The organism is Janthinobacterium sp. BCJ23, assembly GCF_059617945.1.
Genome location: NZ_JCAQAW010000001.1, coordinates 968,107 through 1,025,386, shown reverse-complemented (window position 1 = coordinate 1,025,386; position 57,280 = coordinate 968,107). Strand labels below are relative to the sequence as shown.

The window sequence follows — 57,280 nt, the reverse complement described above, 5'->3', positions numbered from 1 at the left end:
TCAAGCCTGTTAATTCGGTAATTTTCTTCAAAATTCAATCCAGGATATGGGGGATGGTGGACTACTTGCAGGCGTATCGTAAAAATGCATGCTAGTGTTGCTTGCTGAGGAGCTTACTGTACTTGATAGTCTGAGGCAATTTCTAGCAAGCTTATGTCGTTTCTTATGCGTGCGCTGGCTATCTTCCGATCCCTGGGGTGCAGATTGAAAGCCGCCTGTGGGGCTCGATGGCAGCAACTTGATCGCTCCAGTCCGGCTCAACCAGAATATCTACCGCGTTGCCCCGAGGCTTGGCGTGCTTCGCGTGCTTCCGCCCCGGTAACACTTATTGCTTTTTATCGAGAAAGTACGGATCGGTTGGACAAAAAAAAGCCACTAAATCCTTTTGATTTAATGGCTTTATCGGTACTACTTTGAATTGTTCTGTGGTGCCGGGAGCCGGAATCGAACCGGCACGCTGTTTCCAGCGCGGGATTTTGAGTCCCGTGCGTCTACCTATTCCGCCATCCCGGCAACGCGAGACGCATTATCACTGATTTGTCACAATCTGGCAAGTTTTATGCTTGGCGTGTGTTTGCACAGGCATTGAGAATCCTTGATGGCGCCGATTCCAGCGCAAGAAGCGGAGTGCTGCGCCTGGCCTGCCGTCCTATCGTGTCCCTTCATTCACCTGGAGGGATATCCCATGAAGCAACTGGAAAACAAGGTCGCCATCATCACGGGCGCCAGCTCGGGCATCGGTCATGCGGCGGCGCGGCTGTTTGCCCGCCATGGCGCGCGGCTGGTGCTGGTGGCGCGGCGGCGGACGGAACTCGATGCGCTCGTGGCGCAACTGGCGGACGGTGGCGCGCAAGCCGTGGCTTGCGTGGGCGATGTGGGCGACGCCGCGTGCGCGCAAGGGGCCGTGGCGCTGGCGCTGCAGCGCTTTGGCGGCCTCGATATCGCTTTTAATAATGCGGGCACCCTGGGGCCCATGGGGCCCACGCAGGAAGTTGCCCTGGAAGACTGGCGGGCGACAGTCGATACCAATCTCACGAGCGCTTTCCTGGCGGCCAAATACCAGTTGCCAGCCATGGCGGCGCGCGGCGGCGGCTCGCTGATTTTTACCTCGACCTTCGTCGGCCATACCTTGGGCATGCCCGGCATGGCGGCGTATGCGGCCAGCAAGGCGGGCGTGATCGGCTTGACGAAGGCCCTGGCGGCCGAGTATGGCGCGGCGGGCATCCGCGTGAATGCCTTGTTGCCGGGCGGTACCGATACACCGTTGGGGCGGCAAGTGGCCAGTACGCCCGAGGCGCAGGCCTTCGTGGCGGGACTGCACGCATTGAAACGCCTGGCCACGCCGGACGAGATCGCCCGCTCGGCGCTGTACCTGGCGTCCGATGCATCGAGCTTTACCACTGGCACGGCGCTGCTGGCCGACGGTGGCGTATCCATCGTACGGGCATAACGGGGCGCCGAAAACGCCGACGGCCCGGGGATGAGCCGGGCCGTCGGTGCTGTGCTGCTAGATCAAGCTCAGTTGTGAGCCGAGTTCAGCTGGCGCGCGATGATGTCGTGGTTGAGCCAGACGACCGGTGCCGGCGGTTCCGACATGGTGTGGAACATCAGCGGGCCCGTGCCTTCCAGTACCAGCGAGCTCAGGTGGTCGGTGATCAGTTCCTTGCGGTCCTTGTGCAGCTTGGTGATGTCGTCCGAGGTACCGATCATGACGTCGGCCAGCTCTGGCGTGTTGTCCATCGGCCAGGCGGCGAAGTTGCGGAATTGCACGCTGGTCGCGTCGCCATTGTAGGCGGCGATACGGTCGAGCAAGTCTTGCAGCGAAACGCCATCTTCCAGCAAGCCCTGGCAGATTTTCCATTGCTCTTCGGCCCAGGCGCTGCCGCCTTCTTTTTTCAGCGCGTCGAGCAGCGGGAACAGCGACAGTTCCACGCCGACGAAAATGTCGGACGAGTTCGTGCGGATTTCCGGGCAATTGAAGACGGTGGCCTTGATGCCTTTGTCCCACGCGGCCTTGGCCACGTTTTCCAGGCGCATCTTCGCCAGGCCTTGCGTGTAGTTGCTGTAGGTTTGCCACTGGTACTTGCCGTCGATCAGGATCTCGGTGCCGTGGTAGCCGTAGGCGCTGTAGCGCACCTGGCCGCCCGTTTGCTCGATGCGGGCGCGGATGGCGGCGCTGCCGTCGATCAGGTGCTGCAGGGTGTTGGCCGTGACTTCGTCGAAGTTCATCAGGATCAGCTTGCCTAGGTCGCTGTCGAGCAGGGCGCGCGAGGACATGAAGCGCTCGCCGCGGCCTTTGTAGATGCGGTTGGCAATGGCCAGGAAGACTTTGACTTTCGGAATGCCGCCAGCCATGGTGTGGGCGAAATACACATTGCTGCCGTCAGGAATCAGGCTGTCCAGCTCGGCCATCGCTTTGGCCACGGAAGCGCTGAAACGGGCGACGCCGGCTTCGCGGCAGCGTTCGATCTGCGCCCAGTCCAGCTTGTCTTCCTGCCAGCTCTTCAGGGTCATGTCGGCCAGCAGGGCCGTCGGCGTCGGTTCGCCGGCTGGCGCGTCGAGGTCGAAACCGGCCATCAGCGGCACATTGATGATGCGGCCGCCCAGGTTGGCTTCCGCTTCGGCCAGCTCTTCCGCGTTCAGCGGGCGCAGCGCCATGTTTTCATCGCGGCGGCCGACCGTCATGCCGACGATATTCATGCCCGCCTTGCGCGCTTCGTCCAGCAAGCCATTTACATAGCCGCGGCCGAACAGCTCGCCGAACAGCACAAAGGTGTCGCCCTTGCGGAAGATATTTTTTTGCGGGATGTCTCTTAAGGACGTGATCTCGGTCATGGTGTCAATTCATTCTAAAATTAGCAGGGCAGATGGCTGGTGCGACTGCCCGCTGGTTCAACATAGTTGTAAATTATGCGCCATTTCAGCGAGGAAAATTCTGTTGCGAACGATTCTCGTCTGGAATGGCATCTTCTTCTGCATGCAGCTCTTATTCTTTCGCCATGGCGTATTTTACGCTGCCACGGCGCACAGCGCCCGCGGACAGGGTCAGATAAGCCCGGAAGGCGCCGATATTACCTCAGCTTGGCCGCGCAGGTAAGCAGAATTGATCTAAAACAAATCCTGCTGGCCCGACACGAGGCGCGAAAAATCGTCGCCGAGGAACGGCAGGATCGCGTCGGCCACCGGCTGCAGCTGGCGCGTCAGGTAATGGTGGTAGTCGATGGGCGAGCGCTGCGTTTCCAGCGGTTCCGGCCCCGCCACCGTGATCACATAGCTGATCCAGCCGCCGTTCTGGTACTGCAGCGGCCGGCCCTGCGCCAGGTTATAGGCGTCGGCCGTGCGCGCCGCGCGCACGTGGGGCGGCACGTTGCGCTGGTAATCGTCGAGCGGACGGCGCAATCGCTTGCGGTAGACCAGCAAGGCGTCGAACTCGCCACGTACGGTACGCGCCACGTAGTCGCGCACATAGTCTTGGTAGGCGGCGCGCTGGAAGATGCGCCGGTACAAATCCTGCTGGAATTGCTGCGCCAGCGGCGTCCAGTCGCTGCGCACGGTTTCCAGACCCTTGTAGACCATGTCCTCGCTGCCATCGGGTTTGCCGACCAGGCCCGCATAGCGCTTCTTGCTGCCTTCTTCCGAGCCGCGGATGGTGGGCATCAGGAAACGCCGGTAATGCGTCTCGAATTCGAGCTCCAGCGCATTCTCGAGGCCGAACTCATCGCGCAGATAGGTATTCCACCAGGCATTCACGTGCGCCACCAGGGCGCGGCCGATCTTGCCCGCCTCTTCATCCGTATGCGCCGTTTTCAGCCACACGAAGGTGGAATCCGTGTCGCCGTAGATCACTTGATAGCCCTGCTCGGTGATCAGCTCGCGCGTGCGGTGCATGATGTCGTGGCCCCGCAAGGTGATCGACGAGGCCAAGCGCGGATCGAAAAAGCGGCAGCCGCTCGATCCCAGCACGCCATAGAACGCGTTCATGATGATTTTTAAGGCTTGCGACAGCGGCGCGTTGCGCTCGCGCTTGGCCGTCTCGCGCCCCTGCCACACCTGCTTCACGATGGCCGGCAAGCAATGTTTGATGCGTGAAAATTGCGCGCCCCGGTAGCCGGGCACGGTATCGGCCTCGTCGCCGCCCGTGCCCACCACCAGGCCCACGGGATCGATGAGGAAGGTGCGGATGATGGACGGATACAGGCTTTTGTAGTCGAGCACGAGCACGGAATCGTACAGGCCCGACTGGGAATCCATGACGAAGCCGCCCGGGCTGTTTTCGCCGGAGACGTCGCCCAGGTTGGGCGCCACGTAACCCTGCCGGTGCATCAGCGGCAAGTACAGATGTTCGAAGGCGGCCACGGAGCCGCCGCTGCGGTCGGCCACCAACCCCGTCACGCTGGCCCGTTCCAGCAAGAAGGTCAGCAGCTCGGTCTTGGCGAAGATGCGCGTGACCAGTTCGCAATCCTTGAGGTTGTAGCGGGCCAGCGCCGGCTTGTCTTCGCGGAAACGCCGGTCGATCTCGGCCATGCGCTGATAGGGATTATCGATGGACTTGCCTTCGCCCAACAGCGTCTGCGCCACGTTTTCCAGGCTGAACGAGGAAAAATTCCACGTCGCCGACTTCAATGCTTCGATGCCGTCGATGATCAACCGTCCCGCCGCGGCCGCAAAATAGTGCTCCTGCTTGCCGCCATGCTCGCGCCATTCCATCACGGCGCCGCCGCGTCCCAGTTTCAACGGTACTTGGCAGCGCTCGGCGTGCTGGCGCAATACGCGCAAGTCGAACTGCACCAGGTTCCAGCCGATGATGGCGTCCGGGTCGTGGCGCTCCATCCACGTGTTCAGGCGTTCGAGGATCTGTGCGCGGCTGTCGCAGTATTCGAGGTCGAAGTCCAAGGCGTCATCGCCGCCGTTTGGCGGCCCCAGCATGTACACCTGGCGCTGGCCGCAGCCTTCCAGGGCCAGCGAATACAGCTCGCCATGGGCCGTCGTCTCGATATCGAGCGACACCAGTTTTAATGTGGGGCGGTAGCCGGGCGCCGGTTTCAGCTGTACTTCCGTTTCTCCACTGAACGATACCGGTGCCGTGATGAAACGCTCCATCAGGTAGCGCTCGGGCGGGCGGATGTCGGCTTCGTACACGTCGACGCCTTGCGCGCGCAGCTGCTTTTCCAGCTTCAGCAAATGCCGGTATTGCTTGCAGTACAGACCCAGCACGGGGCGGTGGTGAAAATCGCACAGCGACAGGGGACGCAGCTCCGCATGGCGCTCGCCGCGCAGCAGCTGTTGCGCCTGTTCCTGCTGCTCCATGGGAAGGAAGGCGACGGCCGTCTGCACGGGCAGGCGCACGTGGCGGGGCCCGGCATCCGTTGCCAGCCAGAAATCGACTTCCGTGCCGGCGCTCGTGTCGCGCCAGTGGCGGGTCAGGATGAAGCCCTGTTCGGGCGTGTGCTGGATGTTGCCTGTCATGGTGCCGTGAGTGTCGGATGTACTGGCCTGCACATTACAGCAAGCTGACGCAGGGCGGGGGCGGTTGCGGCTATAATTTTCTGCATCGAAGACGATAACAAGAGCGCGCCGCGCCACCCAACCCGGAGACAGCATGCAAGCAATCAGTTATGTACACGGCGCCCACGAGACGCCGTTGATCGGCGAAACGATAGGTGCCTACCTGGACGGCATCGCCTCCCGCTACGGCCAGCATGACGCCCTCATCGTGGCGCACCAGAACGTGCGCTGGACGTATCTTGAATTCCAGCAGCGCGTGCACCGCCTGGCCGCCGGTTTGCTGAAACTGGGGTTGCAGCCGGGCGACCGGGTCGGCATCTGGTCGCAGAATTGCGCCGAATGGGTATTGACCCAGTTTGCCACGGCGAAAGCCGGCTTGATTATGGTCAACATCAACCCCGCCTACCGGCGCTCGGAACTCGAATACGTGCTCGACAAGGTGCAATGCAGCGCGCTGATCCTGTCGCCCAGCTTCAAGTCCAGTGACTATCTGGCCATCGTGCAAGACGTGGTGCCGGAAATCGCCCGTTCGCGGGCCGGCGCCCTGCAGTCGCCGCGCCTGCCGCAGTTGCGCCACGTCATCCGCCTGGGCGCGGCCGCCACGCCGGGCATGCACAACTTCGACGCCCTGATGGACGGCATTGCCGATGCCGACCTCGCGCACCTGGAAGAAGTGAGCGCTGGCTTGCAGTTTGACGACGCCGTCAATATTCAGTTCACGTCCGGTACGACGGGCGCGCCGAAAGGCGCCACCTTGACGCACCACAATATCCTGAACAACGGCTTTTTCATTGGCGAAGCCATGCGCCTCACCGAACAGGACCGCTTGTGCATTCCCGTGCCCCTGTACCACTGCTTCGGCATGGTGCTGGGCAACTTGGCCTGCGTCACGCATGGCGCGGCCATGGTGTTTCCCGGCGAAGGCTTCGATCCGAAAGCCGTGCTGGAAACCGTGCAAGCCGAGCGCTGCACGGGCTTGCACGGCGTGCCGACGATGTTCATCGCCATCCTTGATCATCCCGACTTCAAGCAATACGATCTGTCGAACTTGCGCACCGGCATCATGGCCGGCTCGCCGTGTCCGATGGAAGTCATGACGCGGGTCATCGAATTGATGCACATGGCGGAAATCACGATTGCGTATGGCATGACGGAAACGTCGCCCGTCAGCTTCCAGACCTCGATCGAGGACCCGCGCGAAATGCGCGTGTCGTCCATTGGCCGGGTCCACCCGCACCTGGAAGTGAAAATCATCGATGCGGAAGGCCGGATCGTGCCGCGCGGCGAAAAGGGCGAATTGCTCACGCGCGGCTATTCAGTGATGCAGGGCTACTGGGGCGACCCTGAAAAAACCAGCGAAGCCATCGACGCGGCGCGCTGGATGCACACGGGCGACCTGGCCGTGATCGATGACAACGGCTTTTGCAGCATCGTCGGGCGCTCGAAGGATATGGTGATACGCGGCGGCGAAAACATCTACCCGCGCGAAGTCGAGGAATTCCTGTACCGCCACCCGAGCGTGCTCGACGTGCAATGCGTGGGCGTACCGGACGCCAAGTATGGCGAAGAGTTATGCGCCTGCATCATCTTGCGGCCCGGCACGCAGGCCACCAGCGACGATATCCGCGCCTTCTGCGATGGGCAGATCGCCTATTACAAGATTCCCCGCTACGTGCGTTTCGTCGAGGAATTCCCTATGACGGTGACGGGCAAGATCCAGAAATATGTCTTGCGCAAGCAGGTGGCGACGGATCTGGGCTTGAGCGTGGAATAAGTTTTTCGTCAGCCATAAAAAAACACCGGGACGCTCGCGCGGCCCGGTGTTTTGCATTGATTCAGCGTAAAGCTCAGGCCATCGCGGCTTGCGGTGCGCGCGCTGGCGTACGGCGGCGCATGAAGGCCAGCAAGCCCAGGCCGGCCAGCAGCATGGCGTAGGTGCCTGGTTCCGGCACGGCCGACACGTTGACCGTGTTGAAGCCGGCGCCGTTCATCGCCACGTGGCCATAATTGATCGAGCTGACGGAATTGGCGATCAGGGTGCCGTTCATGTCGCCCGAACCCGAGAACGCGCTGTTCGGCGCCAGGATGCTGCCGTTGATGCCGACGTTCTGCAGGTTGGTGGTGGTGGCGTTGGCGAAGTTGAACAGCGTGCGGTTGGCGAAGCTGGCGAAATTGTCGAAGCCGCCGCTCAGGGTGATGTTGCTGGCCGTGCCGTTGATGATGATGCTGGCCGTGCTTTTCAGCGAGGACAAGTCCAGGGTCAGGTTATGCAGGTTCGACGCATCGATGTTGAAAATGTTCACATCGGCGTTGACGTTGCCCACCAGGGTCATGTTGCCGTATTGCGAGATCACGGTGCCGTTCGACTGCAGCTTGGCCACGTCGCCCGACAGGGTCGTCAATTGTTGCTTGGCGCCCGCGAAGTCCAGGGTGGACGCGTTGCCTTTGCTGATGTTGTTGGTTGGGAACCATTGTGGCGCCGTCAGCGTGGCGTTGGGGTTGCTGACGCCGTACACGGCCGAACCGCCGAGCGTGCCCCAGCCCGTGTTCAGGTTGCCGCCAGCAACGACGGAATTGACGGCGCTGCCTGGCTTTTTGTTCGTGCCAACGTTGTAGTTGTCCAGGTAGATATTGCCGCCAGCGGCAATGCTGCCACCGACGCTGGTAAAGCCGCTGGCGCCGCTGCTGCCGATGTTGCCGAAGATGAAGGCCGAGTAGCCATTGGCGACGCCAAGGTCAACCACGGTGGCCTGGGCCGACGCGCTGAAGGAGAAAGCGAACAGGGCAGCGCTGATGAGCGGCAAGGTGCGGGTAGCAAATAATTTCATGGACAATCTCATAGTAAATTGGGGGACGATTAGGGCGGGAAAGCAAGACACCGCCATCGCGCAGTCCGCTATTATAATATAAAAAACAATTCTAGTTCAATTTAGGTAATTAACTATATTTTAAGGCAACACTTTTCCTACGGACAGCAATTGTCTGGCGGACATAAAAAAACCGGGCTGGCCCGGTTTTTTTTTGTTGCTTACTTGACGCGCTGGTACAGGCGGAAGCGTTCCACGTCATCCGTGGGGCGGCGCCCTTCCCACAGCTTGATCCAGTCCGCGCCGTGATGTTCTGGCAGTTGTTCCTTGTTGTCGGGAACCTTGATGCTGTCTTGTAACAAGAACACATCGCACTGCTGCTGCCCCACGCTGGCAAACGGCAAATGGCCGAAGTAGGCGAACGAGGCGCGCTGGGCGGCGCCGACATTGCTGTTGATGCACTTGCTGCCTGGCGGCAGGTGGACGGAAATCTGGTGCGCCACGCTGGCGTAGCTCTTGCTGTAGTTCAGCGGCGGCAGGAACAAGGTCATGATCAGCACCCAGATCAGGATCAGGCCGCCGGACGACAGCACCACGGCGCGCCACAGCACGGCCGGCTGGCGCGAGATGCGCCAGTGCACCAGCGCCACCCAGCCCGCGCTGGCGCAGGCGGCGACAAAGAAGGCCAGCAAGTCCAGCTCGGGCTTGAAGCCTGGCATGAGTTTCAATGCGTTATGCGACAGTTTCGGCGGCCAGCCCGTCAGGATGGCGAACCAGAACAGCCACAGCGCGAGAGCACAGATGGTCAGCACCATCACGGAGAACCAGTCGATGGCGTTGATGGCGCCCCGTTTCATGGTCAGCAGGCCGAACGCGGCCATCACGGCCAGCGGCGGCAGCAGCGGCAGCAGCTGGCTCGGGTCCGGATCGGGATGGCACAGGCCCAGGATGGCCAGCATGGCGACAAAGGTCAGCGGCACGACGATGTGCAGCACGTGATGCTGGCGGCGCCAGGCATACACGGCCCAAGCGGCGAACGGCCAGGCGGGCCAGAAGAACCAGATGCCGACACGCAAGAAATACTGGAGGCTTTTCAGGCTCGGGGCACTGAACTGGCGGCAATTCCATTCCATCCATGCCTGCAGCGGCGAATGGCCGTACGGACGCAGCCATTCGCCCGGCAGCAGCCAGACGAGGGTCAGCGCGGCGCCGATCACGATGGCCAGCGCCAGGTGGCGCACGCTGCGCAGCAGCGGCAGGCGCAGGAAGACGGTGCACAGCAGCAAGGCGATGCTCAGCGCCGCCGGCGTGATCCAGCCGCGCGCGAGGGTCAGGCCGCCCAGCGCCAGGCCCAGCAGGGCCGCATTGCGCACGGACGGGCCTTCCACGTAGCGCACGGCGCGGTACAGCAGATAGGCCATCAGGGACACGTACAGCGCTTCGGCCGTTATGTCGTGGCTGTGCTGCAGCAGACCCAGGCAGCCCAGATAGATGAGCACGGCGGCATCGGCCAGGGTGCGGCCGAAGTCGTCCGGCTCGGGCTGGCCGCCGAAGGCCAGGCGCAGCGGCTGGGCGTCGTTGCGGCGGCCCAGGTTGAAGGCCGTGTACCAGACGGACAGGGTGCTGACGACAAAGATGCCGATGGTCGACATGCGCGCGCCGAAGACGTCGCCGTCGACCCAGCCGAACAGCTTGATGAAGATGGCGCCCAGCCAGAAGGCCAGCGGGCCCTCATCGGGCAGCGACAGGCCGGCGATGTTGGGCCATAGCCAGTCGTTCAGGCCGCCATGCGCCATGGTCCACATGATGCCGAAACTGGCGGCGTCATCGTTCTTCCACGGTTCGCGGCCGATCAGGCCAGGCAGGATGTACAGCAGGCCAAGTGCAAACAAGGCCCATCGTGGCAGCGCGAGTGTGGCAGCGGCGGGAAGGCGGACTGGCTTCATCGATAGTTGTATCAGAATAGTGGCAAGACGCGACGAATGGCGTCGGGTATGCGCGAGTATAAAGTAAAGCGGCCAAAGACAAAAAAGGCAGCCGTGGCTGCCTTTTCTCTGGTAGCCGAAGCTGCCCTTTTTTGCCGCAAAGCGGCAAAAATTAGCCTGCTGCGACTGCGGTTTTCGAACCAACCGAACCGAACTTCTGACGGAACTTCTCGACGCGACCAGCGGTATCGACGATTTTGTGCTTGCCCGTGAAGAATGGGTGCGATTCAGCCGAAACCTCGATCTTCACCAGTGGGTATTCTTTACCGTCGTGGGTGATTTTTTCGCGGGTTTGGATGGTCGAGCGGGTAACGAATTTGAAATCGCACGACAGATCGTGGAAAACAACTTCGCGGTATTCTGGATGGGTATCGACTTTCATGGGATTCTCTCTAAGTAGGTAGCCAAACAGCACTTCGTCGGTCGTCTTGCTTCTTGACCCGATTGCCGATCACTTGCCAGGGTTTAAAATAATGCAACCGTCGATTATATAGCGCTTTCGGGCCGGCGGCAATAAAAAAGCCGCCCGAAGGCGGCTTTGCATGATCGCGTGTGCTTACGCGGGGCGCAACGTAGGTCGGATTAGCGCGCGAGCGCGTAATCCGACAACACCACCGCCTTCGCCAACAATGTTGTCGGATTACGGCCCTGCGGGCCTAATCCGACCTACGATACATGACAGGCGAATTTACCCGCCCCGGCGCATCATGTCGAAGAACTCGGCGTTATTCTTCGTGGCTTTCATCTTGTCGAGAATGAACTCCATCGCCTCGATCTCGTCCATCGAGTACAGTAACTTGCGCAGGATCCAGATTTTTTGCAGTTCGTTCGGCTTGATCAGCAGTTCTTCGCGGCGGGTACCCGATTTGTTCAGGTTGATTGCCGGGTAGACGCGTTTTTCGGCCAGACGGCGTTCCAGATGCACTTCCATGTTGCCGGTACCCTTGAATTCTTCAAAGATCACGTCATCCATGCGCGAACCCGTTTCGATCAGCGCCGTGGCGATGATGGTCAGCGAGCCGCCTTCTTCGATATTGCGCGCGGCGCCGAAGAAGCGTTTTGGACGTTGCAGCGCGTTCGCGTCGACACCGCCGGTCAGGACCTTGCCCGAGGCAGGGATAACGGTGTTGTAGGCGCGGGCCAGACGGGTGATCGAGTCGAGCAGGATGACCACGTCTTTTTTCATTTCGACCAGGCGCTTGGCTTTTTCCAGCACCATCTCGGCCACTTGCACGTGGCGCGTGGCCGGCTCGTCGAAGGTCGAGGCGACGACTTCGCCGCGCACGGAGCGTTGCATCTCGGTCACTTCTTCCGGACGTTCGTCGATCAGCAGCACGATCAGCGTGATGTCCGGGTGATTGGCCGTGATCGCATGCGCGATGTGCTGCAGGATCACGGATTTACCGGATTTCGGCGACGCCACCAGCAAGCCGCGCTGGCCTTTGCCGATTGGGGCGATCAGGTCGATGATGCGGCCGGTGATGTTTTCCTGGCCATTCATTTCACGTTCCAGGCGCAGCGGCTCGTTCGGGTGCAGCGGCGTCAGGTTTTCAAACAGGATGCGGTGTTTCGACATCTCCGGCGATTCGCCGTTGACCTTGTCGACTTTGACCAATGCGAAATAGCGTTCGCCATCTTTCGGGGTCCGTACCTCGCCTTCGATCGAATCGCCGGTGTGCAGATTGAAGCGGCGGATTTGCGAAGGGGAGATGTAAATGTCGTCGGTGGACGCCATGTAGCTGGCGTCGGGCGAGCGCAGGAAGCCGAAGCCGTCAGGCAGCACTTCCAGGGCGCCATCGCCAAAAATCTGTTCGCCGGACTTGGCGCGTTTTTTCAGGATAGCGAACATCAGCTCCTGTTTGCGCAAGCGGGCTGCGTTGTCAATGTCAAGACCGATCGCCATCTCAAGCAGGGCGGATACGTGTAGGGCCTTTAGTTCGGATAAATGCATATGTGTTGAGTGTCCCGAGACGGGATGTAAAGGTAGGGGAGGGGACTGCGTGGCGTTGATTAATTATTGGGGAAGGCTGTGCACGAATGAGGGCAAAGCCGCTTCCCGGTTGTTCAGTCAGGCGGCGCTGCGGGCGCAGCGCTGCCCATCATACATTAAATGTTGCTGTCGACGAAAGCGGTCAACTGGCCCTTGGCCATGGCGCCCACTTTTTGAGCAGCTGCAACACCATCCTTGAACAGGATCAGGGTCGGGATGCCGCGGATGCCGAACTTGGCAGGTACTGCCTGGTTGGCGTCCACGTCCATCTTGGCGATCTGGATGCGGCCGGCGTATTCCTTGGCTACTTCTTCCAGGATCGGAGCGATGGCCTTGCAGGGACCGCACCATTCTGCCCAGAAGTCGACCAGTACTGGCAACTCGGATTGCAGGACGTCTGCTTCAAAAGATGCATCGCTAATGTGTTTGATATTTTCGCTCATATTTTCCTCAAATGAGGGTGGGATCAATAATGCCTGGAATTAACCATACGCTGGTTCGCCATCCATGCTTCCTGGAATGCAATGAGAAGATGGGGACAATGGGCACGAATTCAATGTTCTTGGAAGGTGCGACCAGAGGTATGCAGGCGGGGATGGCTGAAATAATAACCCATTTTTTCAAAGCGTGGCGATTATTGCAGAAAAACTTGAGGCATATCGCCAGCATATCGCTTCCGCGCGTGCTTGCAGGGCGGCAAAGCCGCATGCCTGCTGGCCTGCGGCGCCGTGCCCTGCCCTTCGGCCTGGCCTTGAGATCAGGCTTGCGCGTTGGCTTGACGCGCCGTGTGTTGCAGTTGCAAGTTCACCATCAGCTGCAATTCCGCGCTTTCCATCGGCTTGCGGAAGGTGCCCAATATATGCAGGCCGTTGGCCATGGCCAGGCGCTCGGCCGCCAGGCGCACGGCCGAATGCAGGCCCGACAGCAGGACCACGCCGCCGCGGAAGCCGTTTTCAGCCGCCATGCGCAAGAATTCGATGCCGTCGATGTCGGGCATGGACAGGTCGCAGATCAGCAGGTCGGGCTGGTGTTGCTTCAAGGTCGACAGCGCCTGTTCGCTGTGCGACTCGCAGCGGATGTCGAACGGGCCCATCTGCTCGAGCATGTCGCTGAGCACGTCGAGCATGAAAACGTCGTCGTCCAGCAGCAGCACGCGCAACGGTGCCAGGCCTGCTTCATTGTGCTCCTGGCTTGCTTGGTTTGATACAGTATTCATCGTCCTGTCTTTCTGTTGATATGCATCGCTGTCGATGCCGATACCTTGCCATAGCGTAATTTGGCGGTAGCTAATCGTCATTGGCAAAGCTGGTGTTATTCATGATTTGTTCGGTAATCTGTTCCAGCAGGGGCCACAGGCGCTCCACGATGCGCCGTGCCCGCTCCGCCTCGTCGGCCGGTTCGCCCGGCGCCAGGGTTTCCAGGTTGTGGCACAGTTCGGCCAATCCCAGGGCGCCCACGGTGCGCGCCGACGACTTGATGCGGTGCCCCAGTTCGCGCACCTGGTGCACGTCGCCGCGCGCCAGGGCCGCATCGATGTCGCCAAAGCCATCCTGCGTGGTCTGCAGGAACTTGAAGGCGAACTTGCGCACCTTTTCCGGGTTGTAGCCCAGCAACTTGGCCAGGATGGACAGGTCGATCACTTGCGGGTCGCCGGCCAGGGTGGTCTTGAAGGCGGGCGCGGCGCGGCTGCGCGCCGGTGGCGGCGGCGTGTCGCGCGCCGGCAGCCAGCTGGCGATGGTCTGGTACATCATGGCCGGCTGGATGGGCTTGGAAATGAAATCGTCCATGCCCGCGTCCAGGCAGCGCACGCGGTCTTCGCTGGTGGCCGTGGCCGTCATGGCCAGCACGCGCAAATGCGCCAGCTGCGGGTCGGCGCGGATGTGGCGCGTTGCTTGCAAGCCATCCATCAGCGGCATCTGCACGTCCATCAGCACGCAGTCGAACTGCGTCTGGCGCAGCAAATCGAGCGCTTCTTCGCCATTGTTGGCCAGGCAGACGGAGGCACCCGCTTCTTCCAGCAATTCCAGCGCCACTTGCTGGTTGAACGTATTGTCCTCCACCAGCAGGATGCGCGCATGCTTGAGCGTGCGCATCACCAGGGCCGCGTCGGCGCTGGCGCGCATGGCGGCCGCCGTCTGCACCATGCTGTCGAGCATGGCCGGTGCCGCCTGGTCGGAAATGCCCAGGTTGGCTGTGAACCAGAAGGTGCTGCCGGCGCCGGGGCGGCTGTCGACGCCCACGTCGCCGCCCATCAGCTGCGCCAGCTGCTTGCAGATGGCCAGGCCCAGGCCCGTGCCGCCATACTCGCGCGTGGTAGATGTGTCGGCTTGCTGGAAGGACTGGAACAGTTTGCTCATTTCATCCTGCGACAGGCCGATGCCGTGGTCGCACACTTCAAAGCGCACCAGGCAGTGCTTCGCGTCCGCCACCACCTTGCGCACTTTCACGGTAATGCTGCCCTGTTCGCTGAACTTGATGGCGTTATTGGCGTAGTTGATCAGCACTTGCCCCAGGCGCAGCGGGTCGCCCACGAGCACGGCTGGCAATTGCGGGTCGATTTCAAACAGCAATTCCAGATTCTTGCCGGCGGCGCGCGGCGCCACCACCGTCATCAGGGTTTGCACGACATGGTCGAAACTGAAGTTGACGCGCTCGATCTCCAGCTTGCCCGCCTCGATTTTCGAGATGTCGAGGATGTCGTCGATGATGCCCAGCAAGTGTTCTCCGGCAAAGCGGATTTTTTCCAGGTAATCGCGCTGGCGCGGTTCCAGGTCCGTTTTGAGGGCCAGATACGCCATGCCGATCACGCCATTCATCGGCGTGCGGATTTCATGACTCATGTTGGCCAGGAATTGTCCCTTTGCCAGGCTCGCTTCTTCGGCCACCTGCTTGGCCTGGTCGAGCTGTTCGGTGCGTTGCGCCACGCGCTCTTCCAGATGTTCATTGAGTTCGCGCAAGGCGCTTTCGCTGCGCTTGTGATACGTGATGTCCGTCAGGCTGGCCACCACCATGCCCACCTTGCCGTATTCATCGCGGATGGCCTCGGTATTCACGGACAGCCACGACAGGCTGCCGTCGGGCTGCTGCACGCCCATCAGCACGTCGCGCATGGCGACACCCGTCGACAGGGTGATGTGCACGGGATGGCTGCGCTGGTCGAAGGGGGAACCGTCCTCATGGATGGCTTGCCACAGGCTGTTGCCGGCAGGACTGGCCGCCAGCATGCGCTCGGCGGCGGCGTTGCTTTCCAGAATGTGGCCGTGGCTGTCCTGCACCACCAGGCCATTCGTCACGGCGCCAAAGACGGACGCCATGCGCTGGCTGGAGTTCGACAGGGCGATCGATGCCTGGCGCCGTTCCGTGATGTCGGTGATCATCGCCAGGGTGCCGCCCGGCTCGCCGTTGTCCGACTGGATACTGGTGCTCGACAGCAAGCCCCACAGGCTGGACTGATCCTTGCGGAAGAAGCGGAAATCGACCTGGTCCGGCTGGCTGGCGAAGCTGCCGTGGCTGGCCAGGCGGCGCTGCATCAGCAGCTGGCTGTCGCGGTCCATGAAGTCGAGCAGGGGACGACCCAGCATTTCCTGCACCGTGTAGCCGAGCATGTGCGCCATCTTCGGGTTGACGAAGGTGGTCTTGCCGTCCGCACCCGTCATCCAGATGCCTTCGGCGGCCGTCTGCACGATCAGGCGGTAGCGTTCCGAGCTGGCGTGCAGCGCTTCCTCGGCGCGTTGCCGCTGCGTCATGTCGCGCAGCGAGACAATGGAAAACACCTGGCCGGCCATGCGCAGCGGCGACAGGCTGACCTTGGCAGGAAAATGCGTGCCATCGCGGCGGCGCGCCATCATCACCCGCCCCGGCAGGCTGTGCCGTGCTTGCGGGTCGCCCACGGAATGGCTGGCCGTGCTTTCCGGTACCAATTGCTCCAGCGACATGCCCGTCAATTCGGCCAGCGGATAGCCGAAGCAGCGCGCGCCGATCTGGTTGGCGTAATGCACCTTGCCCTCGACATCGGCCACCAGCATGGCTTCGGGCGCCGCTTCCAGCATCGAGCGCATGCGCGATTGCTCGTCCTGCTTGCGTTCGCTGATGTCGCAGATGATGCCGCTGGCCTGCGTGGCGGCGCCATCCGAGGCGCGTGTCAGTACGGCGCCGCGCGCCAGCAGCCAGCGCCAGTGGCCATCGCTGTGGCGCAAACGGAATTCGCAATTGAAGGTGCCGGGCGCCTGGCCGTCCAGATGCTGGCGAAATGCCAGGCTCAGGCGCGCGCGGTCGTCGCGGTGCACTTCGGCCAGCCACTCGTCCAGTGCATGGTCGAGCTTGGCGCTCTTGTCGCCCAGCACGTCCTGGTACTGTGGCGCGAACTGCAGCCGCCCGGACTGGCGCCGCCAGGTCCAGCCAGCCAGGGCCGCACCGCGCAAGGCTTGCCCCGCATCCTGTTCCGCCAGGGCATGCGCGGGCAGGAGCAGGCGGCGCAACTGTTGCCGCAGCCGCCATGCTTGCCAACAAGCCACTCCCGCCAGGGCGGTGGCGCTGGCGGCAGCGTACGGCCACAGCACTGTTGGCGCCATGCCGTGTACCGCCGCCTGCACCGGCAACGAAAGCGTCATCCCTGCCGCCAGCATCGTATGAGCGAGCCGGTGCAGCGCAGGGCGCCGGGGGCGTGATGCGCTGAAACTCGTGTGGCTGCAATACGACAAATGCATCCCTTTCTGGGGCATGATGGAACTGGGCTGACAGTGCATGATGCGCGCTCAAATAAACGCCTGCGGCGCTTTCTGGCGGCAACTATAGCATCGAATATTTGCTCGCAGTAGTTAAGTTCAGAAACGGCCAAAACGGGATTTTTTTTGCCCCGGAATGGCTGTTTTTTTCGCGATTTGGTGAGAATCTGAGAGAAAGTTGGCGCGAAATCGTGCTACGGAATGGCGTTGTATGACCTCAGGTAAAACTGCCGGCGAACTGATAGCGGTGTCCGGGATGCCACATGGTGGCGATCGAGGCGATCTTGCCGCCTGAGCGCGTCTGGCGGCGCAGCACCAGGCATGGCTGTTTCGTGTCGATGGCCAGCATTTCGGCGATGTCGCGCGGCGCCGACAGCGCTTCGATGCTGTAGGTGGCGCCTTGCAGGGGCGCGGCCGCCATCAGGTATTCGTTCGGCGTGATGCTGGAAAAATCCTGCGTCATGTAGTCGGGCGCGCACTCGGGATTGACCCAGCGGTCTTCCACCTGGATCGGCACGCCGTTTTCAAAATGCACGATCAGCGAGTGGAACAGCGGGTGCTCGGGCGGCAGGCCGAATTGCTTGGCCAGCAAGTCGGACGCCTTGGTTCGTTCCAGCAATTGCAAGCTGCTGCGGTGGATATGTCCGCGCGCCCGCACTTCATCGGCGATACTCTTGATTTCCAACAAGGTCGCCTGGTATTTTTGCTGCGCCACATAAGTGCCGGAGCCCTGGCGCCGGGTCAGCACCTGTTCGCTGGTCAGTTCGCGCACGGCGCGGTTGACCGTCATGCGCGAGACGCCGAATTGTTTTACGAGGGCTTGCTCGGATGGAATCACGTCGCCTTCCTTCCAGCGTCCGGCGGCGATACCGGCCAGCAGAAAATCCTTGATGCGCTGGAAAATGGGCGTATTTTCTTGTGTATTGTGATCGTCCAATGCGGTTTCTCCGAGGCGCGGGCAGGACGCGCCGCCGGCTGGAGGCGCGATGGCCGATTTTAGCACCGAGCACGATGCCTGCCGCCAGCCTTTTTTTGAATTCAAAAGCAAGCGCCGGAGTGTGGCGCGCGCGCGTGCTGGCTATGCTGGTGACTTGGAGCCTATCCCAGCAGGGGATGTATTCATCTACTGGGAGAGGCTCTTAATATTGACTTGCACGGAGTTCGCCATGGAACACGCTTACCTGACTGACGATGAACGCTGGGATGCCCTGCAGCGGCGCGCGCCCGATGCCGACGGCGTCTTTTATTACTCGGTGCGCACGACGGGCGTGTATTGCCGGCCTTCCTGCGCCGCGCGTCCCGCCTTGCGCCGCAACGTCGCCTTCCACGCCAGTTGCGAGCAGGCGGAGGCGGCCGGCTTTCGCCCCTGTTTGCGCTGCAAGCCGAATTTGCCGCCGCTGGCCCAGCGCCAGGCGGCCATCGTGGCCGACATCTGCAGGCTGATCGACGCCAGCGACGAGCTGCCCGATCTGGACAGCCTGGCACAGGCGGCCGGCATGAGCCGCTTTCACTTCCACCGCGTCTTCAAGGCGCACACGGGCATCACGCCGAAAGCGTATGCGGCGGCGCGGCGCGGCGAGCGCCTCAAGGCCGGCTTGCAGGGCGAAGCGAACGTCACGGAAACCTTGTATGCGGCCGGGTTCAATTCCAGCGGCCGCCTGTATGCGGCCACGCCCGGTTTGCTGGGCATGACGCCGGGCGCGTTTCGCGCCGGCGGCAGCGGCGCCGTGATCCGTTTTGCCATCGGCGCCTGCTCGCTGGGCGCCATCCTCGTGGCCAGCACGGACAAGGGCATTTGCGCCATCCTCATCGACGACGACCCGGAAGTGCTGCTGCGCGACTTGCAGGACCGCTTTCCGCAAGCCGAACTGCGCGGCGCGGAAGCCGACTATGAACAGACGGTGGCGCAAGTCGTCGGCCTGGTCGAGGCGCCGGGCCTGGGACTGGATTTGCCGCTCGACGTGCGCGGCACGGTGTTCCAGCAGCGCGTGTGGCAAGCCTTGCGCGAGATTCCCGCCGGCAGCACGGTCAGCTATGCCGAGCTGGCGCGGCGCATCGGCGCCCCGCAAGGCGCGCGCGCCGTGGCCGGTGCCTGCGCCGCGAATGCGCTGGCCGTCGCCATTCCCTGCCACCGGGTGGTGCGCAACGATGGCGCCTTGTCCGGCTACCGCTGGGGCGTGGAGCGCAAGCAGGCGCTGCTCGAGCGCGAGGGCGAGCGGTGAAGGCGCTCGATTGGCAGCGGATCGAGGATGAGCTGAATGCGCATGGCTGCGCCGTCGTGCCGGGCTTGCTCGATCCCGCGCAGTGCACGGCGCTGGCGGCGCAATACGACGACGCGTCGCGCTTTCGCAGCAAGGTGGTGATGCAGCGCCACGGTTTTGGACAGGGCGAGTACCAGTATTGGGCGCATCCGCTGCCCGATATCGTGGCCGCCTTGCGCACGGGCTTGTATCCCCCCTTGGCGGCGATTGCCAACCGCTGGCACGCCGCCCTGGGCATCGGGACGCGCTTTCCATCCAGCCACGCCGATTTCCTCGCGCGCTGCCATGCGGCCGGGCAAACCCGGCCCACGCCTCTGCTGCTGCGCTACCGCGAAGGCGATTACAACTGTTTGCACCAGGACCTGTATGGCGAGCACGTGTTTCCGCTGCAGCTGGCCGTGCTGCTGTCGCGCCCGCAAGACGATTTCACGGGCGGCGAGTTCGTGCTGACGGAGCAGCGCCCGCGCATGCAGTCGCGCGCCGAAGTGGTGCCGCTGGCGCAGGGCGACGCCGTCCTCTTTCCCGTCGCGCTGCGCCCCGTGAACGGCACGGGCGGCACTTACCGCGTGAACATGCGCCATGGCGTGTCGCGCCTGCGTTCGGGCTTGCGCCACACCCTGGGCATCATTTTCCATGATGCGAGCTGAGCAGTACGTGTGATCCTTGAGTTTCCAGGATTACATGGCATGATGGCTACTCCTTGTCACTCTTTCATTTCCGCCATGTCCGCGCTGCTCCGCCTGTTGTGCCTGTTGACCATTTTCCTGCTGCCCTCAGCCCATGCGGACGATGGCGTGCCCGCGCTCGTTGCGGAGGCCGGGACCGTCGTGGCGCCGTCGCAAGCCGCAGCCAGGACGGCGCCGCTGATGTTTGCCAACCGCAAGGTATTCGTCTTCCGCGCCGCGCTGGCCGGCTATCCGCCCGATGAGCGGGCCATCGGGGCGCAGCGCCGCCTGGAAAGCGTGCTGGCAAAAAACGGCCCCTTGCAGGCGAGCACGCGCACGATTTCCGAAGGTACACAGGTGCTGCTCGATGGCGTGCAGCTGTTCGTCGTCGTGCCCGGCGACGTCAACCTGCTGGCCGGCGACACGACGGAAAGCGTGGCGAAAGCGGCGGCCGGCGAACTGAGCAAAGCCGTGTTTGACTATCGCGAGCAGAGCAGCTGGCGCTACCTGGCCATCGCCGCCGCCGTGTGCGCGGCCGCCACGCTTGTGTTCTGGCTGGTATGGATGGGCTTGACGCGCTTCTATCGCTGGGCCAAGCGCCGCAGCGGTATCCTGCTGGCCTCGCGCCTGCGCGACGTGCGCCTGAAGAATGTGCGCGTGCTCGATGCCGAACACTACATCGCCTTTGCGTATCAACTGCTGAGCGCCGTGCTGTGGGGCTTGCGTCTGATGGCCACGTACCTGTGGGCCGCCTTCGTGCTGGGCCGCTTGCCCTACACGCGTTCCTGGGGCGAAAGCCTGAACGGCTATCTGTTCGACGTGGCGGCCGACGTCTTCCACGCCATCATCGGCGCCTTGCCGGGGCTGGTGCTGGTGTGCGTGATCTTTGCCATCGCGCGCCTGATCGCCGCCACGGCTGCCTCGCTGTTCAAGCGCGTGGAAAGCGGAGAATTGCAAATCGGCTGGCTCGACAAGGACACGGCCCTGCCGACGCGCCGCATCGCCAGCGTGGTGATCTGGCTGTTCGCGCTGGCCATGGCGTATCCGTATCTGCCCGGCTCGCACACGGCGGCCTTCCAGGGCCTGTCCGTGCTGGTCGGCCTGATGGTGTCGATCGGCGCGTCGAGCATCGTGGGGCAGGGCGCCAGCGGCCTGATCCTGATGTACACGCGCGCCTTGCGCAAGGGTGAATATGTGCGCGTGGGCGACAGCGAAGGCACGGTGGTCGACGTGGGCATGTTCGAGACGCGCTTGCGCACGGGCCTGGGCGAAGAGGTCGCCTTGCCGAACGCGTGGGTGATGTCGCAAACGACAAAGAATTATTCGCGCGCCCAGCCCGGCGGCGGCTTCGTGCTCGACTCCACCGTCACCATCGGCTATGCCACGCCGTGGCGGCAAGTGCACGCCATGCTGGAACTGGCGGCCTCGCGCACGCCGGAACTGTCCACTTCGCCGAAACCGTACGTGATGCAGCTGGCCCTGCAGGATTACTACGTGCAATACCGCCTCGTTGCCTACGCCAGCGCCGAAGTCCCCCGCCAGCGCGCCGAAGTGCTGAACCGCTTGCACCAGAACATCATCGACGTCTTCAACGAGTTCGAGGTGCAGATCACGTCGCCGCACTACATCGATGACCCGAAAGAGTCGCAGGTGGTGCCGCCGGAGGAATGGTTCAGGGCGCCGGCGCACAAGCCGGAGGACGGGGCCAGGTAAGGTCGCGTGACATGGTGCTCGGCCATGGTGCTCCACATGAAATACCAGTGCAGGCCTGTGGTGATATTGGCCAGGCGCAAGGCCTGCGCGCTTGCGCTAAGATGCCGGGCGTTTCCAAAAAAAGAAAGAGAGCCATGTCCAGCCCATTTCCCGCCGAAACCTCCCGCACCGCCCGCAGCCTGGCCGCCGCCCTGATCGGCGACCCTTTCTACCGCACCGTCACGGTGGCGTGCGGCGAGGACGAAGCGGCGCGGCTGGCGATGCTGGAAGCGTACTTCGCGCTGGCGCTGGCCGAGGGAGAGCAAGCGGGCCGCGTCGATCTGGCTGACGAGGTGTGCAATGAGGCCGGCAATGGCGCCGCGATCTGGACGACGGACACGCCTACGGCCCTGCGCCAGGCCGCGTATGCGCAGCGCGAAGCAGCGTTGCGCGCGCTGCTGGGGGAGTGCGGCTTCGCGCATTTCACTGCCATCGTCGAGAATATGGAACACGCGCTGGCGCCGCATGGTCTGCAGGATGCGTGGTATCTGTCGATCGCCGGCATCGATCCCGCCGCACAGGGCCGGGGACTGGGCGCATCCGTGCTGGCGCCTGGCCTGGCGGCCGTCGATGCGGCCGGTGCCGCGTGCTTCCTGGAGACGTACAACGAACGCAGCCTGCCGTTCTATGCCCGCCTGGGCTTCGTGGTGGCGGGGCGGTATGGGGAAGCCGTCACGGGCTGCGATTACTGGCTGATGGTACGGGAACCTCACGCTGCCTGATTGACCATTTTGCCAATTTCTATACACTCGTCTTTTCATTCAAGACTTGGAGATGGAAATGCCGATCCCGCGCCGTAACTTGCTCGTTCTCGCCTGCCTGGGCGCCCTGACCCACGTTTACGCCCACGCCGATACCGTCATCGACAACGCCAACGGCTACACGCTCGATGCAAACGGCAAGGTGGTGCGTTTCACGGCGCTGGCCTTTGACGACGCTGGAAAACTGCTTGCCGTCGGCAGTGCCGCGCAGGTGAAACGCAAGGCGGCCAAGGGCGCGACCCACGTCGACGTGCAGGGAAAAACCGTGCTGCCTGGCCTGATCGACGCGCATGGCCACGTGTTCGGCCTGGGGACGATTGCCAGCGGCGTGATGCTGTACGGTTCGTCCTCGCTGCCGGCCGCCGTGCAGGCGGTGGGCGACTTCGCCAAGGCGCATCCAGAACGCAGCTGGGTTGTCGGCAATGGCTGGAACCAGGAAATCTGGAAGCTGGGGCGCTTCCCCACGGCGGCGGAACTCGATGCGGCGGAAAGCGCGCGGCCCGTGTGGCTGCGCAGGGTCGATGGCCACGCGGGCTGGGCCAACAGCCGCGCGCTGGCGCTGGCCGGCATCACGCGCGAGACGCCGGATCCGGCGGGCGGCAAGATCGAACGCGACGCACAGGGCAACGCCACCGGCGTTCTGGTCGACAGTGCCATGGACTTGATGGATGCCGTGCTGCCCAAGCCGGGCGACGTGGAAAACCGCGCCGCCCTCGATGGCGCACTGGCGCAGCTGTCGCAAGTGGGCCTGACCAGCGTGCACGATGCGGGCATCGGCCAGATGCAGGACCGGCTGTTCCGCGACTATGCGGACCACGGCAAGCTGACGGTGCGCGTGTACGGCATGATTGCCGATACGACGGAAGACTTCGACGCGCTGGCGAAAAATGGTCCCTTGACCAGCTATGCGCGCGATATGTACGCCTTGCGCGCCGTGAAACTGCTGTCCGACGGCGCCCTGGGCAGCCGCGGCGCTGCCTTGCTGGCGCCGTACAGCGACGATCCCTCTACCAGCGGCCTGCTGTTTTATAAAGACGATGTCATGCGCGCGAAGATGGAAAAAGCCATGCGCGCCGGTTACCAGGTCAATGTGCATGCCATCGGCGACGCGGGCAACCATCAAATCCTCGACGGCTACGCAGCCTTGACCGCGCAATACCGCAGCGTGGGCCTGCGCCACCGCATGGAACACGCGCAGGTGGTGCAATTGAGCGACATCCCCCGTTTCAATGCGCTCGGCATCGTGCCGTCGATGCAGCCGACGCACGCCACGTCCGACCAGAACATGGCGGAGCAGCGCGTGGGCCACGAGCGCATCAAGGGTGCGTATGCATGGCGTACCTTCCTCAAGCAAGGTTCGCGCATCGCCTGCGGATCGGACTTCCCCATCGAGTCGCCGAACCCGTTCGAGGGCATCCACGCGGCCGTCACGCGGCAAAACAGCGAAGAATTCCCAGCTGGCGGCTGGTACCCGCAGCAAGCGATGACGGTGACGGAAGCGCTGCGCTGTTTCACCCTCGACGCGGCGTGGGCGGCGCACCAGGAAAAGGTCATCGGCACGCTGGAAGCGGGAAAATGGGCGGACTTTATCGTCGTCGACCAGGACCTGTTCACCGTGGCTCCAGCGGCGATTGGCAAGACGCAGGTGCTGCAGACGTGGGTGGCGGGCAAGCGCGTGTTCGAGAAAAAATAAAGGCTGGGGTCAGACCCGCCGGGTCTGACCCCAAAGAAAACCTGTTGACTTGGTTGTATAGACAACCTATGCTGGGAGCACCAGAGCGGACCACGCATGTCCGCTCGCACCCTACGAGGAGACAGCATGAACAGCACAATGGACACCGATCCACGCTTTGATGCCAGCCGTACCATCCGCGCCCCGCGCGGCACGGTCATGGCTTGCAAGAGTTGGCAGGCCGAGGCGGCCTACCGCATGTTGCAAAATAATCTGGACCCGGAAGTGGCGGAAAATCCGCAGCATCTGGTCGTCTACGGCGGCATCGGCCGCGCCGCCCGCAACTGGGCCTGTTTCGACCAGATCCTCGCCTCGCTGCGCGAACTGGAAGACGACCAGACCTTGCTGATCCAGTCCGGCAAACCGGTGGGCGTGTTCCAGACCCACGCGGATGCGCCGCGCGTGCTGATCGCGAACTCCAACTTGGTGCCGAAATGGGCGAACTGGGAACACTTCAACGAACTCGATCGGCAAGGCCTGTTCATGTACGGCCAGATGACGGCCGGCAGCTGGATCTACATCGGCACGCAAGGCATCGTGCAAGGCACGTATGAAACCTTTGCCGAAGCGGGTCGCCAGCATTTCGGCGGCGACTGGGGCGGGCGCTGGATTCTGACGGCGGGCCTGGGCGGCATGGGCGGCGCGCAGCCGCTGGCCGCCACGATGGCGGGCGCTGTCTCGCTTAATATCGAATGTCAGCAAAGCAGCATCGACTTCCGTCTGCGCACGCGCTACCTGGACAAGCAGGCGGCCAGCCTGGATGAAGCCCTGGAACTGGTCAAATATCACACCGAACGCAAGGAAGCGATCTCCATTGGCCTCTTGGGTAACGCGGCCGAAGTGCTGCCGGAACTGGTGCGCCGCGCGAAAGCGGGCGGCCTGGTACCGGACCTGGTGACGGACCAGACGTCCGCGCATGACCTGGTCAACGGCTATCTGCCGCGCGGCTGGAGCGTGTCGGACTGGAAGGCGGCGCAGCAGGATCCGCAGCGCCATGCGCGCCTGACGGTGGCGGCCGCCGATTCCTGCGCCGCCCACGTGCAAGCCATGCTCGATTTCCACGCCATGGGCGTGCACACGGTCGACTATGGCAACAACATCCGCCAGGTGGCGTTCGACCAGGGTGTGCAGAACGCCTTCGATTTCCCCGGCTTCGTGCCCGCCTACATCCGCCCGCAATTTTGCGAAGGGCGCGGGCCGTTCCGCTGGGTGGCGCTGTCGGGCGACCCGGAAGACATCTATAAAACGGATGCGAAGATCAAGGAGCTGTTCCCGCACCACAAGCAGGTGCACCACTGGCTGGACATGGCGCGCGAGCGCATCGCCTTCCAGGGCCTGCCAGCGCGCATCTGCTGGCTGGGACTGGGCGAGCGCCACATCGCCGGCCTGGCCTTCAACGAGATGGTGCGCACGGGCGAACTGAAGGCCCCCATCGTCATCGGCCGCGACCACCTCGATACGGGCTCCGTCGCCAGCCCGAACCGCGAGACGGAAAGCATGAAGGATGGCACCGACGCCGTTTCCGACTGGCCGCTGCTGAACGCCATGCTGAACACGGCCGGCGGCGCCACCTGGGTCTCGCTGCACCATGGCGGCGGCGTGGGAATGGGGTATTCTCAGCATGCGGGCATGGTCATCGTGGCCGACGGCAGTGAAGCGGCGGCGAAACGCCTGGCCAGGGTGCTGGTCAACGACAGCGGTTCGGGCGTGATGCGCCATGCCGATGCCGGCTACGAAACAGCGGCCGCCTGCGCCAAGCGCAACAATCTGAACCTGCCGATGCTTAATACGAAGTGAAAGCAAACATGACACAGCACTCCAAAAGTTGGACCCTGAAACCTGGCGCGATGACCCTGGGCGACCTGCGCGCCGTGTGGGCCGCGCCCGCGAAACTGATTCTCGCCGCCGAAGCCTATCCCGTCATCGAAGCGTCGGCCGCCGCCGTGCAAGCCATCGTCGCCAAGGGCGATGCGGCCTACGGCATCAACACCGGTTTCGGCCTGCTGGCCAAGACGCGCATCCCCGATGAAAAACTCGAGCAATTGCAGCGCAACCTGATCCTGTCGCACTCCGTCGGCACGGGAGAATTGCTGTCGGACGCCGTCGTGCGCCTGATCATGCTGATGAAGATCGGCAGCCTGGCGCGCGGCTATTCCGGCGTGCGCCCGCTGATTGTCGACACCCTGATCGCCCTGTACAACGCGGGCATCATGCCGGCCATTCCCGCCAAGGGTTCCGTCGGCGCCTCGGGCGACCTGGCGCCGCTGTCGCACATGACCCTGGCCATGCTGGGCGTGGGCGACGTGCGCGTCAACGGTGAATTGATGGCGGCGCCCGAAGCGCTGGCGCAGGCGGGCATCGCGCCCGTGGTGCTGGCGGCGAAAGAGGGCCTGGCGCTGATCAACGGCACGCAAGTGTCGAACGCGCTGGCGCTGCATGGCTTGTTCATGGCAGAACGCCTGCTGGAAGCGGCCATGGTCACGGGCGCGCTGTCGCTCGACGCGGCCAAGGGCAGCGACTCGCCGTTCGACGCGCGCGTGCACGCCGTGCGCGGACAGCCGGGGCAGATTCTGGCCGCGCAGATGTACCGCCAGCTGGTGGCGCACAGCGCGATTCGCGCCTCGCACCTGGAAGGCGACGAGCGCGTGCAAGACCCGTACAGCCTGCGCTGCCAGCCGCAAGTCATGGGCGCCTGCCTGGATCTGATCGGTAACGTCGGCCGCACCCTGCTGATCGAAGCCAATGCCGTCACGGACAATCCGCTGATCTTCCAGGATGGTCCCAACGGGCAGGCGGAGATCGTCTCGGGCGGTAATTTCCACGCCGAGCCGGTGGCTTTTGCGGCCGACACGCTGGCGCTGGCGATTGCTGAAATCGGCGCGCTGGCCGAGCGCCGCATCGCGCTGCTGATCGACGCCACGCTCTCCGGCCTGCCGCCCTTCCTCGTGCGCGACCCGGGCGTCAATTCCGGCTTCATGATCGCCCACGTGACGGCGGCCGCGCTGGCGTCGGAAAACAAGTCGCTCGCCCATCCGGCCAGCGTCGACAGCCTGCCCACTTCCGCCAACCAGGAAGACCATGTGAGCATGGCCACGTTCGCCGGGCGCCGCCTGGACGACATGGCGCACAACACGGCCGTCATCGTCGGCATCGAGCTGCTGGCCGCCGCCCAGGGCATCGATTTCCACCGTCCGCTGAAAACCTCGCCGCACCTCGAGCATGTGCATCAACAGCTGCGCCAGAAAGTGCCGTTCTTCGACGCCGACCGTTTCTTCGCGCCCGATATCGAAGCGGCCAAGCAGATGGTGCTGCAGGGTGAGTTGAGCAGCAAGTGCAAGAATTTGTTCGCCCCGCTTTACGCCTGAGCGGGCGCAAGGAGACAAGCATGGATTTCCGCTTCAACGAAGGCAGCATCCCGCTGCTCGTGTCGATGCCCCACGTGGGCACCGATATACCGGACGATATCGCCGCGCGCATGACGCCCCAGGCCCTGGTCAAGGCCGATACGGACTGGCATTTGCGCGAACTGTATGGCTTTTTGCAGGAGATGGATGCGTCCGTGCTGTCGGCGCGCTGGTCGCGCTACACCATCGACTTGAACCGCCCGCAGGAAGACACGAATCTGTATCCGGGCCAGGATACGACGGGCTTGCTGCCCAACGATACCTTCCACCGCGAGCCGCTGTACCTGGCCGGCAAGGAACCCGATGCGGCCGATGTGCAGCGCCGGCTGCAGCGCTACTGGGCGCCGTATCACGCGCAGTTGCGTGCGGAACTGGACCGGCTGCTGCGCGTGCATGGCGCCGTGGTGCTGTGGGATGCCCATTCCATCGCCTCGCATGTGCCGCGCTTCTTTGACGGCAAGCTGCCGGACCTGAACTTCGGCACGGCCGATGGCGCCAGCTGCGATGGCGGCCTGACGTCCGCCGTGTTGGACATTGCGCGCGCACAGGATCAATTTACGGTTGCGCTGAATGGCCGCTTCAAAGGCGGCCACATCACGCGCCATTACGGCCAGCCGGACAGCCGCGTGCATGCGATCCAGCTGGAGATGTGCCAGTGCCTGTACATGGACGAGACGGCGCCTTTCGGCTACCGGCCCGACCTGGCGGCACAGGTGCAGCCGCTGCTGCGCCAGATGATGGAAGCGGCCGTGGCATGGGTGGCGCGTTGAGCGGCTGCTTGTTTGCCCGCCACGCGCTGCTGCCGCAAGGCTGGCGCCGCGACGTGCTGCTGGAATGGGACGCGGCCGGCGATCTGACGGCGGTGGCGGACAACGCCGCGCCGCCGCCCGGCGCGGAAGTGGCCGAATATGTCTTGCCCGGCATGGTCAACCTGCATTCGCATGCGTTCCAGCGGGCGCTGGGCGGCATGACGGAGATTGCAGGTGATGGCCCTGACAGCTTCTGGACCTGGCGCGAGCTGATGTATCGTTTCGCGCACCACATCACGCCGCAGCAGATGGAAAGCATCGCCGCGCAGCTGTTTGCCGAATGCCTGCGCCATGGCTACACGGCTGTCTGCGAATTTCACTACCTGCAGCGCGATGCGGCCGGCGCGCTGTATGCGCGTCCCGCCGAAACGGCCGAACGGGTGCTGGCCGCGGCGCGCCTCAGCGGCATCGGCGTGACCATGCTGCCCGTGCTGTACAGCCATGCGGGTTTTGGCGCACAGCCCCTCAAACCCGAGCAGGCGCGCTTTCGCACCGGTGCGGATGACGTGCTGCGCATCGTCGAAGCGCTGGCGCCGCAGCGCGGCGGGCAGGTGGAAGTGGGCTTTGCGCCCCATTCCCTGCGCGCGGCCGGCGTGGCGCAGATCCGCGCAGTGGCGCAAGCGCTGCCTGCGGACCGTCCCATCCACATCCACATCGCCGAGCAGCAGGGCGAAGTGCGCCAGAGTCTCGATGTCACCGGCCTGCGCCCGGTGCAGTATTTGTACGACCAGGTCGGCGTCGATGCGCGCTGGTGCCTCGTGCATGCCACGCATGTGCAGCCCGATGAAGTGGCGCTGATGGCGGCCAGCGGCGCCGTGGCAGGCCTGTGCCCGACGACGGAAGCGAACTTGGGCGACGGCCTGTTCCCGCTGGCCGAATTCATCGCCGCCGGCGGGCGTTTCGGCGTCGGCAGCGACAGCCACGTGTCGCAGTCGCCGGTGGAGGAATTGCGCTGGCTCGAATATGGCCAGCGCTTGCAGCGCCAGCAGCGCAATGTGGCCGCCACGCCCGAAGAACGCCATGTGGCCGACTACCTGTGGCAAACGGCCTTGCAGGGCGGCGCGCAGGCATCCGGGCGCAAGCTCGGTGCGCTGGCGCCGGGCTGCCGTGCCGACTTGCTGGTGCTCGACGACGCGCATGTGAACCTGTGCGGCGTGGCCATCGCCGATGTGCTGGGCAGCGTACTTTTCTGCGGCAACGACAACCTGGTACGCGACGTGCTGTGCGGCGGCCAGTGGCAGGTGCGCGATGGGCGCCATGTGGCGCAGGACGCCATCGCCACCACCTACAAGCGCACCCTGGCGCAACTGAGGGCACTCTGATGGCAACCTTCATCCCGCAGGAATATCTGCGCGCCGCGCCGTGGAAAAACGGCGGCGGCAGCACGACGGAAATTGCGATTGCTCCCCCGGGTGCCGGCTTCGACGATTTCGACTGGCGCATCAGCCTGGCGACGATCACGGCCAGCGGGCCATTTTCCAGCTTTCCCGGCATCGACCGCAGTCTGATGCTGGTCGATGGCGACAGCGTGCAGCTGACGCTGGACGGCGCGCGCAAGGTGACCTTGAGCGCGGCGCAACCGATGCTGTGGTTTCCCGGCGAAGCGGCCGTGGTTGCGCAGGTCAAGGGGCCGACGACGGATTTCAATGTGATGACGCGGCGCGACCGCTGCCGCCACCAGCTGGAAAAAATCATGGCGCCGGGCAAGCTGGCGCGGCGCAGCGCGGCGACCCTGCTGTTCGTCGCCGGCGAAGGCCACGTGCTGGCACGCGGTGGCGAGCAGCAGTTCGCGCTGGCCCGCCATGACGCGCTGCTGCTCGACGCCGACGATGCGCCGGACTGGCGGCTCGACGCCTTGCAGCGCACGGCCGTGTTCCGCGTCGACCTGTTCATCTAGGAAGGAAACCGCCATGCAAGACTGGGATATGGTCATCCACAACGTCCACCTGGCCACGATGGAGCATGGCTATGGCGAGCTGCTCGACGCGGCCATCGCCGTCAAGGATGGCCGCATCGCGTGGTTCGGCCCCGGCGACGAGCTGCCGGCCAGCGGCGCGGTGCTGCACGACGGCCAGGGCTGCTGGCTGACGCCAGGCCTGATCGACTGCCATACGCACATCGTCCACGCGGGCAACCGCAGCGACGAATTCGAGGCACGCCTGAATGGCGCCAGCTATGAAGACATCAGCCGCGCCGGCGGCGGCATCATGTCCACCGTGCGCGCCACGCGCGCGGCCAGCGACGACGAATTGCTGCGGCAAAGCCTGCCCCGTGTGCTGGCGCTGCTGGCCGAGGGCGTGACGACCCTGGAGATCAAGTCCGGCTACGGTCTTGACGCGGCCAGCGAGGCGAAGATGCTGCGTGTCGCGCGCAGGATAGGGGAACAGCTGCCGGTCACTGTGCGCACCACCTTCCTCGGCGCGCACGCGCTGCCGCCCGAATATGCGGGCCGCGCCGACTCTTATATCGAGCTGCTGTGCGCGCGGATGCTGCCCCAGCTGGCGGGCGATGGACTGGTCGACGCCGTCGACGCGTTTTGCGAGCGCATCGGCTTTACGCCGGCGCAAACGCAGCGCATGTTTGACGCGGCGCGGGCGCTGGGGCTACCCGTCAAATTGCATGCGGAGCAGTTGTCGGACCTGGGCGGCGCGGCGCTGGTGGCGCGCTACGATGGCCTGTCGGCCGACCACCTGGAATTCCTGTCGGAAGAGGGTGTCGTCGCCATGGCGCAGCATGGCACGGTGGCCGTGCTGCTGCCGGGCGCGTATTACTTTTTGCGTGAGACGCAGCCGCCGCCTGTCGCGGCATTGCGCGCGGCCGGCGTGCCGATGGCCGTGTCCACCGATTGCAACCCGGGCACGTCGCCGATGACGTCCCTGCTGCTGGCGATGAACATGGCGTGTACCCTGTGGCGCTTGACGCCGCAGGAAGCGCTGGCCGGCTGCACGATCCATGCGGCGCGCGCGCTGGGTTTGCAGGATCGGACGGGCAGCCTGGTGGTGGGCAAGCGCGCCGATTTCGCCCTGTGGCGCATCGCGCGCCCGGCCGACCTGGCGTATGCGCTGGGCCTGAACCCGTGCGCGGGCGTGGTGCATGGCGGTGTCTGGCGCGCGCCGGTGGTAAGCTTGCCGGATTGATCATCCGTCCTGGAGCGCCGCGTGCGTGTTGTTTATTCCTTGTCTTACCTGCTGTTGTTGTTATTCTTCGCCGCCGCGCCCGCGCATGCACAGGATGGCGGCACCTTGAAGGTGGGCTCGAAGCGCTTTACGGAATCGTACATCCTCGGCGAAATCCTCCAGCAGAGCGCCGCGCCGCACGTCAAGGCGCAGCACCGCCAGGGCCTGGGTAACACGGCCATCGTGCTCGCCGCGCTGCAGGCGGGCAGCATCGACGTGTATGCCGAATACATGGGCACCATCGGCAGCGAAATCCTCAAGCACGACAAAGCCATCGATCTGGCGCAGATGCGGCGCGAGCTGGCGGCGCTGGGACTGGGCGTGGCCGTGCCGCTGGGCTTTAACAATACGTATGCGCTGGCAGTGCGCAACGATGAAAAATCCATCGCCAGCCTGGCGCAGCTGGCCCAGCACCCGGCCCTGAAATTCGGCCTGTCGCATGAATTCATCGGCCGGGTCGACGGCTGGCCAGGCCTGGCCACGCGTTATGGCTTGCCGCAGCGCCCGCGCGGCCTCGATCACGGCATCGCCTATGAAGCGCTGGCGCAGCGCCAGGTGGATGTGATCGACATTTATTCGACGGACGCGAAGATCCGCCAGTACGGCTTGCGTGTGCTGGCCGACACGCAGCAGTACTTTCCCCGCTATGACGCCATGCTGTTGTACCGGCTCGACGTGCCGCAGCGTTTTCCCGCCGCCTGGCTGGCGTTGCAAGGGTTGCAGGGACGCATCAGCGAGAGCGACATGATCGCCATGAATGCGGCCGTGGAAATCGATGGCAAGCGTTTTTCCGACGTGGCGCGGCAGTGGCTGGCTTCAGGCACGCAGGCGAATCAACCGGCCGCCGCGCGCGGCAAGCTGCTCGATAAAATTATCGGCGACGACCTGTGGACCCTGACGCGCCAGCATGTGACCCTGGTATTGTTGTCGGTGGCTTTGGCATGTCTGATCGGCATTCCGCTGGGCGTGCTGGCGGCGTTTTCGGCGCCGCTGCGCCAGACGGTGCTGGCCTTCGTCGGCGTGCTGCAGACGGTGCCCTCGCTGGCCCTGCTGGCGATATTGATCCCCGTGCTGGGCATGATCGGCACCGTGCCGGCGCTGGTGGCGCTATTCGTGTACGCGCTGCTGCCCATCGTGCGCAACACGTGCACGGGCATCTTGCAGGTGCCGCAAGGCTTGCGCATGGCGGCGCTGGCGCTGGGCTTGAGCCGGCGCGACCGCCTGCTGCACGTGGACTTGCCGCTGGCCTTGCCCGTGATGCTGGCGGGCGTGAAAACGGCGGCCGTGATGAGCGTGGGCACGGCCACCATCGCCGCCTTCATCGGTGCGGGCGGCTACGGCGAACGCATCACCATCGGCCTGGCGCTCAATGACAACGACATGCTGCTGGCCGGCGCGATCCCCGCAGCCGTGCTGGCCTTGCTGACGCAGGGCTTGGTCGAGCTGGTGGAGCGCTGGGCCGTTGCCGGCCGGCAGCGCTGACGGCATCACGGTTACAGCGAGTGCAGTTTCGAGCGCACCGAGACGACGGCCTGGTGCAGGATGCGTTCGGCCTGGAAGTCGTTCTCGCGCTGTTCGGCGATGGCTTGCAAGTCGCGCGTGTAGCGCTCCAGGCGGGAGCGCAGGTAGGCGCGGTAGATTTTCATGACGAGCGGTTTGGCAGAAACATTCATGATGTGGCTCCCGTATGCGATTCGTTCATTGATTCGTTCATTGTGTGTGAGCGCATTGCCGCCATTTTGCGTCGCATCAAACCCCAGCGTGCCGTCACTTTGGCGCGTTTGATCTTCCGCAATGTCTCCCAGGCCGAAGATGCCACACTGAATTTTCCCTGCTCGCCTGGTCATCATCAGCCGCAGGCCTGATTCCTTCAAGCATACTCAAGGAGCGTCGCATGGTCATTTTTGCCGTGGTTGCTGGCTGCATCGCCTGCCTGACAGTGTACCAAATCTATAAAAAATCGCAGGGTGGCAGTGGGGTTGCGCAACAACATATCGGCTTGCACGGCACATTGATTGAGCCACGGAAATAATCAGTGGCATCCGAGCGACACTGGGTGACACTTGGTTAGCGGATTTAAGTCAAATGTAAGGCCCGGTAAGCAAATGTAAAGGTCTGCGCCATCGCAAGCGGCAGCGTTTATATTGATAACCGTTGATTGCATTCTCCCCCTCCCACTTGACAATGGGTTCTGCCCCGCGGTGCCGCTAGCCCGCGGGGATTTTTTTTGGAACTTACTCTTACAGTTACCCCATCAGGCCGATGTTGGCGTGCCCGCCGACAATTGCGTCAAGGCATCGCCAGCGACCCGGCAGATGCGCCAGTCCGGCATCACGTCCGCGCCCATGCCCTTGTAGAAGTTGATCGCGTTTTCATTCCAGTCCAGCACCGACCATTCGAAGCGGCCGCAATCGCGTTCGACGGCCAGTTGCGCCAGCGCCACCAGCATCTGCTTGCCATAACCCTTGCCGCGCACCGATTGCTTCACGTACAGGTCTTCCAGGTACAGGCCCTTGCGGCACAGGAAGGTGGAAAAATTATGGAAGAACAGGGCGAAGGTCACGACTTCACCATTTTCCTCGCCGACCAGCGCTTCGCACGCGGGATGGGCGCCGAACAGGCTGTCGTGCAGCATGGATTCCTTGGCGATCATCATGTGTTCGAGTTTTTCAAACACGGCCAATTCATGGATCATGCCGAAGATGGCGGCCACGTCGGATGCGGCCGCGGGACGGATGGCGAGGGAGGAAAAGGTGCTCATGTTGCCTTTGCTGATGGAGTGGTGGAAAGGGAAGCGATGGTACTCGTCTTGCGCGCGCCCGACGTCAGGGCCCAGGCCACGCTGGACAGGCACAGCACCATGCCCACCCATTCGATGGCGGCAGGCCGGTAGTGTTCGAACTGCACCGACAGCAGCACGGAAATGACGGGCGTGACGACGCCGATATACACGGTCTTTTGCGTGCCGATGCGGGCGATTAACGTGAAATACGCGCTGAATGCGATCACCGAACCGAAGATGGCCAGGTACACCAATCCCATCCAGTAACTGGGGCGCGTCGGCAATTGCCAGGACTGGCCCGTGGCGATGGCCCAGGCGGCCACCATCAAGGTGCCCCACAGCATGGTCCAGGCCATGGTCAGCATCACGTTGCCCGAATGTTCGCGCACTTTCATGACGAGGGCGTTGCCTGCCGTGCTCGACACGGTAGCCACCAGCGCCAGGATAAAACCGAGCAGAAAATGGCCATTGCCGCCGCCCAGAATATCTTGCAGCGCCGCACCGATGGACTGGTAAAACAGCAGCACGATGCCGCAGATAGCGACGAATGCCGCGCAGCAGGTGCTCAAGGTGATCGGTGTGCCGAAGGCGATGCGGTTGAGCAACGGCGTCCAGAAGACCATCAGCGCAAACAGCACGCTGACGAGGGCCGACACCAGATACTGTTCGGAACTATACGTGCACACATAGCTGAGGGCAAACGAGGCCAGTCCCTGCAGCAACATCCATTTTTGCGCGCGCCAGGGCAGGCGCAAGCGGTCGCCGCGCACGGCGCACCAGGCAAACAGGGTGGCGGACGCGAGGCCGAAGCGGTAGACCACGGAAACGGCGGGGGCGACATCGCCCAGCTGCAAGGTGATGGCCCAGAAAGTGGAGCCCCAGATCAGGCAGGCAATGATGAACAGGAGAGGAGATGACATCGCGCAAGTATACGGGCATCGCGCGGGGATGGCGAGTGCGGTCGAGTTTGCTCAATGTGCCGTCAGGAGACAGCCAGGATTGAGCCAGCGCAGTGCTTCTGGAAAATGTTGAATTTATGAAAATATTTACTTTATTATCAAGTAAATATTTTCCCGATTGCATCTTTGAAGGGGACCGCCATGCCAGCCTCACTGCAGATCAAAGTATGGAGCGTGCTTGTGTATGTCGTCGTGACGGCGGTGATTGCCATCTGGCTGCACCCTTCAGTCTTGCTCGCTGCCGGCGCATTCGGCTGAGCGCGTGCGCCAGCAAGCGGATCAGTGCGTGACGCGGGTCTTGCGGCCGTCCGACAGCAGGCGCACACGCTCGCCCGGGCGGAACAGCTCGTCGGCGTCTTGCACGATGGCGCGCATGTCGCCATTGTCCAGGCGTACGGTGATTTCCAGACCGGCCTTGTTCGAGGCATTCGCTTCGATGCTCTTGCCGGCCATGCCGCCAGCGACGGCACCGAGGATGCTGGCCGCGATGGCGCCCTTGCCGCCACCGACTGTCGAGCCGGCCACGCCGCCCAGCGCCGCGCCAGCCAGCACGCCTGTGCCCGTTTCGCCCTTGTCGATGGTTACCTGGCGCACGGATTCAACCGTGCCCATGCGAACCGATTGTTCGTTCTGCGCCTGGCGGGCATTGTAGACATTTGCCGAATTCGGTTGTACGGCGCAGCCGGCCAGGGTGGCGAGCAATGCCACTGCAATAATTGGTGCTTTCATGTGGGACTCCCTTGGACAAAAGTTGGTTGCCGATTGCGTCGACCGGCAGATGATGACTTATCATAAGGACACTTGCCTCAGATAACTAGTTGCGAATAGTAAAAATCTGTTACTGCTTTCGCATAACCGCTTGCCGCTCAATACGCCAGCCGCAGGTGCCGGTACAAAAATCCCAGCACGAACAGCGGTCCCACCAGCAAAAAGCGCAAGTCGTCCAGGAACGATGGTTTCTTGCCTTCGATCTGGTGGCCGATGAACTGGCCTATCCAGGCCAGCACAAACAGCGCCAGCGACACGGGCAGGATGGTCAGCGGCGGCATGAGCAAGAGCAGACCCAGCATGGCGGCCAGCATCGCCAGCATGCCCACCGCAAACGGGCGCGACAGCTTGTAATAATAGTATAAGGCGAGAATACTGCCGAGCAGCGCCACGCTGGGATGCACGCTCCACAGCAGCCCCAGCAAGCTGAAAACGATTAGCGGCACGCACACGATGTGTACCCACTCATTGACGTGGTTGCGGTGGCTTTCGCCATACTGGGCCAGCAGGGTGTCGATGGTGCGCATGGGCGGTCTCTTGTGGTGTTCTTGCTGGAAATTCTACACCGGAACGCAAGCCGCCGAACGCACCATTCTGCGGCGTAATTGTCTAATTAGTAATTTCGCGTTATTATTTCCCATTGGAAATATTTCCGTTCATTTCAAAGGCATCCGTGACATCGCCAGCCAGCCACCCTGATTACCAGCGCTATTCCATGATATCCCTGCAGCAAGCCTTGTCCGGGTGGCGGCTTTGCGTGGCGAGACGGCTCGGCAAGCGCGCACGATAGTGGCGCAGCGCTATGGACCCGGCTACCAATTCCATGTCAACGGCGTCGGCAATGCCGTCACACCGCAAGGCAGGTTTCATACGGCACAGGTGGTGGTATGGGATGGCAAGAGCATCATATCCGTGCCCGTGCAATGGCCACAGTAAAATAAGCGCTGCCACCACTCCCACAGGATGCCGCTTTTGACCCGCATATCGTCTGTTGAACTGTCCATGCCGGACATCCGCAAGCGCTGCTTCGATCCCGTCGTCGACGCCAACACGCGCTTGCTGATACTGGGCAGCCTGCCCGGCGAAAAATCGCTGGCGCACAGCCAGTACTATGCGCATCCGCAAAACAAGTTTTGGATGCTGCTGGGCGAGGTGCTGGGCGTGGATTTGAAGAGCCAGCCCTATGAGGAACGTCTGGCGACCTTGCTGGCGCACGGCGTGGGCTTGTGGGACGTGGTGGCGCAGGCGCAGCGTGCGGGCAGCCTGGACAGCAATATCCGTGCGCGCGACGATAACGACCTCGTGGCCCTGGCCGCCAGCCTGCCGAAGTTGCACACGATCGCCTTCAACGGCGGCACGGCGGCAAAGCTGGGTATCAAGGTGCTGGGCGAACACGCGCAGCGCTACCGCATCGTCAGCTTGCCGTCGAGCAGCCCGGCTTACACGCTGGCATATGTAGAGAAATTACATGCTTGGCATCAGTTAATTGTTGCGACTAATTAATTTTATTGGAAATACTTTAATATAAAAAAATTTTTATATGTGATTGGTGTTTTTTTGATGGGTGTATTAAACCCATATTGTCTTTTTGAATCAATATAATTAATTTTCAGAGAGGTCTTGATTTGTTTATTTTAAAGGATGGGCGTGCTTTTTTTCTTGAATTTCTCCGAAATCTGACGCCACAAATACTTTTGCTATCATTGGCTTTTCTTTTGGGAGGAAAGTTGGACTTTACAAAATTTGACTTTAATAATTTAACGTCAACCCTTGCATTCTTTTTCTTTTTGTTATTGTTTGGCCTTGCTGCTTACGTAAATATAAGTCTGTATATGGAAAAATTTTATCCAATTAAAAGATTTAATCGAGGAGTGAGGCTGATTGGTGCCAGAAGTGGTGTTAATAAACTAAATATAAATTTAATTTATTTCCGAAAGAATGGTTTGGTTTTTCTTGAGGGAATGTTTGTTATGCTCACTATTGAGTGCACTTTGGCAGGGGTTTTTGTTTCGGCAATAGCAACTGCTAACAAAATGAGTACTTAATTTCCAATGTTTAATTTCTGCCTGGATGTATGGGTTTTCCGGAAATTTTTTGTGAGGTATATTTTAGTTGGCGTAGCTTCTTTTAATTGAAATTCGGTATTATTTTAATAAGGGTTGGATGCTGAAAAATGCGCCTGCAGCCAATGAATGGTTGTTGATCTGCAAGCGTAGTTTTTAAAAACAACAGGGATTAACCCAATTTAGACGCGTACGGCTGCGCTTCCAGCGGATGTCCCTTGGCATCGAATTTCAGCGCCACGGACAGTTGCGTCACGCCGATGGTGGTCAGCGCGTCGCAGATGTCGTCGACTTCGTCCTGCAAGTCGGCGGCCAGGTCCAGCGGCTTGTCGGCGCTGTGCAGCAGTTCGCCAGCCGCCGTGCTGACGTTGACGCGCAACAGCATTTCGCCATGTTCATCGGCCGGGCCGACGACCACCGAGACGTCGCCGGCGTCTACCTTGTTTTCCGCCAGTGCATGGTTGATGCCGGACATCATCTGCAGCATCGCGTACTCGCTCATGCCTTGTTCCTTGCCGCCGTGGAACAGATCCTGGTAGAGGAAGCTCACTTCCAGGACGCTGCCGGCCGGCGCCAGGCAACGCTTGACGAGTTCGCCCACTTCCGTCGTCCACTGCTGGTAGCGGGCCATGCGCGCATCGAACCAGGCGTCGAGCGCCGCTTCGTCCTTTGGTTCCGCATAGAACGGATCGTCCACGCGTTTCAAGGCAAAGCCCAGCAGGAAGCGCAGTTCGACGGCCGTGTCCTGCGGGCCGAAGGCCGTTTCGCTCCAGCCGACGATGCTGCTTTCCAGGCCCGGCGTGGCGACGATTTTCTTGTCCGTCATCGAGCTATACGCATCGCGCACCATCTCGTGCAAATGGCTGTAGGTGATGCGGTCGATTTCATCGAGGTCGTAGGCATGGCTCATCAGGACCACCTTGGCCTTGGCGCTTTCCAGTTCTGCCTGTTGGAAACTTTTCACCAGCGCTTCGAACGCGTCCTGGTCCTGGAAGCTGTCCGCTTCCTTCAGGCCGCCCGTGCTTTGCACCAGCAGGGGCACGACGAAGGCGTTGATTTCCATGGCTGGCGCGTTGTCGCGGCGGATCACGGAAATGGATGCCGCTTCCTCGATGTGGCTGCGCAAGTACTGGTAGGCGCCCACGTCTTCGTATTTCGAACGCTCGATGGCGTCGTACAGGATTTCATCCTTCTTTTGATTCAGGGCCTTGCGGATCAGGCGGCCGAACTCGACGGCTTGCTCGGCCAGCACCGTGCCCTGCGATTCGCTGTCTTCCTGCTCCGCCAGGTTCAGGGCCATCGTGCACAGCATGCGCGTGACGGACTCGTCCTTGTCTTCAGGCGTGTTGGCGGATTTACGGGGGACAGGGCGCTTATTTTTGGGCATGGCGATCAACAGGTTAAGAAATACGGGTCAGGCAAACGGAAACGGGCGCCATGGCTCAGGCCAGGCGCCGGGACAGATCATACAGGCGGACGCGGCCGCCTGATACCTCAATGGTCGGTATCGAACATCTCGTGCAATTCGTCGAGCAGGTCGGCGGCTTCTTCCTGCGACAGGCCGAGATGCTGGCAGGCAAGTTCGCCGCCCTTGTCCCACTCGAGCGAGGTACTGTTGCCATGGTAGCGCTGAATGCCCTTTTCGGCCAGCAGCGACAGGGCGACGAGCGAGCGGATGGCGTCGTCCGTGGACGGGTCGGCCAGCACCGTGTAGTCGTGGTGGTGCAAAATCGCCCAGGAGACATCGGAGGACAGGCCCCAGTTGCGCGCCAGCAGGCAGCCGATGGCCGCGTGGTTGGTCTGGTGGCGCGCATCTTCCAGTGCCGTAAAGCAATTGTGCGCATCGTTGGCCGCCGCCGCGTACGTGTTGACGTAGTCGGGGAAGCGGTTCATCAGCAGGGGCACGCCGATATCGCAGAACAGGCCGAAGGTGTGGGCGATGTCGGGCGGGGCGATGCGCAGCTTGCGCGAAGTAAATACCAGGGCGCGCGCGCGCTTGGCCGACACATCCCAGAAGTTGGTCAGTTCCACGCCTTCCGCTTCCAGCGCCTGGCGTGCCAGCAAGCCCGTCATCATGGCGCTACACTGGTTAATGCCAAGAAAATTGATGCCTTGCTCGACGGACTTGGCCTTGCGCGCGGCGCCATAGAACGGCGAGTTGGCCAATTTCAGCAGGGCGCCGGACATGCCGACGTCGTCGGCGATGATGCGCGCGATGCGGCGCGGCGACGGATCCTGTTCCGCCAGTTCGCGCTGCAAGTCGACCAGCAGGCTGGGACGCGGCGGGATACGGATGGAACGCATCAGGGCGTCAACCGGATCTTCCTGCACTACCTGCTTTTGCGCTGCCGCTCTCATCATCACGCTTTCATCATCATTTTTGTGCCCGGTGCTTATTCTGTGCGCGCTGCCGCTGCCGCTGCCGCTGCCCGCTGCATGAGCGTCTGGCGCAGTGCCCGACGATTATCGCTGTTTATGCACGGCAATAGTTCATCTCTGCAATATTTTGTCGCAAAAATCCCCGTTTGGGCCTGGTCCAGCTGCGATTTTTGTCATTTTACGACGCTGCCCATCGCGATATTTGTGATGGAAAGGTCAAGTTTTATTTGTTTTCAAGACGAAGCGAGGCGTGTGGCGCGATGCGCGGCGGTACAATTGCCCGATGAAAAAAATCCTCGCAGGTATCGATTTTGCGGATGATTCCAGCAGCGTGGCACGCCAGCTGATCGGCGTGACCGTGCTGGTCGACGGTGTGGGCGGGCGCATCGTGGAAACGGAAGCGTATGACCGGCTGGACCCAGCTTCGCACACGTATGGCGGCATGACGCCGCGCAATGCGGCCATGTTCGGCCCGCCCGCGCACGCCTATGTCTACCGCTCGTACGGCATCCACTGGTGCCTGAACTTTGTGTGCCGCGAAGCGGGGCATGGGGCGGGCGTGCTGATCCGGGCCATCGAACCGCTCGTGGGGCTCGATGCCATGCGCGAACGGCGCGGCGTCGAGGATGCGCGGCTGCTGTGTTCGGGGCCGGGCAAGGTGTGCCAGGCGCTCGGTGTCACGCATATGCACAACCGGCTGGCGCTCGATGCGCCGCCATTCATGCTGCTGGCGCGCGAGGAAGAGGTGACGGTACACGCTGGCCCGCGCATCGGTATTTCCAAGGCGATGGAGACGCCGTGGCGCTTCGTGCTTGCCGGTTCGCCTCACCTGAGCAAACCGATGCGCGCGCCGGTCAGCTAGCTGCGCCGATGCTGTGGCGCAGTGTTTGCGCCGTGCAAGCCGGGCATGCCGCGCAGCGGGCTATGCAGTGCGCGCCGCTCCTTCCGCGTACTGGCCGGATGCCGGAACGCTTCCTCGTCCGGCGCGGCGAGCTGCGCGGGCGCCAGCGGGTCGAGGGTGAACACGGCCACGGCCGCCGACAATTTGACGGCCTGGTCCTGCAAACTGGCCGCCGCTGCCGCCGCCTGTTCCACCAGGGCCGCATTTTGCTGGGTGACGTCATCCATTTGCGTGACGGCCTGATTCACTTCCGTGATGCCCGACGCCTGCTCCGCACTGGCCTCTTTCACGCGCTGGATGATTGCATTGACTTGCTGCACCGAGGCCACGATGGCGCCCATGCTGTCGCCCGCTTGCTGCACGGCCACGCTGCCGCCGTCGATGGTGGTGACCGAGGTGGCGATCAGGGTCTTGATTTCCCTGGCCGCCTGGGCTGAGCGCTGCGCCAGGGTGCGCACTTCGGACGCGACCACGGCAAAGCCGCGGCCCTGTTCGCCCGCGCGCGCTGCCTCCACCGCCGCATTCAGCGCGAGGATATTGGTCTGGAAGGAAATACCGTCGATCACGCCGATAATATCCACGATCTGGCGCGAATTGGCGCGTATTGTCGCCATCGTCGTCACCGCTTTCTGCATCGACGCGCCTCCTTGCACGGCCAGGGTCGATGCTTGCCCTGCCAGCTCGCAGGCCAGCTGGGCGTTGTCGGCATTGTCATTGACGGCTTGCGTCAGTGCTTCCATGGCGCTCGACGTTTCTTCCAGCGAACTGGCCTGCATTTCCGTGCGCGCCGATAAGTCCAGATTGCCGGTGGCAATTTCGCGCGAGGCTGTGTCGATCGATTGCACGGCGTTCATGATGGTGCGCAAGGTCTGGTTCAGGTGGGCGATGGTCTGGTCCAGCACGCGCGACGTGGCAGCGATTTCGTCATTGCCCTGCTTGGGCGCGCCCGCCATCAGCTTGCCCGCCGCCAGGTCTTGCACGGCGTCGGCAATGCCGCGGATTTCCAGCAGCATGGCGCGCCGCACCAGCATGGTCACGACGATGGAAACGAGGATCGACAGCAGCACCGTCAGCAGCAAGCTCCAGCCGAGGCTGCGGAACTCGGCGCTGGCCGTCGCATGGGCCTCGCTGCTGAGGCTTGTTTCCAGGGCCGACAGTTGCGCCAGCTGCGTATTGAACTGGACGAATTGGGTTTCCGCCTTGAGCATGGAATTGGTGGCGATCGACTGGTCCATCTGCGCCATTTCCATGGTTTCCAGCACAGCCTTGCGATAGCCGGCCAGCGCCGTGATGGCCGCATCGACCAAGGTGTGCTCGGCGCCCGTGGCTGTGGTGCGCAGCGTGGTCAGCTGGGCGCCGATGGCTGCATGGCGCGCCTTGATCTGTTGCTCCAGCGTATCGAGGCGGGCCTTGGCGAAGCTGCCATTCGTCCACGACAGCAACTGGTACATATTGCCGTGTACTTGCCTGGCCTCTCCTAGTACGTCGGCGGCCGCCTTCAAATGCGTGATGCGCACCCGCACCATGTTTTCCAGCGAGGCATTTTGCCGCACCATGCCATACCAGGCGCCGCTCGAGCTGAGTATCAGCAGCAGCAAGACCAGGGTGGGCGCCAGCAATAATTTTGGTCCGATGCGTAATTGATTGAGCATGCTTGACTCCTGGCGATGGCTGTTCCAACCGCAGGCGGCGCACGGCGTGCGTGCGCGCCGCCCCTGCCTTATTTTTTGTAGATGCCCGCTTCCAGCACCACATCGTTGACGCGCAGAATGTAGGTGGTCTTCGGCTCGATCTTGCCGCTGACGGGATTCTTGTACTGGTAATCGACCCAGCCCTTGCCCTGCTTTTGTGCCAGTTCAATGATTTCACGGCGATATTTCTTGCCGTTCGCATCGGGCACATCCGTCAAATCCTTGCCCACGATGGAAGGATTGATGGGGTGGGCCAGCACGATGCCCGTCTTGATGTCGCGCATGTCCACATATAGCGAGCCCTGCACGAAGTCCGGGTCTTTCGCCGTGATTTTCTTCATCATTTCTTCCTTGCCATGCGCCTTCATGAAGGCGGCGCCCCGTTCGGCCATGGCGATCGCATCTTTTTCCGTTGGTTCGACCGCGGCACTGACGCTGCCGCCGGCAAATGCCAGGCACAGCAGGCTGCCCGTGAATAAGCGTTTCATGAAAGCTCCTTGTGATATCGAGGGAAGTGTTGCCAAGACGTAATTTACGTCGCCGAAGTTCGTCTCAGCTTGCGTTGGAACAAACTAAGGTGTTGCTTGTAGGCAGCATGCAACGTATCGACGGCTTGTTGATATGTAGCAATTTGGTTCCGAATGGCAAGAATTATGATGACTTTTGCAGCATGCCTGGGTGATCTGGCATGCGGGAGAAAAAGGCTGGGATTGGCCGATATACGGTCAATTTCATAAAAGTTATCGCTATTTACAGGCAAGGAGCCGATCGTGTCCGCACTCATTACCGAGCCGTTTTCACCCAAGTTCAAGCCGTATACGCGGCAAACCATTCAGCAGGCGCGGCAGTGGGAATGGCTGCCGGAAGAGCAGCGTGTAGCCGTGCAAGTGGTGTCGCACGTCTTGCCGTTTCGCACCAATGAATATGTGCTTGATCAACTGATCGACTGGAACAACATCCCTGACGACCCCATCTACCGTCTCGTCTTTCCCCACCGCGACATGCTGCCACCCGAGCAGTACGCGCACCTGCGCGACCTGGTGCTGGTGCGGCGCGACAAGGCGGCCATCGATGCCTATGTGCATGGCTTGCGCCTGGGCATGAATCCTCATCCTGCCGGGCAGATGACGCATAACGTGCCCCGGGTCAACGACGCGCCCGTGCGCGGCCTGCAACATAAATATGCACAAACGGTGCTGTTCTTCCCCAGCGCGGGCCAGACCTGCCACGCGTATTGCACTTTCTGCTTCCGCTGGCCCCAGTTCGTCGGCATGGACGACATGAAGTTCGATGCGCGCGAGTCGCATGAGCTGGTTGCCTACCTGAAACTGCATCCTGAAGTGACGGACGTGCTGATCACGGGCGGCGACCCGATGATCATGAACACGCGGCAACTGGCCGCCTACCTGGAGCCGCTGCTGGCGCCGGGCCTGGAACACATCCAGAACATTCGCATCGGCACCAAGGCGGTGGCGTATTGGCCGCAGCGCTTCGTCTCCGACCGCGATGCGGATGACCTGATGCGCCTGTTCGAGCGCATCGTCAAGGCGGGCAAGAACCTGGCCGTGATGGGCCATTACAGTCATGCCGTCGAGTTGCGCCAGAACATTGCCCAGCAAGCCGTAAAACGCATCGTCTCCACGGGCGCCACCTTGCGCATGCAGGGGCCGCTGATCCGTCACATCAATGAAGACCCGGCAAGCTGGGCCGAGCTGTGGCAGACGGGCACGCGCCTGGGGGCGATTCCCTATTACATGTTTGTCGAACGGGACACGGGTCCGCGCGGCTATTTCGAGTTGCCTTTGGCAAAGGCGCACGAGATTTTCCAGGCCGCCTACCAGATGGTGTCGGGCCTGTCGCGCACGGTGCGCGGACCGTCCATGAGCGCCTTCCCCGGCAAGGTCGTCATCGACGGCATCGTCACCATCAATGGCGAAAAACTGTTTGCCCTGCAATTTTTGCAGGCACGTAACCCGGACTGGGTGCGCCGGCCGTTTTATGCCAAGTTCGACGCGGAAGCGACGTGGCTGGACCATTTGAAACCCGCATTTGGCCACGACAAGTTTTTCTTTGAAATGGATGAGCCCGTGCCGCAGCTGCCGCATAAAATCATCCGCCTGGCACAGGCCGCCTGAGCATGCACGCGGCCGTTGCGTCTGCCCGCTCCGGCGTGGCCGTGTTTTGCCTGGTGTTCCTGCCGTTCGCGCTCGGGCATTACCTGTCGTGTCTGCTGCGCGGCGTCAATGCCGTGCTGACGGCCGAGTTGCTGGGCGCCATCGCCCTGACACCAGCCCAGCTGGGCTTGCTCACCAGCGCCTTTTTTCTGGCTTTTGCGCTGGTGCAATTGCCGATCGGCATGGCGCTCGACCGCTACGGTCCACGCGCGGTGCAACTGTGGCTGCTGGCGCTGGCGGCCCTGGGCGTGTGGCTGTTCAGCCGGGGTCACAGCTTTGCCGAGCTGATGTGGGCGCGTGCCTTGATGGGAGCGGGGCTGGGCGGCTGTTTCATGGCCGCCGTGAAAGCGATCTCGTGCGCCATCGCGCCATCGCGCCTGCCGTCCGTGCATGGCTATCTGATCGCTGTGGGTGGCCTCGGTGCTGCCACGGCCACCATGCCCGTCAAGCTGGCGCTGCACTACACGGACTGGCGCGGCGTCTTCCTGGGCCTGGCGCTGGCGGCACTGGCCATAGCCTTGCTGATCCGCCTGCTGTCGCCGGCTATGCCCGCGCCTGCCGCGGCCAAGAGCAGGGTCAGCGTCTGGAGCGTGTACCGCGATCCCGGTTTTCGCCGCACCATCGCGCTGATTCTGCTGCCGCACACGGTGTTCTTTGGCGTGCAGGGCTTGTGGATAGGCCGCTGGCTGGCCGACGTGGGCGGCTTGTCTGACGATAACGTCGCGTATTTGTTGTACTTGGGCATGGCGGCCGTCATCTTCGGCGCCATCGGCATGGGCATGCTGACGGAATGGGCGGGGCGGCGCGCGATTGAACCGATGCAAGTGGCGGGCGCCGGCATCGTCCTGTTTGTCGGCGTGCAAGTGGCGATGGCCTGCAATGTGGTGCCCAGCCTGCCTTTGCTGTCCGTGCTGTTTACCTTGCTGGGCACGGTGACGGGCCTTGAGTATGCGATCGTCGCGCAAAGCATGCCGGCCAGCCTGACGGGCAGGGCGGCCACCTGCCTCAATTTGCTCATTTTCACGGGCGCCTTCCTGGTGCAGGCGGGCTTTGGCCTGATCCTCGGCTGCTGGCCTTTGAACAGCCAGCAGCAGTATCCGCCGCAGGCCTACCAGGCGGCGTTTGGTGTGCTGGCGGCCTTGCAACTGCCGGGACTTGCGATGTTTTTCATTGGCCGCTACAGGCGTGCCGGGCCATCCGGTAAAATGGCAGCCTGCACAGCGGCAATGATCAACTCCAAGGAAGACTATGAAACTCGTTCGTTATGGACGTCCAGGCAAGGAAAAACCGGGCCTGATCGATGAAGAAGGCAAACTGCGCGACCTGTCCGGCGTGATTGCCGATATTGACGACGCACAACTGTCCGACAAGGCCCTGCGCAAGCTGGCCAAGCTCGACGAAAAGACCTTGCCTTTGGTGCGCGGCAATCCACGCTTCGGCGTGCCGCTGGCGAAAGTCGGCAAGTTCATCGGCATCGGCCTCAATTATGCGGATCACGCAGCCGAATCCGGCATGGCTATTCCCGCCGAACCGATCGTCTTCATGAAGGCCATTACTTGCCTGAATGGCCCGGACGACAATGTCGTGTTGCCAAAAGGCTCGAAAAAGACGGATTGGGAAGTGGAACTGGGCGTGGTCATCGGCACGCGCGCGCAATACGTGAGCGAAGAGGACGCCCTGAAATACGTGGCCGGCTATTGCGTCGTCAACGACATTTCCGAACGCTCGTTCCAGCTGGAGCGGGGCGGCCAGTGGGACAAGGGCAAGGGCTGCGACACCTTCGGCCCCGTCGGCCCGTGGCTGGTGACGCGCGATGAAGTCATCGACGAGCAGGACCTGGACCTGTATCTGGAAGTCAACGGCAAGCGCATGCAGACCGGCAATACGCAAACCATGATCTTCACGGTGGCGCAGATCGTCAGCTATTTGTCGCAATTCATGACCCTGGAACCGGGCGACGTCATCGCCACGGGCACGCCGCCGGGCGTGGGCCAGGGCCGCAAGCCGCAGCGCTTCCTCAAAAAAGGCGACAGCATGCGCCTGGGTATCGCCGGCCTCGGCGAACAGCAGCAGGACGTGGTCGCCTGGACCGCCTGATGGCCGGTTGCGACATCGACCGTTTGCCGCCGCTGCCGCTGGACCAGCTGGACCCGCAGCAGCGCGCGGCGGCGCAAGCGATCATCGATGGCCCGCGCGGGGCGCTGTACGGCCCCTTCGTGCCGCTGATCCGCAGCCCCGAGCTGATGGAAACGGCGCAGCGCATGGGTGAATACCTGCGCTACCGCAGCGCCATCGGCACGCGGTTGTCGGAACTGGCGATCCTCGTGACGGCGCGCCAGTGGGACCAGCAAGTCGAGTGGGCCATCCACGCGCCGCTGGCCGTGCAGAACGGCATCGCGCAAGCGGCCGTGGACGCCATTGCCGCGCGGCGCTTGCCGCCTGCCCTGAAAGAAGACGAGCAAGCCGTGCACGACTTTTGCATCGAGTTGCAGCAGAACAAGCGGATCAGCGACGCCACCTATGCGCGGGCGCTGGCCCTGTTTGGCGAGCACGGCGTGGTCGACTTGATGGGCATCAATGGCTACTACACCTTCCTGGCCATGGTGATGAATGGGGCACAGACGGCCGTGCCGGCATTGGGCGTGCCGCCCATGCCCGCCTGATGAGATGAGTTTAGAGGAGTTCTTCGGCAAAGATGGACAAAGTGTAATGAAGTTGCAATTATTCAATATATAATTTTACTTCCCTTCCATTGCCAACAAGCTCAATGAAAACTCGTCCGTGCTTCACCCTGATGGGCCGCGCCTTCCTGGCGCTGGCCCTTTCTTTTTGCCCCTTGATGACGGTGCGTGCGCTTGCCGCCGAGACGGCCGCCAGCGCCAGCGCTTCCGCCCTGGAAAACTCCGTCGTCAAGGTGTTTTCCACCCTGCGCGGGCCTGATCCGTACAAGCCGTGGAGCAAGGCCGCGCCGCAAGAGGTGACGGGCTCCGGCGTCGTCATCGAAGGCCGCCGCATCCTCACCAATGCGCACGTGGTCGGCTATGCCAGCCAGGTGCAGATCCAGGCCAATGGTGCCGGCGACAAGATCCCGGCGACCGTGCTGGCCATCTCGCGCGGCATGGACCTGGCCTTGCTGAAAATCGACGACGACAGTTTTTTCGCCAGCCACAAAGCCGTGCCGCGCGCCAATGTCTTGCCAGACGTGCGCGATGCCGTGCTCGCGTATGGCTATCCGACGGGCGGCACGTCGCTATCGATCACCAAGGGCATCGTCTCGCGCATCGAATTCGTGCGCTACAACTTCCCCGTCTCCGGTCTGCGCATCCAGATCGATGCGGCCATCAACCCGGGCAATAGCGGCGGCCCCGTGATTGCCGGCGACAAGATGATCGGCCTGGCCTTTGCCGGCATGCTCAATGCGCAAAACATCGGCTACATCATTCCCAACGAGGAAATCGAGCTGTTCCTGCGCGACCAGCAGAGCGGCGCGCCCAAGGGCAAGCCGGCCATGCGCGACGTGACGCAAACGCTGGAAAATCCCGCGCTGCGCACCTATCTGAAGCTGGCCAAGGGCATCGAGGGGGCCGTCGTGATGACGCCGGCCAGCAAGGATGCCGGCTATCCGCTCAAGGAGTGGGATGTCATCACGCATATCGGCGATTTCCCCATCGACAACCAGGGCATGGTCAAGCTGAATGCCAACAGCCGTGTGCGCTTTCAGTACCGGGTGCAGCAGCTGGCGAAAGATGGCGAACTGCCGCTGACGGTGGTGCGCCAGGGCGCGCCCCTGAAAATCAAGGTACCCGTCTCGGCCGCGCATCCGATGCTGATCGCCGGGCTGCAGGGCAATTACCCGTCCTATTTCATCTTTGGCCCGATGGTGTTTTCGCGCGCCACCACGGAATTCATGGCCGCGCCAAATGGCAACCCGGCGATCCTGGGCGGCATGGCGTTTGCCGGCAATCCGCTGGCCACGCGGCGCGGCGATGCGCCCGATAGCGAGCGCGATGAGCTGGTGGTGATCGCCGCGCCCTTCTTCCCGCACAAGCTGATGAATGGCTACAGCACCCGTTTCTTCTCGGTCGTCGATTCAGTCAATGGCGTGCGCGTGCGCAGCCTGGCGCATCTCGTGGCCTTGCTGCGCGACCAGACCGATGACTTGCTGACCTTCCGTTTCCAGCAGCGCGATGCGGAAATGGTCGTTGTGGCCCGCAAGGATATGCTGGCAGCGACGGAATCGATACTGACGGACAACGGCATTCGCTCGGAAGCATCGCCCGACATGCTGAAAATCTGGAATGAAAAAAAGCCGGCGAACTGATCGTTCCCGGCGTTTCACAAGACAGCAGGCGCGGCGCACACCGCGCCTGTTTTATTTTAGGCCAGCACTTTTTTCAGCCACGCGCCGATGGCGTCGATTTCTTCCTGGCACAGCGAGTGCTGCATCATGTACTCGTGCCACTCCACCTTGTAACCCATGCCGGTGAGCAAGTCACGCGACTGCTGTGCGCGGCCGACCGGCACCACGGGGTCGGCCGTGCCGTGCGCCATGAAGACCGGCGTTTGCAGGCTTGCCGGCGTGCGCTCGGCTGCCGTCTTGTCGGCCAGCGGCAGATAGCCGGACAGGCACATCAGGCCGGCCAGCGGTTCCGCATGGCGCAAGCCCGTTTGCAAGGTCATGGCGCAGCCTTGCGAGAAGCCTGCCAGGATGATGCGGCTGGCGGGAATGCCGCGCGCCTTTTCGCGCGCGATCAGCGCTTCGATCTGCGCCTGCGAGGCACGCAAGCCGGCCTCATCTTCGCGGCGCACGAGGTCGTTCACGAGGATGTCGTACCAGGCGCGCATCACATAGCCGTTGTTGATGGTGACGGGCATGGTGCCGGCGCTGGGGAAAATGAAGCGGATGGCGGGGCAGCCGCGCAAATCGAGTTCTTTCACCAGGGGCACGAAGTCGTTGCCGTCGGCCCCCAGGCCGTGCATCCAGATGATGGAGACGGTAGGATTCGGTGCACTGTCGAGTTCTATGGTTTCCAGCAAGTTGCTCATGTGTTTTCCTCTGCTAATGGTTGCGCCGGACGCAGCGCCGATTTGGGACGGAAGGCCTTGCAGATGGCCGGATCGGTTTCCATGTAGGGACCACCGATGAGGTCGATGCAATATGGCACGGCGGCAAAGATGCCGTTGACCAGTTGTTTGCCGTCAGCGTCTTTCAAGCCTTCCAGTGTTTCCTTGATGGCTTTCGGCTGGCCCGGCAAGTTCATGATCAGGGCGGCGCGCTCGGGCGTTTCGCGGATCACGGCCACCTGGCGCGACAGGATCGCCGTCGGCACGAATTGCAGGCTGATCTGGCGCATCTGTTCGCCGAAACCGGGCATTTCCTTGGTCCCCACGGACAAGGTGGCGTCCGGAGTCACATCGCGCCGCGCCGGCCCCGTGCCGCCCGTCGTCAGTATCAGATGGCAGTGACTCAGGTCGACCATGTCGATCAGGGTGTTTTCAATCTGCGAGCGCTCGTCCGGGATCAAACGCTTTTCCAGGCGGAAAGGCGTGCGGATGGCGGCGGACAGCCAGCTTTCCAGGGCCGGGATGCCCAGGTCTTCATATACGCCGCCGCTGGCGCGGTCCGAGATCGACACGAGGCCGATAATCAATTCGTCTTCTATCGTGGTCATGGGGCACCTGTCTATGTCGTAAAAAAACCGGGCTGATCCCGGTTTTTCGTCAATGCTGGGGTCAGACCCCAGTTTTTTACTCGTCGTCTTCGCCTTCAACGTCATCTTCGTCGGCATCTTTCTTGCCGCCGTTTTTCTTCTTGGCGATCTCTTTCAAAATCTGGAAGATTTCACGGTAGGCTTTTGGCGGCTTGTTCTCGGCTTGCTCCTTGCGGGCATTGCGGATCAGGGTGCGCAGGTGCTGCACGTCCAGTTCCGGGTTTTCCGACAGCAAGACGGTCAACGCCTTGTCATCCGTCAACAGCTTGTCGCGGCGGCGTTCCATCGCGTGCATATTGGCCGTGTCGGCTTTCGACAAGCCTTTCCAGCTATCGATGGTGCGTTGGATGGCGGCAACTTCTTCCTCATCCAGGGTGCGCATCTTCTTGCCCACGTATTGCAGCTGGCGGCGGCGGCCTTCGTGGTCCTTGATTTGCTGGCATTCGAGAATGGCGTCGCGCACGTCTTCCGGCATCGGGACGCGCTTGACGCGGTCGCGTGCTTCATTGACGAGTTCTTCGCCCAGCTTTTGCAGGACGGTCATCTGGCGTTTGAGTTCCGATTTCGACGGACGTTCATATTCCTGTTCGAATTCGGTCGATTGGAAGCCGCAAGCTCCCCGGTTTGGATTTGGCATGATATATAAGGCGGGAGAGGACTTGTGGACCGCTCCTGTAAACTGTAAACGACTGCTATGATAACCTTTTTAGCGGCTTTCCGAAGAAAACAGCGCATGAACGACTCCGTATTTACCCATAGTCAAGAGCAATTGCAGCAACTAGCCCGTGATGTGTTGTCTTTTGCGCGGGAAGCGGGCGGCACCGACGCTGCCGTCGAAGTCAGCGAAGGCGGTGGCCTGTCCGTTTCTGTACGAAAAGGCAAGATCGAGACGATCGAGCAAAACAAGGACAAGGGCATGGGCGTGACCGTGTTTGTCGGCAAGAAGCGCGGCAATGCCAGCACTTCCGACTTTTCGCCGTCCGCCCTGCGCGCCACGGTGGACGCGGCCTACAACATCGCCCGCTTCACGGCCGAGGACGATTGCGCGGGCCTGGCCGACGCGGACATGCTGGAAATGTCCCCCCGCGACTTGCAACTGTTCTATCCGTGGCTCATTTCCACCGAGGAAGCAGTCGTGCTGGCCCAGCGGGCCGAAGCGGCCGCGTTCGCCGTCGACCCGCGCATCACCAACAGCGAGGGCGCCAGCGTGCACGTGCAGCAATCGCACTTTGTGTCCGCCAATTCGCGCGGCTTCATCGGCGGCTACCCGTTTTCGCGCCACACCCTGTCCGTGGCGCCCATCGCCGGCAAGGGCGCCAAGATGCAGCGCGACGACTGGTATTCATCCGTGCGCGACGCGTCCAAAATGTCGAGCCCGGAAGCCATCGGCCGCTACGCCGCCGAGCGCGCCCTGTCGCGCCTGAATGCGCGTAAACTCGGCACGCGTACTTGCCCCGTGCTGTTCGAGGCGCCGCTGGCGGCCGGTTTGCTCGGTACTTATGTGCAAGCGACCTCGGGCGCCGCCCTGTACCGCAAGTCCACGTTTCTGAACGACTCGCTGGGCACGCAAGTGCTGCCGTCGCATGTGCAGATCTTCGAAGACCCGCACGTGATCGGCGGCGTCGGTTCGGCGCCGTTCGACGAAGAGGGCGTGAAAACCGTCAGCCGCGACGTCGTCAAGGATGGCGTGGTGCAAGGCTATTTCCTGTCGACTTACACGGCCCGCAAGTTGGGTATGCAGACGACGGGCAACGCGGGCGGTTCGCACAATCTGTACCTGACCTCCAAGCTGACGGCCGCCAGCGACGATTTTGTCGCCATGCTGAAAAAGCTGGGCACGGGCTTGCTGGTGACGGAACTGATGGGGCAAGGAACCAATTACGTGACGGGCGACTATTCGCGCGGCGCCTCCGGTTTCTGGGTCGAAAACGGCGTCATTCAATACCCGGTGGAAGAAATCACCATCGCCGGCAACATGAAAGACATGCTGCGCAACATCGTGGCCGTGGGCGCCGACGCCTTGCGCCGCGGCACCAAAGAGACGGGGTCCATCCTCATCGAGAGCATGGTGGTGGCGGGCGGCTGAGGCGCAGGCTGATGTATGCCTTGCGGCAGGTCCTGCCTTAGTACTGTTCCCACTCGGCATCGGCGACCACGGCAAGGGTGCCCGCCTTGCCTGCTTTCCTCGCGAGCGCTGCCGTGACGCGCGGCGCGGCTGCCGGCTTGGCTGGCGCGCGTGCCGGAGCGCGGATGGCTTGCACCTGCGCCGGCGGTAGCGCCTGCGTGCCGTCGAGCTTGAACACGCTGACGGCTTCGGCCAGGATGCCCGCCTGATCCTGCAGGGCTTCGGACGCGGCGGCGGCCTCTTCCACGAGGGCCGCATTTTGCTGTGTCACGGCATCCATTTCCGTGATGGCCTGGTTGATCTGTTCAATGCCCGTTTCCTGCTCGTTGCTGGCGGACGTGATCTCGGCCATGATGTCCGTGACGCGCCGCACGCTGCTGACGATCTCTTCCATGGTGCTGCCCGCCTGGTTCACGAGGCTGCTGCCTAGGTTGACCTGGTGCACGGAGTCGTCGATGAGGATCTTGATTTCCTTCGCGGCGGAGGCGGAGCGGTGGGCCAGGTTGCGCACTTCCGTGGCGACCACGGCAAAGCCCCGTCCCTGCTCGCCCGCCCTGGCCGCTTCCACGGCCGCATTCAGGGCCAGGATATTGGTCTGGAAAGCAATGCCGTCGATGACACCGATGATGTCGACGATTTTCTTCGACGAGGCATTGATGGAGTCCATGGTCGTGATCACTTCGGCCACTACCTGCCCGCCCTTGCTGGCCACGCTGGAGGCCGATTGCGCCATCTGGTTGGCCTGGCGCGCATTTTCACCATTCTGCTTGACGGTGGACGTCAGTTCCTCCATCGACGAGGCCGTTTCTTCCAGCGAGCTGGCTTGCTGTTCCGTGCGCGACGACAGGTCCATATTGCCGGAGGCGATTTCACGCGAGCCGTGGGCGATGGCATCCGTGCCATGGCGTACGCGCGCCACGATGCCTTGCAGATTGTCATTCATCTCTTTCAAGGCCCGCAGCAGCAGGCCTGTTTCATCGTTGCCGCGCACGTCGATGGTGAGCGACAAGTCGCCGGCTGCCACCCGCTGCGCTACCTTGACGGCTTCGGCTATGGGGCGGCTGATGGAACGGCTGATCAGGATGGCCAGCGCGATGGCAATGGCCGTCGCGGCGATCGAAAGGGACAGGCTCAGGATGATGGCCATGCGCCCATCGGCGCCGGCTTGCTTGCCTTCGCTTTCCATCAGCGATTCCTGGAAGCTGGCCATGGCCGCCAGTGCCGTCAGGAATTTTTCTTGCGGATAACGCAGCTGCGTCAGCAGGAAAATGCCCGCCGTTTCCGATTTGCCTTCTTGTAACAGCTTGATATTCGCATCGCGCGTCTTGCCATAGCCTTCGTGGCCGTTCGCCACGGCCTGGAACAGCTCCTGCCCCTTGGGCGTGTTGACCAGGACTTTCAGGCGCGCCAGCAGTTCCACGTTCTTTTTGACCGACGCCTGTACCTTGGCCACGGAACTGCTGACTTCATCGGCATCGTTGGCGCCGATGATGGCGATACTCAGGAGGCGAGCCTGGATATTGACCTCGGACTGTATCGCATTGGACAGCATGACCTTGACATAGCGGTCATTGAGGATTTTTTCCGTCGAGGCATTGATATTGCGGATGCGGCTGATGGAAACAAATGCCACCATGATAAGCAGGACAATGATCAGGCCGAAACTGAAGGCCAGGCGGGTACTGATTTTAAGCTTGGACATAGGGTATTCATCCTCGGCGGAAAGCGGAAAGCGTGCACTGGGCATCGTTCTTGCGGACAGGTGGCGTCCGTCCGTGACGATGCTGATGCGGTCAGTGTGCGTTACAGAGAGCTAGCTCGGCAGGTATGGGGCCGTGATGTCAAGGGCAATGCCATGGATGCGCACTGCAGGGCGCCGGTGAGGTGGCCAGCGGCGTATTCTTGAGGGGCCGCGCAGAAGGGCACGGTCCGATTTTGTTGTTTAGTGTAGGACGATAATTTCTGACAGGCAAGATGTTCGCGCAAAAAATCACCGGACCAGCAACGCTTGCCGCGCGGGCAAAAAAAATGCCCCGGCGAGCGGGGCATGGGATCAAGCGGGCCGATCTGGCCCTGGCGTTCAGGCGCGCAAGGTGGACAGGATAGGCTGCAGCACGGCCGCACCCAGGGCGGCGCTGCGGGCGCCGCTCCAGCCCGTTTGCGGGTCGGGATCGTTGGCATTGTCCTTGAACGGCAATTCCAGGGTCAGCGACAGGCAGCCGAAGGCGTGCGTGATGTGGGGCGAACCCATGGTCAGCACTTCCGGCGTGAACGGGCCGTCTTCGTAGCCGTGCTCATCCTGGAAGTCGGGGCTGGCCACCTTGAAGCCGGCGATGAAGCGGTCTTGCTCGGCTTTTTGTGCTGGCGTGAAATTTTCCAGCGCATCGCTGCCAGCCACGAAGACGTAAGGCAAACCTTCGTCGCCATGCACGTCGAGGAACAGGTCGCAGCCGATTTCATGCATTTTCTGTTTCACCAGGAATACTTCCGGGCTGCGTTCCATCGTCGGCGTCATCCATTCGCGGTTCAGGTTGGCGCCGGCCGCGTTGGTGCGCAGGTTGCCATGCACGGAACCGTCCGGGTTCATGTTCGGCACCACGTAGAAGACGGCGTCCTGCAGGCACTGGCGGGCAAACGGATTGGCCTGGTCCAGCAAGGCTTCGAGCATGCCTTCGACAAACCATTCGGCCATCGTTTCACCGGGATGCTGGCGCGCGATGACCCAGACTTTTTTCTCGGCATCGGCGTCGCCGACCACCAGCAGATTCATATCGCGGCCTTCGACGGTGCTGCCCAGGTCGATCAGGCGCACCAGCGGCGACGCTTGCGCGCTGTCGATCAGGGCCAGGTGGCGGTCCCATGGGTACGGCTCGAAATAGGCGTAGTACACGCTTTCTTCTTCGGGCGTATGTTCGATCGTCATCACGGTGCCGTCAAAGCTGGTCGGCACGCGGAACCAGGTTTCGCGGTCGTAGCTGGCGACGGCCTGGTAATCTTTCCAGCCGTCCGGGTAGGCCGACTTGCCTGCGTTCATGAAGCGGATCGTGCACGCCTCGCCTTGCGCGCCTTGCAGGCGGAAGTAAAACCACTGCGTGATGTCGGCGTGGGAATCCTTGCGGATGTTCAGCTCGATGGATTGGGCATCGTCGGCGCGCAGCACCTCGATCGCGCCGGCGTCGAATTGCTGGCTGATTTTAATGGTCATGAGTGTTCCTGATAAAAACGTATGGGTTTTGCATCGTGTGCAATGGCGCGATGATACCTGTTTTGCGGTGGCCTTTGTGCTGGCGCAAGCGATGACGGACGTGCTTTGCTAACGTGGAAGCTCCAACACGGGGAGATCATCATGGATGACAACGGCAAACACATACGCGAACTGGAAAAGAAAGTCAGCGCCCTCAGCGACGCCCTGGCGCACCTGGGCAAGGGCACGACCTTGCAGGAATTGCTGCGCATCATACGTTTCCCCGGCTATACGACGCCGGCCGAATACACGTTCAACGTCGCCATCCTCGACACCATGCTGGTGCAGGCCAACGCGCTGGAAAAGCTGGGGCAGGATTTGCTGGCAGGGGCGAAGCAAGTGGCGGTAAAGCAGTGAGCAGGTAGTGACTTATTCCTGAACGCCTGAAAAATGTTCAGGGCAAGGCGCAGGGCCGCAGGCAGTACGAATGTACGCCCAGGCCCTGCAACGCCGCCATGGACGTTTTCTCAGGTGTTCAGTCCGCCAAATCGTTCGTAGAACCACGGCTCGACGTCCGGCGCCTGCGCATCCTCGCGCCGCAAGGTGGCTAGGATATGTTCCTCGGCCGCCGCATACGTGATACGGTACAGGTCGCGCGCCAGCACATACGCTTGCGTGCCGGGCCACGGTTCGGGCAGCAGTTCGACGGGCAGTTGCGGGTCGTGCAACTGCACGCGGCGGTAGGCGTGCGTCAGCAGCGAGCGGATGACGAACGCCTGCTCCGCGTCGAACACGGGTTCTTCCTGCAGCAGGGTCAGCAGCGGCTGGAAGCTGGCGATGAATTTTTCGTAGCCGGCCATCACTTCCGACAAGTCCCAGCAGTCGCCCACCATGTCGCGCAGGGGGCGCGTGCTCACGCCCGGCAATTCCGTGGTGTGGCAGACGTACAGCTTGCCCTGCACCTCGTTGCGC

At 62.3% G+C, this 57,280-nt stretch carries 50 protein-coding genes, 1 tRNA gene and 2 pseudogenes (2 of these 53 running past the window's edge); 25 read left to right on the top strand and 28 right to left on the bottom strand.

Translation table 11 applies throughout. The features are described from left to right. Both AC54AG_RS04605 and AC54AG_RS04600 read right to left on the bottom strand, forming a co-directional pair. Positions 1–31, bottom strand: partial view of an acyltransferase family protein gene (locus AC54AG_RS04605; protein WP_496629600.1) — the 5' end (the start) only. Its footprint begins 1,106 nt before the window's first position; 31 of the gene's 1,137 nt are visible here — the first part of the coding sequence; its start codon is at positions 29–31; the stop codon falls past the left edge of the window. 395 nt (positions 32–426) lie between these two features. After that, a tRNA-Leu gene (locus tag AC54AG_RS04600) sits at positions 427–513 on the bottom strand. Positions 514–685: 172 nt separating this feature from the next. Here AC54AG_RS04600 and AC54AG_RS04595 point away from each other — a divergent pair. After that, positions 686–1,450: an SDR family oxidoreductase gene (locus AC54AG_RS04595; RefSeq protein WP_496629599.1), complete on the top strand. Its 765-nt coding sequence runs from the start codon at positions 686–688 to the stop codon at positions 1,448–1,450. Between the two features lie 68 nt (positions 1,451–1,518). Here the strand turns inward: AC54AG_RS04595 and AC54AG_RS04590 are convergent, their stop codons facing one another. Then, entirely contained in the window at positions 1,519–2,835 is a 1,317-nt protein-coding gene (locus AC54AG_RS04590; protein ID WP_496629598.1) for an enoyl ACP reductase FabMG family protein, read from the bottom strand. Positions 2,836–3,108: 273 nt separating this feature from the next. Then, positions 3,109–5,466: a DNA polymerase II gene (locus tag AC54AG_RS04585; protein ID WP_496629597.1), complete on the bottom strand. Its 2,358-nt coding sequence runs from the start codon at positions 5,464–5,466 to the stop codon at positions 3,109–3,111. Positions 5,467–5,599: 133 nt separating this feature from the next. Between AC54AG_RS04585 and AC54AG_RS04580 the strand changes: the two genes are divergently transcribed. After that, entirely contained in the window at positions 5,600–7,279 is a 1,680-nt protein-coding gene (locus tag AC54AG_RS04580) for an AMP-binding protein (RefSeq protein WP_496629596.1), read from the top strand. Between the two features lie 73 nt (positions 7,280–7,352). Here AC54AG_RS04580 and AC54AG_RS04575 read toward each other — a convergent pair. The 9 genes and pseudogenes from AC54AG_RS04575 to hutC all read right to left on the bottom strand — a co-directional run. Beyond that, a pseudogene (locus AC54AG_RS04575) lies at positions 7,353–7,472 on the bottom strand (PEP-CTERM sorting domain-containing protein); the annotation flags it as partial. Positions 7,473–7,520: 48 nt separating this feature from the next. Continuing rightward, a pseudogene (locus AC54AG_RS04570) lies at positions 7,521–8,333 on the bottom strand (choice-of-anchor A family protein); the annotation flags it as partial. Between the two features lie 200 nt (positions 8,334–8,533). Beyond that, positions 8,534–10,258, bottom strand: coding sequence for an ArnT family glycosyltransferase (locus AC54AG_RS04565; protein WP_496629595.1), 1,725 nt, complete (start codon positions 10,256–10,258; stop codon positions 8,534–8,536). A 151-nt stretch (positions 10,259–10,409) separates the two neighbouring features. Continuing rightward, on the bottom strand, positions 10,410–10,679 hold the full coding sequence (locus AC54AG_RS04560; RefSeq protein WP_034746247.1) for a type B 50S ribosomal protein L31: 270 nt from the start codon (positions 10,677–10,679) through the stop codon (positions 10,410–10,412). Positions 10,680–10,985: 306 nt separating this feature from the next. Continuing rightward, complete coding sequence (gene rho / locus AC54AG_RS04555) at positions 10,986–12,248, bottom strand: transcription termination factor Rho (RefSeq protein ID WP_034746249.1); 1,263 nt, start codon at positions 12,246–12,248, stop codon at positions 10,986–10,988. Positions 12,249–12,403: 155 nt separating this feature from the next. Then, on the bottom strand, positions 12,404–12,730 hold the full coding sequence (gene trxA / locus AC54AG_RS04550; RefSeq protein WP_034746251.1) for a thioredoxin TrxA: 327 nt from the start codon (positions 12,728–12,730) through the stop codon (positions 12,404–12,406). Positions 12,731–13,044: 314 nt separating this feature from the next. Next, complete coding sequence (locus AC54AG_RS04545; RefSeq protein ID WP_051990864.1) at positions 13,045–13,503, bottom strand: response regulator; 459 nt, start codon at positions 13,501–13,503, stop codon at positions 13,045–13,047. A gap of 70 nt (positions 13,504–13,573) precedes the next feature. Continuing rightward, positions 13,574–16,897 (bottom strand): PAS domain-containing hybrid sensor histidine kinase/response regulator, encoded by a 3,324-nt coding sequence (locus AC54AG_RS04540; RefSeq protein WP_496629594.1) that lies wholly within the window; start codon positions 16,895–16,897, stop codon positions 13,574–13,576. Positions 16,898–17,228: 331 nt separating this feature from the next. Next, complete coding sequence (gene hutC, locus AC54AG_RS04535) at positions 17,229–17,948, bottom strand: histidine utilization transcriptional repressor HutC (RefSeq protein ID WP_034746253.1); 720 nt, start codon at positions 17,946–17,948, stop codon at positions 17,229–17,231. Between the two features lie 229 nt (positions 17,949–18,177). On the opposite strand from hutC, the gene ada reads away from it, so the two are divergent. The 12 genes from ada to AC54AG_RS04475 all read left to right on the top strand — a co-directional run bounded on the left by ada (position 18,178) and on the right by AC54AG_RS04475 (position 33,053). Further along, positions 18,178–19,233: a bifunctional DNA-binding transcriptional regulator/O6-methylguanine-DNA methyltransferase Ada gene (gene ada, locus AC54AG_RS04530; RefSeq protein WP_072454961.1), complete on the top strand. Its 1,056-nt coding sequence runs from the start codon at positions 18,178–18,180 to the stop codon at positions 19,231–19,233. Further along, complete coding sequence (locus AC54AG_RS04525) at positions 19,230–19,919, top strand: 2OG-Fe(II) oxygenase (RefSeq protein WP_496629593.1); 690 nt, start codon at positions 19,230–19,232, stop codon at positions 19,917–19,919. Before ada ends, AC54AG_RS04525 begins: the two co-directional genes overlap by 4 nt. 75 nt (positions 19,920–19,994) lie before the next feature. After that, entirely contained in the window at positions 19,995–21,650 is a 1,656-nt protein-coding gene (locus AC54AG_RS04520) for a mechanosensitive ion channel family protein (protein ID WP_496629592.1), read from the top strand. 134 nt (positions 21,651–21,784) lie between these two features. Next, positions 21,785–22,411 (top strand): GNAT family N-acetyltransferase, encoded by a 627-nt coding sequence (locus AC54AG_RS04515; RefSeq protein ID WP_496629591.1) that lies wholly within the window; start codon positions 21,785–21,787, stop codon positions 22,409–22,411. Positions 22,412–22,463: 52 nt separating this feature from the next. Beyond that, positions 22,464–24,143, top strand: coding sequence for an amidohydrolase (locus tag AC54AG_RS04510; protein ID WP_496629590.1), 1,680 nt, complete (start codon positions 22,464–22,466; stop codon positions 24,141–24,143). 126 nt (positions 24,144–24,269) lie between these two features. Then, complete coding sequence (hutU, locus tag AC54AG_RS04505; RefSeq protein ID WP_128141824.1) at positions 24,270–25,979, top strand: urocanate hydratase; 1,710 nt, start codon at positions 24,270–24,272, stop codon at positions 25,977–25,979. A gap of 8 nt (positions 25,980–25,987) precedes the next feature. After that, positions 25,988–27,547, top strand: a complete 1,560-nt coding sequence (gene hutH, locus AC54AG_RS04500; protein WP_034746274.1) for a histidine ammonia-lyase — start codon at positions 25,988–25,990, stop codon at positions 27,545–27,547. A gap of 20 nt (positions 27,548–27,567) precedes the next feature. Beyond that, positions 27,568–28,356 carry an N-formylglutamate deformylase gene (gene hutG / locus AC54AG_RS04495; protein ID WP_496629589.1) on the top strand — a complete coding sequence of 263 codons (789 nt, stop codon included), beginning with the start codon at positions 27,568–27,570 and terminating at the stop codon, positions 28,354–28,356. Further along, positions 28,341–29,717, top strand: a complete 1,377-nt coding sequence (locus AC54AG_RS04490) for a formimidoylglutamate deiminase (RefSeq protein ID WP_496629588.1) — start codon at positions 28,341–28,343, stop codon at positions 29,715–29,717. The genes hutG and AC54AG_RS04490 overlap by 16 nt, the downstream gene beginning before the upstream one ends. Beyond that, positions 29,717–30,292 (top strand): HutD/Ves family protein, encoded by a 576-nt coding sequence (locus tag AC54AG_RS04485; RefSeq protein WP_496629587.1) that lies wholly within the window; start codon positions 29,717–29,719, stop codon positions 30,290–30,292. The genes AC54AG_RS04490 and AC54AG_RS04485 overlap by 1 nt, the downstream gene beginning before the upstream one ends. A gap of 13 nt (positions 30,293–30,305) precedes the next feature. Then, complete coding sequence (gene hutI / locus AC54AG_RS04480; protein ID WP_496629586.1) at positions 30,306–31,532, top strand: imidazolonepropionase; 1,227 nt, start codon at positions 30,306–30,308, stop codon at positions 31,530–31,532. A gap of 21 nt (positions 31,533–31,553) precedes the next feature. Next, the gene (locus AC54AG_RS04475) at positions 31,554–33,053 is read left to right on the top strand and encodes a glycine betaine ABC transporter substrate-binding protein (protein ID WP_496629585.1); all 1,500 of its coding nucleotides are present in this window, start codon (positions 31,554–31,556) and stop codon (positions 33,051–33,053) included. A gap of 11 nt (positions 33,054–33,064) precedes the next feature. Here the strand turns inward: AC54AG_RS04475 and AC54AG_RS04470 are convergent, their stop codons facing one another. Then, positions 33,065–33,244, bottom strand: coding sequence for a hypothetical protein (locus AC54AG_RS04470; protein WP_034746290.1), 180 nt, complete (start codon positions 33,242–33,244; stop codon positions 33,065–33,067). Positions 33,245–33,465: 221 nt separating this feature from the next. Between AC54AG_RS04470 and AC54AG_RS04465 the strand changes: the two genes are divergently transcribed. Then, the gene (locus AC54AG_RS04465) at positions 33,466–33,603 is read left to right on the top strand and encodes a hypothetical protein (protein ID WP_161781466.1); all 138 of its coding nucleotides are present in this window, start codon (positions 33,466–33,468) and stop codon (positions 33,601–33,603) included. Positions 33,604–33,825: 222 nt separating this feature from the next. Here the strand turns inward: AC54AG_RS04465 and AC54AG_RS04460 are convergent, their stop codons facing one another. From AC54AG_RS04460 to AC54AG_RS04445, 4 genes are all read right to left on the bottom strand, one after another. Next, entirely contained in the window at positions 33,826–34,332 is a 507-nt protein-coding gene (locus AC54AG_RS04460) for a GNAT family N-acetyltransferase (RefSeq protein WP_331777175.1), read from the bottom strand. Beyond that, complete coding sequence (locus AC54AG_RS04455) at positions 34,329–35,273, bottom strand: DMT family transporter (RefSeq protein ID WP_331777174.1); 945 nt, start codon at positions 35,271–35,273, stop codon at positions 34,329–34,331. The genes AC54AG_RS04460 and AC54AG_RS04455 overlap by 4 nt, the downstream gene beginning before the upstream one ends. A 318-nt stretch (positions 35,274–35,591) precedes the next feature. Then, positions 35,592–36,041, bottom strand: coding sequence for an outer membrane lipoprotein (locus AC54AG_RS04450; RefSeq protein ID WP_034746298.1), 450 nt, complete (start codon positions 36,039–36,041; stop codon positions 35,592–35,594). Between the two features lie 137 nt (positions 36,042–36,178). Beyond that, positions 36,179–36,607: an Mpo1 family 2-hydroxy fatty acid dioxygenase gene (locus AC54AG_RS04445; protein ID WP_331777173.1), complete on the bottom strand. Its 429-nt coding sequence runs from the start codon at positions 36,605–36,607 to the stop codon at positions 36,179–36,181. 475 nt (positions 36,608–37,082) lie between these two features. On the opposite strand from AC54AG_RS04445, the gene AC54AG_RS04440 reads away from it, so the two are divergent. Both AC54AG_RS04440 and AC54AG_RS04435 read left to right on the top strand, forming a co-directional pair. Continuing rightward, positions 37,083–37,583 carry a DNA-deoxyinosine glycosylase gene (locus AC54AG_RS04440; protein WP_331777344.1) on the top strand — a complete coding sequence of 167 codons (501 nt, stop codon included), beginning with the start codon at positions 37,083–37,085 and terminating at the stop codon, positions 37,581–37,583. A gap of 122 nt (positions 37,584–37,705) precedes the next feature. Then, entirely contained in the window at positions 37,706–38,125 is a 420-nt protein-coding gene (locus AC54AG_RS04435) for a hypothetical protein (protein WP_496629584.1), read from the top strand. A 190-nt stretch (positions 38,126–38,315) separates the two neighbouring features. Here AC54AG_RS04435 and AC54AG_RS04430 read toward each other — a convergent pair whose 3' ends face one another. After that, positions 38,316–39,530: a hypothetical protein gene (locus tag AC54AG_RS04430; RefSeq protein ID WP_496629583.1), complete on the bottom strand. Its 1,215-nt coding sequence runs from the start codon at positions 39,528–39,530 to the stop codon at positions 38,316–38,318. Between the two features lie 107 nt (positions 39,531–39,637). Then, the gene (locus tag AC54AG_RS04425) at positions 39,638–40,504 is read right to left on the bottom strand and encodes an HDOD domain-containing protein (RefSeq protein ID WP_034746307.1); all 867 of its coding nucleotides are present in this window, start codon (positions 40,502–40,504) and stop codon (positions 39,638–39,640) included. Positions 40,505–40,805: 301 nt separating this feature from the next. Between AC54AG_RS04425 and AC54AG_RS04420 the strand changes: the two genes are divergently transcribed. Further along, positions 40,806–41,384, top strand: coding sequence for a DNA-3-methyladenine glycosylase (locus AC54AG_RS04420; protein ID WP_496629582.1), 579 nt, complete (start codon positions 40,806–40,808; stop codon positions 41,382–41,384). Here AC54AG_RS04420 and AC54AG_RS04415 read toward each other — a convergent pair. After that, entirely contained in the window at positions 41,381–43,075 is a 1,695-nt protein-coding gene (locus AC54AG_RS04415; RefSeq protein ID WP_496629581.1) for a methyl-accepting chemotaxis protein, read from the bottom strand. The two genes, AC54AG_RS04420 and AC54AG_RS04415, sit on opposite strands and share 4 nt — an antisense overlap. A 68-nt stretch (positions 43,076–43,143) precedes the next feature. Further along, positions 43,144–43,602, bottom strand: a complete 459-nt coding sequence (locus AC54AG_RS04410; protein WP_070301115.1) for a cache domain-containing protein — start codon at positions 43,600–43,602, stop codon at positions 43,144–43,146. A 282-nt stretch (positions 43,603–43,884) separates the two neighbouring features. Between AC54AG_RS04410 and AC54AG_RS04405 the strand changes: the two genes are divergently transcribed. The 5 genes from AC54AG_RS04405 (at position 43,885) to AC54AG_RS04385 (ending at position 49,609) form a co-directional block, all read left to right on the top strand. Further along, on the top strand, positions 43,885–45,249 hold the full coding sequence (locus tag AC54AG_RS04405) for a KamA family radical SAM protein (RefSeq protein ID WP_319990628.1): 1,365 nt from the start codon (positions 43,885–43,887) through the stop codon (positions 45,247–45,249). Between the two features lie 2 nt (positions 45,250–45,251). After that, complete coding sequence (locus tag AC54AG_RS04400) at positions 45,252–46,592, top strand: MFS transporter (RefSeq protein ID WP_496629580.1); 1,341 nt, start codon at positions 45,252–45,254, stop codon at positions 46,590–46,592. Then, a complete protein-coding gene (locus AC54AG_RS04395; protein WP_072454975.1) occupies positions 46,537–47,385 on the top strand; it encodes a fumarylacetoacetate hydrolase family protein in 849 nt (282 codons plus the stop codon). Before AC54AG_RS04400 ends, AC54AG_RS04395 begins: the two co-directional genes overlap by 56 nt. Next, entirely contained in the window at positions 47,385–47,951 is a 567-nt protein-coding gene (locus AC54AG_RS04390; protein ID WP_496629579.1) for a carboxymuconolactone decarboxylase family protein, read from the top strand. Before AC54AG_RS04395 ends, AC54AG_RS04390 begins: the two co-directional genes overlap by 1 nt. 104 nt (positions 47,952–48,055) lie before the next feature. Continuing rightward, positions 48,056–49,609, top strand: coding sequence for a S1C family serine protease (locus AC54AG_RS04385; RefSeq protein WP_496629578.1), 1,554 nt, complete (start codon positions 48,056–48,058; stop codon positions 49,607–49,609). Between the two features lie 56 nt (positions 49,610–49,665). Here AC54AG_RS04385 and AC54AG_RS04380 read toward each other — a convergent pair whose 3' ends face one another. From AC54AG_RS04380 to yjgA, 3 genes are all read right to left on the bottom strand, one after another. Next, positions 49,666–50,334, bottom strand: a complete 669-nt coding sequence (locus AC54AG_RS04380) for an alpha/beta hydrolase (RefSeq protein WP_034746331.1) — start codon at positions 50,332–50,334, stop codon at positions 49,666–49,668. Continuing rightward, the gene (gene mog, locus AC54AG_RS04375; RefSeq protein WP_496629577.1) at positions 50,331–50,960 is read right to left on the bottom strand and encodes a molybdopterin adenylyltransferase; all 630 of its coding nucleotides are present in this window, start codon (positions 50,958–50,960) and stop codon (positions 50,331–50,333) included. The genes AC54AG_RS04380 and mog overlap by 4 nt, the downstream gene beginning before the upstream one ends. Before the next feature lie 76 nt (positions 50,961–51,036). Then, positions 51,037–51,636, bottom strand: a complete 600-nt coding sequence (gene yjgA / locus AC54AG_RS04370) for a ribosome biogenesis factor YjgA (protein ID WP_034746337.1) — start codon at positions 51,634–51,636, stop codon at positions 51,037–51,039. Between the two features lie 96 nt (positions 51,637–51,732). Here yjgA and pmbA point away from each other — a divergent pair, with 96 nt between their 5' ends. After that, entirely contained in the window at positions 51,733–53,085 is a 1,353-nt protein-coding gene (gene pmbA / locus AC54AG_RS04365; RefSeq protein WP_496629576.1) for a metalloprotease PmbA, read from the top strand. A 37-nt stretch (positions 53,086–53,122) separates the two neighbouring features. Here pmbA and AC54AG_RS04360 read toward each other — a convergent pair whose 3' ends face one another. Both AC54AG_RS04360 and AC54AG_RS04355 read right to left on the bottom strand, forming a co-directional pair. After that, positions 53,123–54,826, bottom strand: coding sequence for a methyl-accepting chemotaxis protein (locus AC54AG_RS04360; protein ID WP_072454980.1), 1,704 nt, complete (start codon positions 54,824–54,826; stop codon positions 53,123–53,125). Between the two features lie 378 nt (positions 54,827–55,204). Beyond that, complete coding sequence (locus tag AC54AG_RS04355; protein WP_072454981.1) at positions 55,205–56,329, bottom strand: M14 family metallopeptidase; 1,125 nt, start codon at positions 56,327–56,329, stop codon at positions 55,205–55,207. Positions 56,330–56,470: 141 nt separating this feature from the next. On the opposite strand from AC54AG_RS04355, the gene AC54AG_RS04350 reads away from it, so the two are divergent. Next, a complete protein-coding gene (locus AC54AG_RS04350) occupies positions 56,471–56,725 on the top strand; it encodes a hypothetical protein (RefSeq protein ID WP_034746349.1) in 255 nt (84 codons plus the stop codon). Between the two features lie 110 nt (positions 56,726–56,835). Here AC54AG_RS04350 and paaX read toward each other — a convergent pair whose 3' ends face one another. Then, positions 56,836–57,280: the 3' end of a phenylacetic acid degradation operon negative regulatory protein PaaX gene (gene paaX, locus AC54AG_RS04345; protein WP_456129950.1), read on the bottom strand. 485 nt of this gene lie beyond the right edge of the window; the window shows 445 of its 930 coding nt (coding positions 486–930); the start codon falls outside the window, past its right edge; it ends in the stop codon at positions 56,836–56,838.

Excerpts from the sequence above, each read along its gene's own strand:
- AC54AG_RS04595 (WP_496629599.1), top strand. The coding sequence starts at position 686 with ATGAAGCAACTGGAAAACAAGGTCGCCATCATCACGGGCGCCAGCTCG.
- AC54AG_RS04590 (WP_496629598.1), bottom strand. The coding sequence starts at position 2,835 with ATGACCGAGATCACGTCCTTAAGAGACATCCCGCAAAAAAATATCTTC.
- AC54AG_RS04585 (WP_496629597.1), bottom strand. The coding sequence starts at position 5,466 with ATGACAGGCAACATCCAGCACACGCCCGAACAGGGCTTCATCCTGACC.
- AC54AG_RS04580 (WP_496629596.1), top strand. The coding sequence starts at position 5,600 with ATGCAAGCAATCAGTTATGTACACGGCGCCCACGAGACGCCGTTGATC.
- AC54AG_RS04565 (WP_496629595.1), bottom strand. The coding sequence starts at position 10,258 with ATGAAGCCAGTCCGCCTTCCCGCCGCTGCCACACTCGCGCTGCCACGA.
- AC54AG_RS04560 (WP_034746247.1), bottom strand. The coding sequence starts at position 10,679 with ATGAAAGTCGATACCCATCCAGAATACCGCGAAGTTGTTTTCCACGAT.
- rho (WP_034746249.1), bottom strand. The coding sequence starts at position 12,248 with ATGCATTTATCCGAACTAAAGGCCCTACACGTATCCGCCCTGCTTGAG.
- trxA (WP_034746251.1), bottom strand. The coding sequence starts at position 12,730 with ATGAGCGAAAATATCAAACACATTAGCGATGCATCTTTTGAAGCAGAC.
- AC54AG_RS04545 (WP_051990864.1), bottom strand. The coding sequence starts at position 13,503 with ATGAATACTGTATCAAACCAAGCAAGCCAGGAGCACAATGAAGCAGGC.
- AC54AG_RS04540 (WP_496629594.1), bottom strand. The coding sequence starts at position 16,897 with ATGACGCTTTCGTTGCCGGTGCAGGCGGCGGTACACGGCATGGCGCCA.
- ada (WP_072454961.1), top strand. The coding sequence starts at position 18,178 with ATGGAACACGCTTACCTGACTGACGATGAACGCTGGGATGCCCTGCAG.
- AC54AG_RS04520 (WP_496629592.1), top strand. The coding sequence starts at position 19,995 with ATGTCCGCGCTGCTCCGCCTGTTGTGCCTGTTGACCATTTTCCTGCTG.
- AC54AG_RS04515 (WP_496629591.1), top strand. The coding sequence starts at position 21,785 with ATGTCCAGCCCATTTCCCGCCGAAACCTCCCGCACCGCCCGCAGCCTG.
- AC54AG_RS04510 (WP_496629590.1), top strand. The coding sequence starts at position 22,464 with ATGGAAATGCCGATCCCGCGCCGTAACTTGCTCGTTCTCGCCTGCCTG.
- hutU (WP_128141824.1), top strand. The coding sequence starts at position 24,270 with ATGAACAGCACAATGGACACCGATCCACGCTTTGATGCCAGCCGTACC.
- hutH (WP_034746274.1), top strand. The coding sequence starts at position 25,988 with ATGACACAGCACTCCAAAAGTTGGACCCTGAAACCTGGCGCGATGACC.
- hutG (WP_496629589.1), top strand. The coding sequence starts at position 27,568 with ATGGATTTCCGCTTCAACGAAGGCAGCATCCCGCTGCTCGTGTCGATG.
- AC54AG_RS04490 (WP_496629588.1), top strand. The coding sequence starts at position 28,341 with ATGGGTGGCGCGTTGAGCGGCTGCTTGTTTGCCCGCCACGCGCTGCTG.
- AC54AG_RS04485 (WP_496629587.1), top strand. The coding sequence starts at position 29,717 with ATGGCAACCTTCATCCCGCAGGAATATCTGCGCGCCGCGCCGTGGAAA.
- hutI (WP_496629586.1), top strand. The coding sequence starts at position 30,306 with ATGCAAGACTGGGATATGGTCATCCACAACGTCCACCTGGCCACGATG.
- AC54AG_RS04470 (WP_034746290.1), bottom strand. The coding sequence starts at position 33,244 with ATGAATGTTTCTGCCAAACCGCTCGTCATGAAAATCTACCGCGCCTAC.
- AC54AG_RS04465 (WP_161781466.1), top strand. The coding sequence starts at position 33,466 with ATGGTCATTTTTGCCGTGGTTGCTGGCTGCATCGCCTGCCTGACAGTG.
- AC54AG_RS04460 (WP_331777175.1), bottom strand. The coding sequence starts at position 34,332 with ATGAGCACCTTTTCCTCCCTCGCCATCCGTCCCGCGGCCGCATCCGAC.
- AC54AG_RS04455 (WP_331777174.1), bottom strand. The coding sequence starts at position 35,273 with ATGTCATCTCCTCTCCTGTTCATCATTGCCTGCCTGATCTGGGGCTCC.
- AC54AG_RS04450 (WP_034746298.1), bottom strand. The coding sequence starts at position 36,041 with ATGAAAGCACCAATTATTGCAGTGGCATTGCTCGCCACCCTGGCCGGC.
- AC54AG_RS04445 (WP_331777173.1), bottom strand. The coding sequence starts at position 36,607 with ATGCGCACCATCGACACCCTGCTGGCCCAGTATGGCGAAAGCCACCGC.
- AC54AG_RS04440 (WP_331777344.1), top strand. The coding sequence starts at position 37,083 with ATGCCGGACATCCGCAAGCGCTGCTTCGATCCCGTCGTCGACGCCAAC.
- AC54AG_RS04430 (WP_496629583.1), bottom strand. The coding sequence starts at position 39,530 with ATGCCCAAAAATAAGCGCCCTGTCCCCCGTAAATCCGCCAACACGCCT.
- AC54AG_RS04425 (WP_034746307.1), bottom strand. The coding sequence starts at position 40,504 with ATGATGAGAGCGGCAGCGCAAAAGCAGGTAGTGCAGGAAGATCCGGTT.
- AC54AG_RS04420 (WP_496629582.1), top strand. The coding sequence starts at position 40,806 with ATGAAAAAAATCCTCGCAGGTATCGATTTTGCGGATGATTCCAGCAGC.
- AC54AG_RS04415 (WP_496629581.1), bottom strand. The coding sequence starts at position 43,075 with ATGCTCAATCAATTACGCATCGGACCAAAATTATTGCTGGCGCCCACC.
- AC54AG_RS04410 (WP_070301115.1), bottom strand. The coding sequence starts at position 43,602 with ATGAAACGCTTATTCACGGGCAGCCTGCTGTGCCTGGCATTTGCCGGC.
- AC54AG_RS04400 (WP_496629580.1), top strand. The coding sequence starts at position 45,252 with ATGCACGCGGCCGTTGCGTCTGCCCGCTCCGGCGTGGCCGTGTTTTGC.
- AC54AG_RS04395 (WP_072454975.1), top strand. The coding sequence starts at position 46,537 with ATGAAACTCGTTCGTTATGGACGTCCAGGCAAGGAAAAACCGGGCCTG.
- AC54AG_RS04390 (WP_496629579.1), top strand. The coding sequence starts at position 47,385 with ATGGCCGGTTGCGACATCGACCGTTTGCCGCCGCTGCCGCTGGACCAG.
- AC54AG_RS04385 (WP_496629578.1), top strand. The coding sequence starts at position 48,056 with ATGAAAACTCGTCCGTGCTTCACCCTGATGGGCCGCGCCTTCCTGGCG.
- AC54AG_RS04380 (WP_034746331.1), bottom strand. The coding sequence starts at position 50,334 with ATGAGCAACTTGCTGGAAACCATAGAACTCGACAGTGCACCGAATCCT.
- mog (WP_496629577.1), bottom strand. The coding sequence starts at position 50,960 with ATGACCACGATAGAAGACGAATTGATTATCGGCCTCGTGTCGATCTCG.
- yjgA (WP_034746337.1), bottom strand. The coding sequence starts at position 51,636 with ATGCCAAATCCAAACCGGGGAGCTTGCGGCTTCCAATCGACCGAATTC.
- pmbA (WP_496629576.1), top strand. The coding sequence starts at position 51,733 with ATGAACGACTCCGTATTTACCCATAGTCAAGAGCAATTGCAGCAACTA.
- AC54AG_RS04360 (WP_072454980.1), bottom strand. The coding sequence starts at position 54,826 with ATGTCCAAGCTTAAAATCAGTACCCGCCTGGCCTTCAGTTTCGGCCTG.
- AC54AG_RS04355 (WP_072454981.1), bottom strand. The coding sequence starts at position 56,329 with ATGACCATTAAAATCAGCCAGCAATTCGACGCCGGCGCGATCGAGGTG.
- AC54AG_RS04350 (WP_034746349.1), top strand. The coding sequence starts at position 56,471 with ATGGATGACAACGGCAAACACATACGCGAACTGGAAAAGAAAGTCAGC.